Consider the following 57,671-nt stretch of genomic DNA (forward strand, 5'->3'; position numbering starts at 1 on the left):
CAAGCAGTTGTCGGCTCTCAGTTACCCGATAACCTTTCCAGGTCAAGGCTTACACGGTGAACTCTCACGAAGCAGAAAGTACTATCCATATATCTCCGGGAAGGAGCAACTGGTCTGCAACACTGACCCGACAACCGCCATGCTTGTCAACATGTCGTGCTCTAGGAAGATCAGGCGGCACACCTTCTACTACTATGGGTACTTGTGGTTTGACAACACCCAGGGTTCCTCTTTCAATGGACCACCGTGGATCGAACTCAATCGGATCGGTGGTAACCAAGCACGACTCTGACAGAGCGGTCCTTATCACGGGACAGGTTCACGGCACGGTGATCCGAGCCGTGCCTGATCGCGGGGTACGAAGATGGGGTCAACCTGGAGCGCCAGAGCTGAGGGCCGGCCTTAGCGCCGGCGACGAGCGGCGCAGACTCCTGGTCAGAAACCGTCAGCACATTCTCCGGGTCGGGGAATAGGAACACAAGGGAGCGCTCACCATGCCACATCAGGTACACGGGGCACGCCGATGAGGCGCCTACGGCCAGGCGCATCCAGCGGCCACGTGAAACTGAATTCTTTTGGTATCCTCGACGTTGTGGAAGAGCCTCGGAAGAGCGCGCGACAGAAGCGAACAACCTCATCTTTTGCGCTTGTATTGGGGTTCACCGCGGCGCTGCTTCTCCTTTCCTGCAGTGCAGCTAATCTTGCTGGTTCGAAATCAGATTTGGAGACACGCGTACCTGATCCGAGGGACCTGGGCGAACACTGGGGCACGTTGTCGCCACTGCGATACATGGCCGATCTAGAGCTCTTCAAGTGTGGGGGTTGCATGAACCCGGCACCCAGAGGGAGCGTGGCTTCCGCAAGCTTCCGTAATTCAATTACCGGTGCCACACTTGACATAGTTGTCACTTGGTCGCCGATGGCAAGAAGGTTCTTTATGGAACTCAAGAACGGCATGGGGTCTGGCGATCGAAGTTCTCCGTCTCCGCGCGGCAGCGCGGTAGTACCAGCTCCGCAAATGGGGACGATCGATCAGTTCGGATACGAATCGATCGCTACCGTGGACCATGTCCTCGTCTATTATGCTGAGTGCAATAGTTACGTGGGCCATTTCACACTTGGCGGTATGGCTTCGAGTACTGAGGGGCTCCGCTTCGCTATGACTCGATTGTGTCATCCCCGTTGAGGCATACGAGGTATGCCAACGGTCCGGTTTCGCGAGGTGCAGTCGGCCCTTTGGTGTTGCCCCGCTTCCGTTGGACACGTGTCTCGATCCATGACCTCCCTGAGGTGATGAACACCGCAGGCACTGGGAGTCGACGCACCCCTCAGAAAGATCGACCGGGCGGGGACACTCGACGACTCGAGTCCTATGCAGGTGCCTCAGGCGAGCCCGAGTCTTCGTCGCTTGACGCTGCCTCTGCGACCTCCACGATCCCAAACTCCATCTCGTTAACCGATTGAAACCGCAAGTGCTCCATCACCTCTTCCGCTGGGAGGTCGATCAACGGCTGAATGATCTGGAATTCCAAGAGCTCGCGACGAATATGCGCCTGTACGTCGATCCCTGTCCTATGTGTCTCTATGAGCTCTTGGCGTTCGGCGGCCGCTGCACTCACGTAGCCGACGCCCATGTCCGGCTTCATCGGCCACCAGCAGAGCCCAGCTGCCACAACCTCGACATCCAACGGAATCACCTCACGGTGGAAGTGCTCTGCCCGAATCTGAGCTACGGCAAACGTTGTATCCATTGCGGCTTCAAAGCTTTCACCTAAGCGCAGCCGCGGCTGGATTCCGTGTCGGAGCGTCGAGATCGCTTCCTCGGATAGAAGTTCGTGCCAATCTTGCATGCTCCCTGCCCGCCCAGCGAGATGCCTGTCTCCGCCGGGCGGCCGAACTGGGGGCCGACGTGGTCGACGAGTACCTTGACCGGGGGGAATCGGCCAAGACCACGGACCGCCCCAACTTCCTGCGCATGGTGCACCGCATCCAGCAGGCCCGTGACGTCGACGTCGTCATCCTGGACAAGATCAACCGCTTCGCCCGCAACCGCCGCGACGACGCCAATGTGCTCTTCGAGCTGCGCAAGGCGGGCTGCAAGCTTGTCTCGGTCAAGGAGAACATCGACGAGACCCCGGCCGGGACCCTCATGCACGGCATCCTGGCCACCATCGCCGAGTACGAGTCACGCAACAACGGTGCCGAAGCGCTGAAGGGGATGACCCGCAAGGCCCAGGTGGGGGGCACGCCGGGGCGGGCGCCGGTCGGCTACCGCAATGTGACGCGCATGGTCGAGGATCGACCGGTCAAGTTGGTGGAGATCGATCCAGAGCGGGCACCCCATGTGCGCTGGGCTTTCGAGGCCTACAGCACCGGGCAGTGGACGTTCACCACCTTGGCGCTGGCCCTGGCCGAGAGGGGCTTGAAGGCCCTCCCGCACGGGAAGAAGCCACCCGGGCCCCTGGCGCGTTCCATGGTCGGAGCCATGCTCAAGAACCGCTACTACATCGGGATCGTCTCGTTCGACGGTGCCGAGTACCCCGGCCGCCACGAGCCGCTCATCCCCGAGGCGCTCTTCGACCAGGTCCAACACCAGCTCGAGACGGCTGCCACTGCGGGCGAGAAGCGCCGCATCCATCACCACTACCTGAAGGGCACCCTCTTCTGCGACAGCTGTCACAACCGGTTGTGCTTCAGTCAGCCTAGGGGCCACGGAGGGACCTATCGCTACTTCTACTGCATCGGCCGCCAGATGAAGCGAGCGGACTGCCTCCAGTCCCATGTGCCGGTCGACCTGCTCGAAGACGAGGTGCTCGCTCTCTACGAGGCGCGCATCGCACAGCTGGCGCCCCAGAACCGCCAGATGATGATGGATGGGGTGCGCCACCAGATCGAACGGTTCCACGAACAGGCAGGGCCCCAGCGGGCCTGGGCAGAGAAACAAGTGGCTGAACTCGAGGAGCAGCGCCGGCGGCTGGCCCGGGGAGTTGTGGAGGGATCGATCCCCGGCGATCTAGCCAAGGCGGAACAGGCTCGGATCCGAGACGAACTGGCGGGGGCCCGGCGCACCGTGGCCACGGCGCAGGCCGAGTATCCCGGCTTCGAGTGGCTCTTGGAGCGAGCCCTGGAGGTGGCGGAGCGCTGTGCTGAGATCTACCGCTCCGGCGGACCGCACGTTCGCCGGCTGCTCAATCAGGCGTTCTTCAAGATGATCTTCGTCCGGGACCGCCAGGTCGAGGACCTCGAGCTGAAAGAGCCCTGGAAGACCTTCTTCGACCCCCGGTTCGCCCGGGCCATGGCCAGGAGCGCCGAGAACCCCGGTGTCCCTCTCGGGTCCCGGGGTTCGAGAATGTTCGAATTGGCGCCCCCGGCAGGATTCGAACCTGCGACGCACGGTTTAGGAAACCGACGCTCTATCCCCTGAGCTACGGGGGCCGGGGCACACAAACACTGTCCGCGACCAGCGCCAAGTATCCCACACGGCCCATGATCCCGATCGCGGTGTCGGCACGGTTGGGCCTGCTCCGATGATGCCCGCGACAGGCGCTCGGTTCCACGGATCGCACCATGACGGGAGCCGTCTCGGAGAGGCAGGCGCCGAGTGCGTCCGGCGAATTCGTTTCCCGAAGGGCCGCAACGGTGACGTCCGGTACAAGGCGGTCCTACGACTCGTCCTACGACTCCTCCTACGACTCGCCTGGTCTGCCGTCCTCGGGCGTCGGTCCGGCTGACGGTGAGCGACGGTCAGGTCTCGACGAACCGGCGCACGAAGGCGAGTGCCGTCTCGGCCACGTCCCGCCAGCCGCTGTCGATCGTGAGCGCGTGCCCGCGATTGGGTATCTCGACGATCTCGGTCACCCCCTCGTTCCTCTGCTGCCGCTTGAACGAGGCGTTGGCGATGGCCCACGGCACGGTGTGGTCCTTCTCCCCGGAGATGACGAGCAGTGGCCCCCTGGCGGGGTTCTTCGTGTCGACCTTCGCCTCGGTCCACGGGTTGAGGTTCGCCGTCGCCGCCTCGAAGAGCGGGGCCCCCGGGGCCGGCACCGCGAACATGTCGTAGAGCTCCTTCGCCTCGTCCTCGCTGACGGCATTGGCGAACGAGTAGCGGAATTGGCCGTAGGTCAGCGGGACGGCTCGACCGTGGTTGGCGGGGTTGCCGAGCACCGGCGCCGACGACCGCAGCGCCGACACCGGGAGCGGCAACACGCCCCGGAACGGCGCGGGGTCGATGGCCACCGACACGGCGGCCAGCCCACGCCCCGCGAGTATCTGGGCGAGCAGGCCCCCGAAGGAATGGCCGACGACGGCCGGCGACCGCTCGAGCTGCCTGATGATCTCTTCGAGGTGATCGGCCACCTGGCCGACGGTCTTGTGGGCGAAGACCTCCGGGTGGGCGTTGGCCTCCTCGACCGTCTCGGGGTCGTCCGGCCACCCCGGCGCCAAGGTCGTGAAGCCGGCGTCCTCGAAGAGCGCCCGCCACCGGTCCCAGCTGCTCGGGAGGAGCCACAGGCCGTGGACGAACACCACGGGTGCCAGACCCGACGCGTTCGCCCGGTTCACCTGGTCCATCTCGTGGTCGGTGATGGTCGGCATGGCCACGCCACCTCCTGCACCGGGCCGGGGGGTCGGCCGAGGCGCAGCGTGGTCTCAGTCTTGCCGACCGGGCACGGACGCGCACCCCGTCCGAGGTGGTGCCGTTGGTCGGCTCCTGCAGGGCCGGCCCGACCCGGTACGCGTCAGGTGCGGTCGAACTCCCACCACTGCAGCTCGCACAGCATCGGCAGGAGGTAGCCGACGTAGATCGAGTGGATCTTGATCGGCCCCCGGTCGTCGACGGCGAGGTCGATCAGGTCGACTCGCGGGTCCTTCTCCTTGAAGGCGGCCGCTCGGTCGCGGGCCGCCACCAGGTCGTCGAGGCCGGCCACGGCGAAGCCGAAATGGTCCATGCGCGGGCAGCGCATGGGGTCGTCCTCGGCGATCAGGAAGATGAACTGGTCCCAGTGGACGCACGACAGGATCAGGCGGTGGCGGTCTTCCGTCATGGTCGGCATCTCGTCGAAACCGAGGACCTCGCCCCAGAAGCGGCAGATGTCCGCCCGGTTGGCCTCGTCGAGCAGGTTCGCGGGCACGCTCACGGCCACGTGGTTGAAGCGGGGGTTCCCGGCCGGGTAGAAGGGATGGGGCATCAGGAGCCGACCTCCTGCTCGGCGGGCTCGGGCTGGCCGCCGGGCACGACCATGACCTTGCCGGCGATGCGGCCGCTGGCGAGCCCCTCCATGACAACACCCAGATCGTCCAGCACGACGTCGCCGGGATCGATCAGCACGTCGATGGGCAGTGAGCCCGACGCCAGCAGTTCGAGGGCCCGGTCGAACCCGTCGGCGTCGTAGACGAACGAGCCGCTGACCGTGAGCTCGTTCAGGATCATGCGGTTGGGGTCGAACCGGGGGGCCTCCATCCCCGCCCCGACCAGCACCAGATGCCCGCCGCGCCGTAGCTGGTGGAAGCCGCTCTCCATGGCGGCCTTCTTCCCCGAGCACTCGAACACGACGTCCACGGCCCGGGGCGACTGGCGTTCGGGCTCCCATGGCGGATACGTCTCGACGTCGGCGGGATCGAGCACCTCGGACGCGCCCAGGTCCTCCGCCAGCTGCCGGCGACGCTCGCCGGGCTCCACCACCACCACCGGGCCGATGCCCTCGGCCACGAGTGCCGCGATCGTGAGCGCCCCGATGGGGCCGGCGCCGAAGACCATCGCCGCGTCACCGGGGGCGATCCCCGATCGGGTGATGCCATGCAGGGCGACGGCGAGGGGCTCGGCCAGCGCGGCGACGCGCGGCGACATGCCGGCGGGCAGCGCCAGCAGCGACCGCTCGTCGGTGAGGACGTACCCGGCGAACGCGCCGCCCAGATCGCCGTCGATCGGCCCGGGGCGGCGGTCGCACTGCGACGGCTTGCCCTCCCGGCACCGACGGCACTCCCCGCAGCGCGGCGAGGGGCCGCACACCACGGCGTCGCCGGGCGACCACCGCTCGACGCCGTCACCCACGGCGGCCACCACGCCGGTGTACTCGTGGCCACCCACGGTCCCGGGCTTGCCCCACCCCTCGATCATGATGTGGAGGTCCGACCCGCAGATGCCGCAGTAGGCCACCTCGACGAGCACCTCGCCGGGGCCGGGCCGGGGCACGGGTCGGTCCTCCACGCCGATGTCACCGGGACGCCGGTAGACGGCGCAGCGCATCGTGTCGGGGAGGTCGGGCATGGCGACTCCTGAACGTCAGACGGTCTCGGGTACGAGCTCGCGGTCGGGCGGTGCGGCCGCGGGCCGGTACCCGGCCCGGCGGCGTGAGTAGAAGTCCTTGCGGCGCACCATGGCGGCGAACACCGCGCCCACGACGACGGTGACGGCCCCCACGAGGAAGAGCTCGTTCATGCCCGCGATGAAGGCATGCCGGGCGGCGAGGACGAGGGCGGGCTTGCGCACCGAGGCCGACGAGGCGGCCGCGGCGGCGCGGGTGCCACCGGCCGCCACCCGGCGCGCCAGCTCGGGGGCGTTGTCCCCCGCCACCGTCTGCAGCGACGTCTGGAGCCGATGCTGGAAGACCGCGCCGATGGCCGCCACACCCGTGGCCACCCCGCCGATGCGGAAGGTGTTGCTGATCCCTGAGGCCATGCCGCTGCGTTGGGGCGGGACGACCCCGAGGGCGATCTTGGCGATGGCCGGGTTGGCGAGCCCGATGCCCAGGCCCGCGACGAGGAAGCCGGGCAGCAGCGCCGTCCATCCCGACTGGACCGTGATCCCCCGGAACAGCAGGAGGCCACCGGCGCACGTGGCGAGACCGACCCCGAGGGCGAGCCCGGCGGGCACCCGTTCGGTCAGCGGCCGCGACACGAGGGGGACGACGAACGACAGCAACGTGAGGGGCAGCAGCCTCATCCCGCCCTGCAGCGGCGAAAGGCCCAGGTCGTTCTGGAGGTAGAGCGTCACGTAGGGGAGCATGGCGAACATCCCGGCGCCCACGCAGAAGGTGGCGATGGACACGCCGATGAAGGCCGGTTTGCGGAACAACGACAGGTCGAACATGGGCCGGGGATGGCGCAGCTCGACGATGACGAAGGTGAGGAGCAGCACGAAGGCGGCGGCCAGCGTCGACACGATGGTCTTGCTCGCCCACCCGTCGTCGTTCCCCCGGGTGATCCCGAGGACGAGGAGGAAGAGCCCGCCCGAGAACGTGAACAGCCCCGACCAGTCGAGGCTGGTGGCGTGGGTGTCCCCCACGTTCACCATCCGGCGCGAGATGGCGAGCGTGAGGACGCCGACGGGCACGTTCACGTAGAAGATCCACTGCCATCCGAAGTCGCTCGTGAGCGCGCCACCGACGAGCGGTCCCACCGCCACCGCTCCTCCGACCGTCGCCCCCCAGGCGGCGATGGCCGCCGATCGCTCGGAACCCTGGAACTCCTGGCCGATCAGGGCCAGCGAGGTGGCGAACATGGCCGCGCCTCCGACGCCCTGCACGGCGCGCGACGCGACCAGGGCGGCGGGGGTCGACGACAGCCCGCAGGCGAGCGAGGCCAGGGTGAAGACACCGAGGCCGACCACGAAGATCCGCTTGCGGCCGAAACGATCCGCCAGGGACCCCTGGGTGAGGATGAGGGCGGCCAGGCTGAGGGCGTACGCCGAGATGACCCACTGCAGGTCGCTGAAGCTGGCGTGCAGCGACCGCTGCATGGTGGGCAACGCCACCTGGACGATGGTGATGTCCACGAGGAGCATGAACGTCGCCCCGCAGACGGCGATGAGCGTCCACCACCGCCGTGCGATCCCCCGGGCGCGTCCTGCTCCGGACGTGTGGGACGATCCCCTGGCGGCCACCTGCCTCCTCCCGCCGGCGGGCTCCCCCCCGTGGCGCGGTCAGCAAACTCGGACCGAAAGTCTCCATCGTGGCGTTGCCCGTGTCCAGACCCGGCACCCGGCCCGTCGGGTCGGGGCGGGCCCGCGGGGCGGCCCTGCGGCCCTCGGTAGCCTTGCGGTGTGCGGTCCCCGACGACCTCTCGACGTGTGCTCAGGGTGCACGTGGCGGCGGCCGTCGTGGTGCCCGCGTGCCTGGCGCTCACCTGGTGGCAGGCCAGCAGGGCGGTGGGCGGGAACTCGCTCAGTTGGGCCTACACGTTCGAATGGCCGCTGTTCGCCGGGTACGCCGTGTACATGTGGTGGAAGCTCGTCCACGAGCCCGCGCCGGGCGCCACCGCCGAGGCGGCTGCCGGGCGCCCGCCGTCGGTCGACGGCGACGCCGCCGGGAGCCGGGCCGTGCCGACCGGCGACGGCCTGGGCACCGAGGACGACGAGCTGGCCGCCTACAACCGCTACCTGGCGGCGCTCAACGCCAGCGGCCGCCAGAAGCACTGGTGACCGGCCGGGACGATCACCCCGGCCGGCGAGCCCGGAGGCGACGGTAGAGACCGGGGCGCCCGACGGGCCCGCCGTGTTACAGCCGTGAAAAAAACTGCCGGCTGCTCTTGCGCCGGGACCGGCCGTCGACATCATTAGGGACATGAGGTTGGGACGTGCCACGAGGCCCGGGACGTGAGGACCGGCACGTGACGACCGGGACGATCCGGACCATGGAGACGGTGGGCCCGATGCCGCCCGGGGCCGGGAGCGGGGCTCCGTGAGCACACGCCCGGCACGGCCGCCGGTCGAGGTCCGCACCAGCCCGCGCCGGCGCAAGACGGCGAGCGGGTTCTGGCAGGACGGGCGCGTGGTCGTCGTCGTGCCGGCCCGCCTGTCCAAGGCCGACCGGATCGAGCTCGTCGACGGGCTCGTCGAGCGCGTCCTCGCCCAGCGCCCCCATGTCACCGCCTCGGACCGCGACCTGGCCCGGCGCGCCGCGGGGCTCGCCGACGAGTACCTCGGTGGTGTCCGGCCGGAGTCGATCAGGTGGGTGGGGAACCAGCAGCGGCGGTGGGGGTCGTGCACGTCGCGCACGGGCGAGATCCGCGTCTCCGACCGGCTGCGGGTGGTCCCCGATTGGGTGCTCGACGCCGTCCTCGTCCACGAGCTCGCCCATCTGATCGAGCCGACCCACTCGCCGCGGTTCCGCCGGCTGGCGTCGCGCTACCCCCGGACCGCCGAGGCGGACACCTTCCTGGCCGGGTACACCCTCGGCCTCGAGACCACCGCCTGACCCGGCGCGTCCAGGCGAGCGCCGGGCACCCCGCAGACCGCGGTCCGCGTCCCATGGCCGAGTGGGTGCTCATGCACGACCTGCGGGCGCCGGAATTCGGCACGCCGCGCCCGGCGCTCTACCGCGAGGCCCTCGACATGTGCGCCTGGGCCGACGCCCGGGGATGCCCCCGGGTCGTGCTGTCCGAGCACCACGGCTCCGACGACGGCTACCTGCCGTCGCCCTTCGTCTTCGGCGCGGCGGTGGCCGCCCGCACCGCGCACACGCGGATCATGGTCTCGGCGCTGGTGCTCACCTTGCGCGACCCGGTGTCGGCCGCCGAGGACGCCCTCGTCCTCGACGTGGTGAGCGACGGCCGCCTCGAGCTCACGCTGGCGGCGGGCTACGTGCCCTCGGAGTGCGCCATGTTCGGCGTGCCCTTCGACGACCGCGCAGCGGTCTTCACCGCCAAGACCGAGGCCTTCGTCGCCGCGCTCACCGGGGAGCCGTTCACCTACGAGGGCCGCACCATCCGGGTGACGCCACCCCCGGTGCAGCGCCCACGCCCCTTCGTCGTCCTGGGAGGTTCCGCCCCCAAGCGCGCCGCGCGCCTGGGCGACGCCTATCTCCCCCCGCTCCCCGACGAGTCCCTGGCGACCGCCTATGTCGCCGAGTGCCGGCGCCTCGGCAAGGGCGACGGCCTCCTGCTGTGGCCCGCCGGTCCCATGTGGGTGTTCGTCACCGAGGACCCCGAGCGGACCTGGGCGCAGCTGGGCCCCCACGCGCTGCACGAGACCAACGCCTACGGCGCCTGGGCGGCGGAGGTCCCGGGGGCCAACCCGTGGGCGCCGCGGGCCGACGTGGCCGCGGTCCGGGCCGACGGGCTGTACGCGGTGGTGACACCCGAGCAGTGCGTGGCCCTGGCGCGCCACCTCGATCCGCGCGCCGCGCTGAAGCTCAAGCCGCTCGTGTCGGGGCTCGACCCCGACATCGGGTGGCGGAGCCTGGAGCTGTTCGTGAACGCCGTGCTCCCCGCCCTCGGGCCCGCCCCGGGCTGAGCCGCCCGGCCGACAGGAGCCCCGGCGGCCGGGCGTGGGCGCCGGGCGGAATTCCCGTGGAGAGCCGGTCGAGCAGTTCGAGACCCAACGTGACACGTGGATCCCCGACGAGACGGGCCTGAAGCTTCAGACCGGCGAGAAGATCACGCCGGGCGCCGCCGACGACACGCGGCCGGCGGCTCAGGTCGACGTGCCGAGCCCTCCCGGTGCCACCGTCCGGGCGAGGATCCCGAGGGTCGCCCGCAGCGCCCCTTCCGAGATGACGGGGAAGATGCCGGCGTCCTTCCACACGGGGTCGATCGACGACCAGTCGCAGTACGACGTCACCAGCGTGGTGTCGTCCGCGGGCTCGAGCGTGTAGCCGTAGACGTGGCCGATGGGTGGCCGGATCGTGCCGATGATCGTCCACGCGATCCGGCGGTCGGGGACGAAGTCGGTGATCGTGACGGTCACGTCGTAGCGGCCCATCGGGTAGTCGTTGAGCGCTTCGCGGTCCATGTGCACCACGAAGCTGTCGCCGACGCCGCTCACGGGCTCGCCGGTGGCCTGCATGAGCATCCCCGAGCTGTCGATCGCCACGTGGCCCTGCGGGTCGCACAACACCCGGAAGATCTCCTCCGGGCCGGCCGCGATGGTCCGTCGGACCTCCAAGCGCTCAGCCGTCATGTGCGCATCCTGCCACGACGGGCCGGGCTCAGCCCCTCCCGTCGAGCAGGGCGGCCGCCACGAGCTCCTCGAGGTGGCGCGTGTCCCACCAGGAGACCTGCAGCTGCTTGGCCCGCCGGAAGTACAGCTGGATGTCGAAGTCCACGGTGAAGCCGATCCCGCCGAAGACCTGCTGGGCCATGGCGGTCACGTCACGGTAGGTGCGGCAGGCGAAGAGCTTGGCCATGGGGGCGAGCGTGGCCACCGACCGCCCCTCGGCGCGGGCCCAGGCGGCCTCGTGCACCAGCGTGGTGCCACCGTCCACCGCCGTCACCGCGTCGGACAGGTAGTGCGCCAGCGCCTGGAAGGCGCCCAGGGGCTTGTCGAACTGCGTGCGGTCCTTGGCGTACTGCACCGTGATGTCGAGCGCCTGGCGCGCTCCCCCCATGGCCTGGGCGGCGAGGAGGATGCAGCCGTCGTGCATGACGGCGTCCCACGTGGCCCAGCCCGAGCCCGCAGCGCCGATGCGCTGGGCGTCGGTCACCGCCACGCCGTCGAAGGTCACCTGGTACTGGGTGTCGGACGCCACGGTCATCTGCTGCTGCATGGACAGGCCCTCGACCGTCGGGTCGACGAGGAACAGGTCCACGTCGCCCTGACCGTCACCCGTGCGCGCCAGCACCACGAGGGCGGCGGCCGACGAGGCGAAGGCGACGTGGCGCTTGGTCCCCGTGAGGCGGTAGCCGCCGGCGTCGGGCTCGGCGCGCATCTGCACGCCGGCCGGGCCGCAGCCGTTCTCGGGCTCGAACCACGCCGGCGTGAGCACCGCGTCCCCGCTCGCCACGCGCCCGAGCCACTGGGCGCGCTGCTCGGGCGCTGCGGCGAGGGCGAGGGCGCCGCCGCACAGCACCGCGCTCGGGAAGTGCGGGGTGGGGGCGAGCGCGCGGCCCAGCTCCTCGTAGAGCACGACGCCCTCGAGGGTGGTCATCCCGGACCCCCCCTGCTCCTCGGGGAGCAGCAGCCCGATCAGGTCGAGCTCGGCGAGTTGCTTCCACAGGTCGGCGGGATACCCGACGGGGTCGTCCTCGAGGTCGCGCACGACGGACAGGGGGCTGTACGTCGCGCACACCTTGCGCACCGTCTCGCGCAGCATCTCCTGCTCCGGACTGAAGTCGAGGTCCAGCACGTCCCAGCTCCTCTCAGGGCTTCCACTGCTCTTGGCGTCGCCGCCACGGGTTGTCGGCGGCTTCGACCGGGACGGCGACGCGCGCCGCGCAGGTGCTCTTGACGTCCCCGTCGACCGACATGGTGATGTCGAGGCCCACCCAGCCGCACCCGGTGTCGTCCACGGCGACTTCGGACACCACGCCGTCGAGGACCATGGTGTCACCGGGGAACACCGAGTCGCGCATGCGGAACGTGACGCGCCCGAGGCGACCGTGGGGGCCGGTCCAGTCGGTGATGTAGCGCTCGAACCACGCCGCCTGGTTCGGGGTGTTGAGGAAGATGTCCCTCGTGCCGTTGCGCTCCACGGCGAAGTCCTTGTCGTGGTGCATGGGCCGCCAGTCGCGTGCCGCCAGGGCGCCCAGCACCACGGTCGTGGCGGTGACGTCGTAGGCGAGGGGCGGCAGGCGGTCGCCCTCGGCCACGTCGGCGAACAGCAGGACCGGCGTCGTCGGGCTCACGACGCACCCCCGTCCGTGCCGCCGCCCCCGCCGGGCCCGGGGCCGCGCCGGTAGCCGAACCCGGTGTAGGTCTCCACGCCCACGAGCTGGTCGCGCTGGTTGGTGTACTCGACGTCGATGACCCAGAAGCGCCCGGTGCCGAGCTTGGTGGTCTTCTCGTCGCTCACCGAGCGCAGGACCTGGCGGGTGCGCAGCACGTCGCCGGGGCGCACCGGCTCGTGGAAGACGATGGTGTTGTCGGTCATGACCGCCTCGGGGAGGTCCAGGCGCTCCTTCAGGTCGAAATGGACCTTGAGCGGCAGGTGCTCCCCGGTCCGTCCCGGTGCCCAGTGGTGGGGCCGGAACCACGCCGAGATCATGGTGGGCGGCGCCACGGGCCCGCCGGTGAGCTCCTCGGCGACGTCGTCGTCCCAGAACAGGGGGTTGCCGTTCTCGACCGCGGCGCACATCGTCCAGACGTAGCCGCGCTCGACAGGGAACTCGCCGACCTCCTCGTACTGCGGCACGCCGACCAGGCCCCGGGCCTGCTCGACGGCGGCCCCGACGGTGTCGGGGGCACTCACGCGATCACCTGGCGGGCGCGCAGCTCGGCCAGACGCGCCGCCGGGAACCCGGCCGCCCCGAGCAGCTCGTCGGTGTCGGTGACGCCGTCGTCGGGGACGACGACCGGCTCGGCCACGGGGGCCATGCCCGCCAGCACCGGGCCCACCTGGCGGAAGGTGCCGCGCCCGGGATGCTTGGCCTCCACCACTGCGCCGCGCCACGCGAACTGGGGGTCGGCACCGATCTCCGCCACCTCCTGCACCGGGGCCACGCACGTGTCGGCGCCGGCGAGCTCGGCGATCCACTCGTCGCGCGGGCGCGTGGCGAAGGCGGCCGCCAGGTCGGCGCGGATGGCGTCCTGCGCCTCGTCGTCGTACTGGCGCTCGGTCCAGCGCTCGCAGCCGAGCGCCCGGCAGAGGTTGGCGAAGAACTTGGCCTCGATGGCGGCCACCGCCACCCATCGGCCGTCGCCGGCACGGTAGGTGTCGTAACAGGCGTAGCGGCCGGTGAGCACGTCGTGGCCGGGGCCGGGCGAGGTTCCGGTGGCCAGGTGCTCGTCGGCGGCCAGCGACATGAGCCACAGGACCCCGTCGGCGACGGACACGTCGAGGAAGGTGCCCTCACCGGTCGCGCCCCGGCCCGCCAGCGCCGCGCACACGGCCAGGGCGGCGTGCATGCCGCCGCCGGCGGCGTCGGCGATGGTGGCGCCGGGGACCGGCGGCCCCCCGTCGGCACGTGGCCCGGTCGCCGCCAGGTAGCCCGCCACCGCCAGGTAGTCGAGATCGTGCCCGGCCCATGCGGCCCGGGGCCCGTCCTGGCCGTAGCCGCTCGTGGAGCAGTACACGACGCCGCGGTTGACCCCCCGCACGGCCTCGTACCCGATCCCCAGGCGGTCGACCACGCCGGGCCGGAAGCTCTCCACCACCACGTCGGCCCCGGCCGCCAGGGCGAGGAAGGCCTCGCGCCCGTCGGGGTCGCGCACGTCGAGCTGCACCCGGCGCATGCCGCGGTGCGCGCTGTAGGCGAAGAAGGGCGGGGTCACCGGGGCCGGGCCCCGGCCCGGCACGGGGCCCACCTTCACGACCGTCGCCCCGTAGTCGGCGAGCAGGCGCGTGCAGCGCGCCGCGGGCCCGACGCTCGACAGGTCGAGCACCACGACGCCCGCCAGCGGGCCGGCCGTGCCCTTCGCCATCAGAAGTTCTTGGGGAGCCCGAGCCGGCGCCGGGCGATGATGTTCTTCTGGATCTCAGACGCCCCGCCGCCGATGGTGTCGATCACGGTGTAGCGGTAGGTGGACTCGGCCCGCCCCGCCATGGGCGCGTCCGCCGTCTTCACCCGCAGCTGCGAGCCGGGGCCGGCGATGTCCATGGAGGCGTCGGCCAGGCGCTTGGAGAGCTCGGTGGCGTACAGCTTGTACTCCGAGGCGTGCGTCGTCGGCGCGGCGCCGCCCTTCTGCGACTCGTTGACGAACCGCAGCCCGAGCACGCGGGCCACCTCCGCCTGGGTGGCCAGCTCGGCGAGGCGCTGGCGGACGACGGGGTCGTCCTTCAGGGGGCGGCCGTCGCGCTCGGCGCCGGCGACGTACTCGCACAGCAGGTCGAGGCGCTGGCCGATGGGCGAGTAGGTGAACATGGTGAACCGCTCGAGGTCGAGGGCCTCGGAGATGTACTGGAACCCCTTGTTGAGCTCCCCCACCACGTAGTCGTCGGACACCCACACGTCGTCGAGGTACACCTCGTTGGTGCGCTCGTCCCCCATGGTCCAGATGGGGTTGATGGTGATGCCGGGGTGGTCGAGCGGCACCAGGAACAGCGTGATGCCGAAGTGCTTGGGGGCGTCGGGGTCGGTGCGCGCCCCCACCCAGTACCACTCGGCGAAGTGCGCCGAGGTCGTCCACGTCTTCTGGCCGTTCAACCGCCAGCCGTCACCGTCACGCGTGGCCTTGAGCTGCATCGACGCCGCGTCGGAGCCGGCGTTGGGCTCGGAGTACCCGACGGCGAACTCCACCTCGTTGTGCAGGATCTTGGGGAGGAACTCCCGCTTGAGGCGCTCGTTGCCGTGCCGGATGATCGTCTTGCCGACGATGCCCACGCCCTTGCCGATCTGCGGGCCGCCCCGGCGGGCCAGGGACTCGTTCAGGAGGTACTCGTAGACGCCGTCGCCCTCCCGGCCGCCGTACTCCTTGGGCCACGTGATCCCGAGCCACCCCTGCTCGCCCATCTCGGCCATGAAGGCCCGCCGCTTGGGGGTGTCGACGATCTGCGCCATGTTCTCGCGGGTGACGTCGAAGACGTCGGGGTCGTCGTGCTCGTCGAGGAAGCGCTCCACCTCCTCGACGAAGGCCAGCTGCTCCGGCGAGAACTCGAAGTCCATGCGGCTTCCTCCTGCACTGGTCGCCCTCGATTTCCTGACAGGCCGTCAGATCGTATCCCGGCGAGCGCTTTGCACCCAAAAGGCGATCCGCACCAGATAGAAGTCGGCGGGTGGCACCAAAGAGGAAATCCCAGGCCCCGAGGGTTCCGGGGGCCGTCTGGCGGACCCAGCGGGGCCGTTCGGCCCTGACGGCCAGACCTCCGAACGACGATGGGCTTAGGGACGATGGTCATAGGGATGTGGGGGGCACCATGAAGGATCGCGACATTCAGTGGGTTCGGCACCAGCTCGATTCCTTGACGATGGCCCGGACCTGCGGAGGCTTCAGCCCCGCGGACGCCGTTCAATACCTGGAGCTCTGCGGCCTCGAGGCGACGCTGATCGGCCACCCACACCCCTAGACGCCCCCGGCCCCCGGGGCGTGCGGTGGCCCCCTGGAGGTTGTTCTCGACCACGAGTCCCGGAAGCTTGGGCGGGAGCGGCGAACGGAGCCTTCAGAACGGAGCCTTCAGAACGGAGCCTTCAGAACGGAGCCTTCAGAACGCGAGTGCCTCCGAGATCATCGACTCGACCGGCGGGGGCGATCACCGCACCCAGGGCCTTTGCCTCGAAGCGAGCGCTCATGAGTCCCGGGCGTCGAAAGGCGGACGAAAGGGCGGCGGGGCGCCGGACCCACGGTCTGCGTGCTGCTGCCTCTGGTCCTGCGCGCCCCGTCGAGGTCGCCCTTCCGATGCCACCGTACGCTTATGGGTCCGGGGTGTCTATGGCCGGCCCGAGGTGTCTATGGCCGGCCCGATGTGACAGGAACAGGCGCACCCGACCACCACCCGCCGATCGCACGACTCGTGGTCGCCGACACGGCAGGCCGTCGAGATGTAGCCGTGGGGGTGGGATTCCGTCGGGTACGACATGAGGACCACCCGACGGTCACACGCATCGGCGCCCTGGCACCAGGGTCGAAGGTCACCGAACCGGGAGGGGCACCCTGTCCGGGAAGGGGCCGGAACGCGCCAGGACCGCCCGCCATCAAGCTGGGCCGAGGGTCCGGGGGACGTCCGGGGGACGTCCGGGGACGTCCGGGGATCTTTCTGACTCGCCGTCAGGGCACGGCTACCATCGCCGGGAGTGCCGGGAACGCCGTTGTCGGGTGAGCGGGTGCGCGGGATCGTGAGCGCCGGGGGCTACGTCCCCCGTAGCCGCCTGCGCCGTGCCGAGGTCGCCGCCTTCCTGGGGTCGGGGGGCGGCAAGGGTGCGCGCGCCGTGGCCTCCCACGACGAGGACACCACCACCATGGGGGTGGAGGCCGCCCGCCTGGCCCTGCGCAGCGCGCCGGCGGCCGCCGTGGGAGCCGTGTGGTTCGCCACCGCCTCCCCCGCCTACCTCGACAAGACCAACGCCACGGCCGTGCACGCCGCCCTGCGCCTGCCCGGCGAGGTCCCCGCCGTCGACTTCGGGGGCGGCCTGCGTTCGGGTGTCGGCGCCCTGGCCGCCGCCCTCGACGGCTCGACCACGACCCTGGTCGTCATGGCCGACCAGCGCGACGGCCTCCCCGGGGGGGCCGACGAGTCCGCGGGCGGCGATGCCGCCGCCGCGCTGGTCGTAGGCGACGGGGGGACGGGCGCACCACTCATCGCCCGGTACCTCGGCGGGGCCTCGGCGACCGACGAATTCCTCGACCGGTGGCGCACGCCGGGCGACCGCCGCTCGCGCGCCTGGGAAGAGCGCTTCGGCGAGACCCGCTACGCCGTGCTGGGGCGAGACGCCTGGGCCCGGGCGCTCAAGGCGGCCGGCGTCGAGGCGGCGGCGGTCGACCACCTCGTCGTCACGGGCATGCACGGGCGCGCCGCCAAGGCGCTGGCGTCGAAGCTGGGTGTGCGCGAGGACGCGGCGCACGACGACCTCGGCACCACCGTGGGGCAGGCGGGCGCCGCCCACCCCGGGCTGGTGCTGGCGTCCATGCTCGAGTCGGCCGGCCCCGACCAGGTCGTGGCCCTGGTGCACCTGGCCGACGGCGCCGACGTGCTCGTGTTCCGCACCACCGGGGCCCGCACCGCCTGGGCCCCGGCCCGGCCCGTGGCCGACCAGGTGGCGGCCGGGGCCGACCTCCCCTACGGGAAGTTCCTGGCCTGGCGGGGGATGCTCACCCCCGAGCCTCCCCGGCGGCCCGAGCCCCAGCGGGTGTCCGCCCCGGCGGCCTGGCGCAACGAGTCCTGGAAGTTCGGCTTCGTCGGCTCGCGCGACCGCACCAGCGGCGCCGTGCACCTGCCCCCGGCGCGCGTGTCGATGACGGGCGGCGCGGTCGACGACATGGAGCCCGCGGCGATGGCCGACCTCGTCGGCACCGTGGTCACCTTCACCGTCGACCGCCTGGCGTACTCACCGAGCCCCCCCATCGTGTTCGCCGTGGTGGACTTCGAAGGCGGGGGTCGCTTCCCGGTCGAGCTGACCGACATCGACGCCGACGCGCTGCGCATCGGGGACCACGTGGAGATGACCTTCCGCCGCCTCTTCAGCGCGGACGGCATCCACGACTACTTCTGGAAGGCGCGCCCGGTCCCCGGGCCCGGCGCGCCCGCCGCCCAGGGCTGAGTCCCGGACCGAGGAGGAGCGACCATGGCATCGCACGGCATCCGCGACCGGGTGGCCATCGTCGGCATGGGCTGCACGCCCTTCGGGGAGCACTGGGACAAGGGGCTCGACGACCTCATCATCGAGGCGTCGGGCGACGCCTTCTCGTCGGCGGGCGTGACCAAGGACGACGTCGACGCCTACTGGCTCGGCACCGCCCAGTCCGGGATGAGCGGCATCACCCTGGCCCGCCCGCTGCAGCTCGACTGCAAGCCCGTGACCCGCGTGGAGAATTACTGCACCACGGGGTCTGAGGCGCTGCGCGCCGCGGCCTACGCGGTGGCCTCGGGGGCCTACGACATCGCCATGGCGGTCGGCGCCGAGAAGGTGAAGGACAGCGGGTACCAGGGCCTCAACGCCGCCGGCCCACCCAACGACGGCACGGCGCGCACCCTGACAGCGGCCGCCATGTTCTCCATGGTGGCGCCGGCGTACGGCGAGAAGTACGGCGTCGGCGAGGACCAGATGACCGACGTGCTCGCCACCATCTCGGCCAAGAACCATTCCAACGGGGCACGCAACCCCCGCGCCCAGTTCCGCCGCGAGGTGTCGAAGGAGACGATCTGCGCCTCGCCCCGGGTGGCGGGGCGCCTGGGGGTGTTCGACTGCGCGGGGGTGGCCGACGGCGCCGCGGCGGCCATCGTGGTGCGGGCCGAGGACGCCTCGCGCTTCACCGACAAGCCGATCTACCTGAAGGCGCTCGCCTTCGCGGCGGGCAGCGGGTCGGGCCTCATCGACCCCGCCTACGACTACACGCACTTCCCCGAGTGCGCGGCCGCCGCCGCCGACGCCTACGCGCAGGCCGGCATCACCGACCCGCGCCGGCAGCTGGCCTTCGCCGAGGTGCACGACTGCTTCACCCCCACCGAGCTCGTCCTCATGGAGGACCTCGGGTTCGCCGAGCGCGGCACGGCGTGGAAGGAGGTGCTGGCGGGCACCTTCGACCTCCACGGGGAGCTGCCGGTCAACCCCGACGGCGGCCTGAAGAGCTTCGGGCACCCCGTGGGGGCGTCGGGGCTGCGCATGTTCTTCGAGTGCTGGCTCCAGCTGCGCGGCGAGGCCACCCCGGAGCGCCAGATCGACAACGGCCGCACCCTGGCGCTCACCCACAACCTGGGCGGCTACCCCGGGGAGATGGTGTCCTTCGTGTCCGTCGTGGGCACCGAGCCGGGCTGACCCCCGCGCCGAGCAGCGGGACGGGGCGGAGGGCGGAGACGGCGTGTCGTTCCTCGACGAGCGCGCCGGGCTGGCGGGCAAGGTGGCCGTCGTCGCCGGCGGCGGTGGGGGCCTGGGTCGCGCCTGTGCGCTGGACCTGGCCCGCACCGGCACGGCGCTGGTCCTGGCCGACATCGACGCCGACACCCTGGCGACCACGGCCGACGAGGCCCGCGCGCTCGGCGTCGAGGTGCTCGACGCCCACGTCGACGTGCGCGACACCGACGCGCTGGCGTCGGTCTTCGACTCCTGTGACGAGCGCTTCGGCCGGCTCGACGTGCTCGTGAACGTCGTCGGTGGGACGTTTCGCGCCGCGTTCACCGACGTCAGCGCCAAGGGCCGCGACGCGCTGGTGCGCGCCAACTTCACCTGGATCGTCGACGCCACGCAGCAGGCGGCGCGGCGGATGGCGGCGTCGGGAACGGGGGGCAGCATCGTCACCATCACCTCCATCGAGGCGCACCGGGCCGCGCCGGGGTACGCCATCTACGCGGCGATGAAGGCGGCGGTGACGCACCTGACCCGCACCCTGGCGGTCGAGCTCGGCGGGTCGGGCGTCCGCGTCAACTGCGTGGCCCCGGACTTCGTGCCCACCGCCGGCCTGGCGGGCATCGCCGGTCGGGCGGGGTCGGCCGGGCAGCGGGCCGCCGCCGCCGGGGACGGCACCGACCCGGGCGACTGGCTGACGATCCCCCTGCGCCGCAAGGGCGAGGTCGCCGACGTGGGCAACTGCGTGCTGTTCCTGGCGTCGGACCTCTCGTCGTACATCACCGGGACCACGCTGCACCCCGATGGCGGGGCGCTGGCCATGTCGGGTTGGATGGACTGGCCCGACGACGGCTTCACGGCCCGCCCGCCCGCCTGGGTCCTCGACCGGCTCGAGCCGCCCGCCGGGCCCCGGCGGCGGGGCGAGCGCGATCCCGGGACGTGAGCACGCCGGCGGTCCACGACGCGCTGTTCGTCCCCGACGGTGCGCACGTGGTGCCCACCGCCTACGCCCGGGGGCCGTGGAGCCCCGGTGCCCTGCACGGCGGGCCCGTGGCCGCGCTGCTGGCGCGCGCCGTGGAGGCCTGCGAACGCGACGAGACCATGCACGTGGCCCGGCTCACCGTCGAACTGCTGCGACCCGTGCCCCTGGCCCCGCTGGCGGTCTCGGCCACGGTGAGCCGGCCCGGGCGCAAGGTCCAGGTGGTCGAGGCCCGCATCGCCGCCGACGGGCGCGACGTGGCGTGGGCCCGGGCGCTGCGCATCCGGGTGCAGCCGTCCGGCGAGGCCTCGGCGGGGCTTGCCGACGCGCTGGCGCGGGGCCCCGTGCCCGGCCGCGACCCCGGCGCGCCGGCCGGCCCCGGCGACGGGTACGTGTCGGACACCTCGATGGGCGACGACCGCGCCTTTCACAGCGAGGGCGCCGAGCTGCGCTACGTGGTGGGGACGTTCGCCGAGCACGGCCCGGCCACGGTGTGGGTCCGCCTGGCGGTGCCCGTCGTCCCCGGCGAGGAACCGTCTCCCCTGCAGCGGGTGGCGGCGGCCGCCGACTTCGGCAACGGCGTGAGCGCGGAGCTCGACTTCGCCCGCTACGTCTTCATCAACCCCGACCTGACGGTGCACCTGTTGCGGCCCGCCGTCGGCGAGTGGGTGTGCCTGGACGCCGCCACCCGCATCGGCATCCCCGGCGTCGGCCTGGCCGAGTGCGCCCTGTGGGATGCCCACGGCCCTATCGGCCGGTCGCTGCAGAGCCTCCTCGTCGAGCGGCGGCCCGCCCGCCTCTGATCACCGCGGGCGGCCCACCCCGCCCGGTGGCCGCGGCCATCGGCGGCGGCTACTGCGCCGAGGCGTTCTCCCCGGCGCTCTCCGCCGCCTTGTGGCGCGGCCGGCGCCCGCCCAGCGAGGCCATGAAGCTGCGCACGTCGCTGGCCCCGCTGCACAGCGCCACCAGGTCCGTGGACTGCTGCAGGTGCACCCGCATACCCATCATCTCCCAGGCCCGCGTGAGCCCCTGCTTGGTGGCCAGGATGGTGGTGAGCGGCATCTTGGCGATGGTGCGGGCCATCTCCTCGACGGTGTCGTCGAGCTCGGCACGCGGCACCACGCGGTTCACCATCCCCCACTGCAGCGCCTGCTCGGCCCCGATGGTCGGCGCCAGGAACAGGTACTCCGCGGCGCGCTTGAAGTTCATCATGACCCAGGGCTCGATCATGGTCTGGGCGCCGGGGAGGCCGAACCCCTGCGGGAGCGGCATCTGGAAGTAGGCGTCGTCCGACGCGATGGTGAGGTCGGTGAGCAGGCCGTACACGGTGCCGCCCCCGACGCAGTAACCGTGCACCTGCGAGATGGTCGCCTTGGGGAACTCCCACAGCCGCAGCGGTGGCCACAGGAACAGCCCGTAGTGGTGGCGGCGCCACGTGCGCTCGGGCGTCGGCCCCGTCGTCGGGTAGACCTCGGGCATCTCGTCCATGCCGACGATGGCGTGCCCGGCGCAGAAGCCCTCGCCGTTCGCCTTCAGCACGAGCACCTTCACGTCGTCGTCGTCGTCCGCCCGGGCGAGCGCCTCGTCCATGTCCCACACCTGCTGCGCCGTCTGGATGTTGGCCTTGTCGGGCGTGTTGAGGACGATGCGGGCGACACCCCCGTCCTTTTCGTAGATGATCGTCTCGAACTCGACTCGTTCCACCACGCCCTCCCGTCGGGTCACCGGTCGCGGCCCCGGGCGGGACCGGAGCGGGACCGGAGCGGGCCAGATGCTACGTGCGGCGGGCCAGAAGGCTGTAGCTGAGCGGCACCCGGGGCCGGCCGGGCGGGATGCCGTGGCGCTGGTCGTCGTGACGCACCAACCACGGGAGCGGGGCGAAGGACGTCCCGTCGTGCTCCACGAGGCGCTCCATGACGAAGCCGCGCCCGATCAGGGCCGTGACGGGAGTGCTGGCGCGGTCGTGCGCCAGCCCCCGGCCGGTACCCCGGGCCCGCGGGCCGGGCGGCTCAAGGCCCGTGCGCCGGCGGCCGATACCTGTCGACGTGACAGAGCGCCCCGCCCCGCGCGGGTTCGACGAGGTCGGGGTGTCGAGGCTCCTGGAGCAAGAGGCCCGCATCGTCGGGATCAAGGATTTTTCGACCCCGACCCTCGAGGCGGTCGACCGCCGCCGCTCCCAGCTCTGGACGATCGCCTTCGCCGGCCTGGTGTGCCTGGCCGCGGCGGTGGCCCTGCTGACATCGGGCGCCGGGCACCACCTGGGCTTCGCCAACCTGCTCGGGTTCCGGATCGGGACCGTCGTCCTCGTCGTCGGGCTCGCCGCCTACGTCATGGAGAAGGAGCGCCACCTCCGTCGCCTGGCCAAGCTCCTCGTCGACGAGCGCGTCCTCGGCGCGGCACTGTCGAACCGGCTCAAGGAGCTCGCCATGCTCTACGAGGCGGGCAAGGCCATGAACTCCGTCCTCGTCGTGGACGAGGTGCTCCAGCTCATCCTGTCGAGCGCCTTCGACCTCCTCATGGCCGCCAGCGGGTCCATCATGCTCGTCGAGGACGAGGGCGACCTGGCGGTGGTGTGCCGCGCCGGCAACGCCGGCGGCGCACCGATCGAGCTGGGCGGCGGGATCGCCAGCCGGGTGGCGCGTGACCGCGAGCCGCTCCTCGTGCAGGGGACCGTCTCCGAGAAGGGGCACCAGGAGACCCAGAGCGCGGTGTGCGTACCCCTCATGCACCGCGGCCAGGTCCTCGGCGTGATCAACCTCATCGGTGCCCCCGGACACGTCTACAGCGAGTACGACCTGCGGGCCGTGTCGCTGTTCGCCGAGCACGCCGCCATCGCCGTGGCCAATGCCCGACTCTACGAAGCCGAGCGCGCGCTGAGCGCCCAGCTGTCGCACCAGGTCGTGCACGACCCGCTCACGGGGGCCGCCAACCGCGTGCTGATCAGCGACCGCCTCGCCCACGCCCTCGCCCGCGTGCACCGCAAGGAGTGCCAGGTGGCCGTGCTGTTCGTCGACGTCGACAACTTCAAGCTGGTGAACGACGAGCTCGGCCACGACGCCGGCGACTTCGTCCTCACCGCCATCGCGCAGCGACTGACCGAGTGTGTCCGCCCGGCCGACACCGTGGGGCGGTTCGGCGGCGACGAGTTCCTGGTGATCTGCGAGGACCTCACCCACGACGAGCAGGCGGTGGAGATCGCCGAGCGCATCCTGGAGGGCTTCGACCGCCCGTTCACGACCCCGTTCGGGGAGCGCACCCTGTCCGTCAGCATCGGTGTGGCGCCCGCCGGCCACGACCGGCCGGCGTCGGTCGCCAACCTCATCCGCGCCGCTGACCAGGCCATGTACCGGGCGAAGATGGAGGGCAAGTCCCGCATCGTCAGCGCGCTCAGTTCCGCACCAGGACCCGCCTGAGGCGCCGCCGGGAGGAGCGCGGGACGGGCCGGGAACGGCCCGTCCCGCCGCTCCCGGCCGGATGACGCCCCCCGGGCGCTGTCGTTAACGTTGGTCGCATGCCCCTCACCGACGCCGTGACCACCGACGAGGACCTCGTCCGCTCCCGGCTCCGGGACCTCCTCACGACCCACGACCCCGCCACCACGGGCGTGGTGGCGTTCCTCGGCGCCCGTTTCGACCTCGGGCTCGCCTGGGTGTCGTTCCCCGAAGGGCTCGGCGGCCTCGGCGTGGGCCCCGACCTGCAGGGCGTCGTGGAGCGCGAGCTGCGCGTCGCCGGCGCGCCCAACGAGTCGGACCGCAACGTCATCGGCTACGGCATGGCAGCGCCCACCATCCTCGCCCACGGCACCGAGGAGCAGCGGGCCCGGTACCTGCGGCCCCTGTTCACGTGCGAGGAGGTGTGGTGCCAGCTCTTCAGCGAGCCCGGCGCCGGCTCCGACGTCGCCGGCCTCGCCACCCGGGCGGTGCGCGACGGTGACGAATGGGTCGTGAACGGCCAGAAGGTGTGGACCACGCTGGCACACACGGCGCGATGGGGCCTGCTCGTGGCGCGCACCGACCCCGACGTCCCCAAGCACCGGGGCATGACGTACTTCGTCGTCGACATGAACGCCCCCGGCGTCGAGGTCCGCCCCTTGCGCCAGATCACCGGGGACGCCGAGTTCAACGAGGTCTTCTTCACCGACGTGCGCATCCCCGACAGCCAGCGCCTCGACGCCGTGGGCGCGGGCTGGCGGGTGGCCACCACCACCCTCATGAACGAGCGGGTGGCGATCGGCGGCGGGGTCCCGGCGCGCAACGCCGGCCCCATCCACGAAGCGCTGCGGATCTGGAGGGACTCCCCGGACAAGACCGGGGCCAAGCGCGCCAAACTGATGGCGCTGTGGGTGGAGGCCGAGGTGGCGCGCCTCACCAACATGCGCGCCCGGGCGCTGCGCCGCGCCGGCACGCCCGGGCCCGAGGGCAGCGTGGCGAAGCTCGTCGGTGCCGAGCTCAACAAGCGCGTCTACGAGCTGTGCGTCGACCTGCTCGGCATGCACGGCACGCTCTTCCCCACCGACTACGCGATGCGCAGGCCCGACCGTGCGGTGTTCGCCGGGGGGACCGACGCCCGGTACGCCTTCCTCCGCAGCCGTGCCAATTCCATCGAGGGTGGCACCTCGGAGATCATGCGCACCATCCTCGGCGAGCGGGTTCTGGGCCTGCCGGGCGAGCCCCGCCTGGACAAGGACCTGCCCTGGGCGGCGATCCCCCGCAGCTGACCCGTCGGGCGCGCGGTGGCGCGCCCGCGCCGGCCCCGGAATACGATCCACGCGTGGGAGCGACCATGACCATGATGCTCCGTGGCCGGGCCTTCCCGGACACGGTGGGGGTGGCACCGCCTCGATAGGCACTGGGCCGGCCTGCTCGTCGCCGACGCCGGTGTCGGGCCGGGCGACCTCGTCGTCGACGTCGGGGCGGGATCGGGCGCGCTGACGGTGCCGCTGGTCGCCGCCGGGGCGCGGGTGATCGCCGTGGAGCTGCACCCCGATCGAGCCCGCCGGCTGCGCCACGAGTTCCGGGGCCGCCCGGTGACCGTCGTCGAAGCCGACGCCGCCGACCTGCGCCTCCCGCGGCGCCCGTTCCGCGTGGTCGCCAACCCCCCGTTCGCGGTGACGACGGCCCTGGTGCGCCGCCTGCTGGCACCGGGGAGCCGGCTGGTGGCGGCCGACCTCGTCGTGCCCCGCTACGTGGCCCGGCGCTGGGTCGGCCCGGGCGCGCCGGGCCGCGCCCGGTGGACACGGTCCTTCACCGTGTCGACGGGACGCACCGTCCCACGGCGCGCCCTGCACCCGCCGCCGCCATGCGACGCCGTCGTGCTCGTCGTCCGGCGCCGGCCCGGCACCCTCCCACGGCCATGACGTGCGTCGTTGGCACGACGCGGCCCGCCGTTGGAGAATCGGCCATGGAGCCCTCGCCGTCCACCCGCCCCGCACCCGTCCCCGCACCCGTCCCCGCACCCGCACCCGCACCATGGGTCATGCGCCGGGGCCGATCCGACGACGCCGAGGACGTGGTGGCGCTGTGGCGCCGTGCGGGAGCCGAGCCCACCGTGACCGACGACCCCGCCAGCGTGCGGGCGCTGTGCGCCCATGACCCCGCGGCCCTCGTCGTCGCCGAGGTCGACGCTCGGATCGTGGGGAGCGTCATGGCGTGCTTCGACGGATGGCGGGCGAGCTTCTACCGGCTGGCCGTCCACCCGGAGTGGCGGCGGCGGGGGCTCGGCCTGGCCCTGGTGGCCGAGGCCGAGCACCGCCTGCGCGCCGTGGGGGCCCGGCGGGTGAACGCCCTCGTGGTGTCGGACCACCCCCATGCCGTGCGCTTCTGGGAGGCGGCCGGCTACACCCGCGACCCCCGCATGCACCGGCACGTGAAGACGCTCAGCTGACACACAGGGCGCTGTACGGCGGCCCCGATGTGGACGCGGTCACATGGCACGCATGAGACCTCGAGACGACGCCGAGCCAACCGATACCACTCGCCGTCGACGCGCCATGGCCGGGGCGCGGTGGACGTCACGGTCGATCGCGCTCCTCGCCACGGGCGCGGCCGCCGTGGTGGGACTGGCCCTGGCGCCCAGGATCCAGGGCACGAGCGCTCCAGCGTCGGCGGTGCCGGGCACGTCGGCGGCGGGCACGCCGACACGATCGGCCACCGGGTCGACGGGATCGGGCGCGGCGACGGCGAGCAGCACGCCGAGCGCCACTCCCAGGCCCGCCACGGTCGTGTCCGGGGGGACGGCCACCGCCGGCGCCTCGACGGTGTCGGCGTCACCGGCATCCACGTCATCGGCATCCACGTCATCGGTCGCCGGCACCCGGAGCTCGGGAACGACGTCGACCACCGCCACCGGCGGCCGCGACGACTGACGCCGTGCCTCACGATGGTCTCCGACATGCTGTGGCGACTGGCGCAGCGCCAGGCACCCGCCGCCCGGCCCGGCTCGGCGCGCGACCCCGACCCGGACTACTGACGGGCGCGGCGCCCCGGCCGGCACGCGGTCGGCCGCCGAGGCGACCCGGCCCGCGGCGACCGCCAGGAGCGCGTCAGAAGACGGACCGCGCCGGGACCACGGCGCCGGCGAGGTCGCACTCCTCCGTGCCCAGCAGCGACACCCACCGGGCCCGACCGGCGGTGAAGTCGACGTCGACATGGGCCGGCACCTTCCCGATCTGGTGGCCGGCGTTGAAGACCCACGTGTCGCCGATGCGGTCGACCCACGAGCCGTCGGGCTGGAACGGTGACTCGTGCACGTGGCCCGTGATCACCACATCGGGCCGGTAGTCGCCGATCCAGCCGCCGACGTCGGCATCGCCGTAGTGGCGTCGACCGGTCCAGCACGTGGGGGACCCGAGCAGCGGCCAGTGGTAGACCCAGACCCAGCGCGCCGGGCGGCGAGCGGCGTCGGCGGCCAGCTGCTCCTCCACGGCGGCCCGGCCGATCGGCCCGTCCCACCACGGACAGACGGTGACGAGCGTGTCGTCGACGAGCACCGAGTCGCCGTCCGTCGGTGGGGATCCCCGCCGCCCTCACCTCGCCGAGCCACAGGGCCGACTGCTCACCGTGCGCGTCGGGCCCGGTGAGATCGTGGTTGCCGGAGCTGATGGCGACGCGGCCGGCCTCGTGCAGCAACGAGATGTAGCCCACCATGACGACGCTCTGCGCGTCGAGGGGGACCGCCGAGCTGATGCTGAGGTTGTCACCGGCGAGCACGACGAGGTCGAAGTCCGGCGCGTCGGCGACGACCCAGTCGAGCTGGGGCAGCGAGCAGTGAAGGTCGGAGACGAGGAGGATCCGCACGGGCCCCGGTGGTCGTCGGTGGTCGTCGGTGGAGACGCCAGCGTAGGCCGGGCGCTCAGCTCTCGATGCGGACGGAGCTCACGTACCAGCCGCCGGGCGCCTGCGACACCGACAGCTGGTAGATGGCGGCGTTCACGGGGCCGCCGCCGGGGGGCCCGAAGGTGCAGATGAGCGGGAGGAACGCCGAGGTGCACCCCCGGTCGATGGCGAACCCGCTGCGATACGGGACGGCGAAGAGCGTGGCCACGGCGTCGGGGGTCGCCACCGTCAGCGCCCGGGCGTTGTTCCCCGTGGCCCAGGCCGACACGAGCGAGGTGGCGGCGCCCTCGGCGGAGGGTTGCGGCGACCCCGGGACGGCGACAGTGGTCGTCGTCGGGGGCGGCGGGCTCGTGGTCGTCGTGGTCGTGGAGGTGGTGCTGGTCGGTGCCACCGTGCTCGTGGGAAGCGTCGTCGGCACGGCCGCCCGGGAGGTCCCGCAGCTCGTCACCACCACACCCACGAGCGCGACAGCCAGGACGGCGGACGCGTCTCGCACGGGCCACCGGGAGTCGGTGGAGCGAGGGCGCCCGGGCCCATCGGCGTGACGGGTCAGACGGGCGGCACGAGACGTCATGGTCCCATTGTGACAAATCCGCTCACCGTCCCCGGTCGCGCCGGCCCCGTGATGCACCCGTCCGGCGCCGCGGGACCACCTGCGGGGGGGCGTCCGGCGGCGGGACAGCGTCGAGGAGGCTGCTCGTCCACGACCCCGCGTGAACCCGGGGCGTCAAGGCAGCGGCCGCCGGTAGCGGACCTCGTCGACCGCCGTGCCCCAGACCTCATCGGTCCGACGCAGCCCGTCGGGTGCCCACCGGTCACGGTCGTAGAAGCGCTGGGCACGCACGTTCCCGACCATGACCCAGAGCACCGCCCGGCGGTGGCCCCGGGCCCCGAGGCGCGCCCGCGCCTCGGCCATCAGGCGCCGGCCCACGCCCGACCCCCACGCGGGCGGGTCGACGTACAGAGCGAGGACCTCGCCCGCGCCGGCGACGTCGGGGTCGCGCGCCGCGCCGGTGGTGGCGAAGCCGCGCACAGAGCCGTCGGCGACGGCCACGATGGTCGACGGCAGGCCCGGGCCCGTCGCCCCCAGGTCGTAGCGCGCGGCGCGCTCGTGGGGCCGCAGCGAGTCGAGGTACTCGTCGGCGAGCAGGCCCCGGTAGCCGACCTGCCACGACCGGACGTGGACGCCGGCCACCTCGGCGGTATCGTCCGGCCGGGCGTCGCGGACCGTCACCACCAGCGCGCTCGGGTGCGCGACGTCCGGAACGACGGCATGCCGTGACGGTCCTGCTGGGTCGCCTCGGGCACGGCGGGGGCCACCGCGCGGGAAGCCCGGAGCGAGGCCATGGACGCAGAGGGTACGCGAGCGGTGCCTACGACGTGGGGTCGTGGGCGACGCTCGAGGGGAAGCGGACCGCCACGGCGTCGCGTCCCGAGCGCTTCACCTCGTACAGGGCGAAATCGGCGTCGTCGAACATCTGCTCGGTCGTCGACACCGACCGGTCCAGGCCGCTCACGCCCACGCTGATCGTCACCGGGACCTCCAGGACCGCGGGGACGTCGCTGCGGATCCGTTCGGCCAGCGCGGCGGCCGCCGACGGCTCGGTGTCGGGCATGAGCACCGCGAACTCGTCGCCCCCCAGCCTCCCGACGACGTCGAAGCTGCGGGAGTGCGCCAACAGGGCGGCGCCGAAAGCGGCCAGGACGTGGTCCCCCACGAGGTGCCCGTAGGTGTCGTTGACCTGCTTGAAGTTGTCGAGGTCGATCAGCACGAGGCTCAACGAGTGCCCGTGGCGCTGCGACCGGGCGACCTCGTCCCTGAACCGCTGGTGGAAGACGCGGTGCACGGCGCACCCCGTCAGCCCGTCGGTGGCGGCCATCTCGACGATCGTGTCGGCCAGGACGGCTTCGTGACGCTCCCGGCGGACGCGGTTTCGTGCCGCCGCCACCGACAGCACCGAGGATCCGGCCAGGACGGCGCCCAGCATCAACGCCGTGTTCCCGGCCGCTCCGGGGACGTGATTCGTGGCGACGACGAACGCCAGGGATGCCAGGCTCGACGCGCCACATGCGGCCGCCGCCGCCGGCGAGAAGGCCCACCCGGCGAAGCTGATGGGGAGGAACAGCAGGATCAGCATCGGGCTGCGCAGCCCGCCGTCGATGTCGGCGACCGCACCCACCGCGAACGCCGACAGGACGGTCCAGCCGGCCGAGAAGGTCGCCCGCCAGGCTTTGGCGGCCACCAACCGGACGAGCCAGAGGTTGACCGCGGCGAGAACGAGCCACGAGGCGGCGACGATCCACAGCAGCGGTCGGTGAGGCCCGTGGGGCGTCGTGCCCAGGTAGCCGAGGACCACCACGGTCTCCGCCAGGAAGACCCCGAAGCCGATCCGCATGTGGGTCAGCCAGAACCCTCGGTGGACCTCCCCGCCGACGACATGCGGGAACCCCGAGCCGTCGTCCGAGCCGATCCGGCGTGACACCTCCCCGTCCGGCGCCGGGCGGGGACCGACCGGTCCGTCGGTCCCGCCGTCGACGGCGGGTCCCGGCCCCTCGACGGAGGCGCTGACCTGGGGATCAACCAGCGCTATGCCCCCGGCCCGGGGGCTGCGCGGGTGCTTGAAGACCCCGGGTCGAGCCATGCGTCTCTTATCGGCGTGAGAGCCACGGCACCGTAGGGGTCGTCGGACCCGTTTCCGGCGCTTCACCGCCCGCGGCCAGGCCCGGCGGGCGGCGGGGTACGCCCCGGGCCGCCGAATGGACGTTGTGCCCTGGCGCCGATGCCGGCCCACGCGCATCCTGGCGGTAGGGCCTGGTCGCGAGGCAGGTGCCCGCATGGCGCAGCAAGGCCGGATGACACGGCGACGCATGACACGAAGCTCGATCCGGGTCGCCCGCATCGGCGGGATCGACATCCGCGTGCACTGGACCTTCCTCGTCCTGCTGGTGCTGGTCGCGTGGGCCGATGCAGGCGCCCCGGGCACCGCCGGCGTGAGCCTGGTGTGGATCGCCGCCGTCTTCGCCTCGGTGCTCGTCCACGAGTACGCCCACTGTGTCGTCGCCCGGCGCCGCGGGGCCGTCGTGGAGGACATCCTGCTCCTGCCCATCGGGGGCCTCTCGCAGATGTCCACGATGCCCGAGGCAGCGGGCGACGAGCTGGCCATCGCGATCATGGGGCCGCTCACCAGCCTGGGCCTGGCGGTCCTCGCCGCCATCGGGGGCCTGGCTGTCGGCGCCCACCTGTGGCCACCCACCCTGTTCGCCGGCTCCTGGTTCGCCCGGATCGCGTGGCTGAACGCGCTGCTCGGCGGCTTCAACCTGCTGCCCGCGCTGCCCATGGACGGCGGGCGGGTGCTGCGGGCGGCTCTCGAGCGAAATCACGACCGTCTGACCGCCACGCGCCAGGCCGGGAGGATCGCCAGGATCCTCGCCGCGGTCATGGTCGCCGTCGGCTTCTTCTACGACTTCTGGCTCGTCCTCATCGGGCTGTTCGTCTACATGGGCGCCACCGCCGAGGAACAGGCGGCCCAGACCCACGGCCACGGGCCGGCGGAACCGAGCCACCCGGCGCCGCACCCGCCCCCGCCCCCGCCCTTGCCCCCGCCCGGGTGATCGTCAAGACCGGTCGACCCGCCCGACAACTGACCGGCAAGCGCCACCTGGACCCAGACTCCGAAGCGCCCCCCGAGCAGTACCCGTTGGGTGAAGGTCAGCCCTCGCTCTGGCGCCCCGCACTAATCCCGCAGTCGATGGCGGACGGTGCGATCACAGCCGTCCAGATCGGGCCCAATGGTCACCCGGCGAGACCACGGCGATGGGCGTAGGCAACTGCCTGGGAGCGGTCCCGGCTCCCGGTCTTTGCGAAGATGCGGTTCACATGGGTCTTCACGGTGGCCTCGCTCACAAAGAGTTGTCCCGCGATCTCGGCGTTGGAGCGGCCGGCGGCGATGAGCCGAAGGACCTCTCCCTCTCGCTCGGTCAACCCGTCCGGCAGGGGGCCTCCCGCCACCGGCGTACCCGGCAAGGAGGCCACGTCCACGAGCCGGGCCTGGACCGCCGGGTCCAGAACGGCTTGGCCTGAAGCCGCCGCTTCGAGGGCTCGGCCGATGTGATCACGGCCGGCGTCTTTGGTGAGGTACCCGATCGCTCCCGCCCGCAGGGCCCCAACGATGGACCCGTCATCGGCATAGGTGGTGAGCACCACCACCTGGGTCTCGGGATGGTCGGTGCGGATGCGCCTCGTCGCCTCCACGCCGTCCACTCGGGGCATCCGGAGATCCATCAACACGACCTCCGGGGCGAATTCCGCGACCAGGGCGACCGCTTCCTCGCCATCGGCCGCAGCCCCCACCACTTCGATGCCGGGCATGGTCTCCAGCAACGTGACCAGACCCTCCCGGACGACTGTCTGGTCGTCGGCCACCACGACTCTCACCCCGGCACCGCCACCTGGACGGTCCAACCCAGCGTGCTCGGCTGGGCGACGACCTGGCCGCCCAACAGCTCGATCCGCTCGCGCATGCCTTGGAGGCCGAAGCCACCTCCTGTCGTCTTGAGTTCGCTCGTGGCGTCACCGTCAGGGCATCGACCGTTGGTGACCATCAAGGTCGTCGACCGCGGGTCGAAATCGAGATGGATCGAGACCGGCGCCCCGGGCGCGTGTTTCCGGGCATTGGTGACCGCCTCCTGGGCGGCGCGATACAGCGCCAGCCCGGTATCGGCTGCGAGCGGACGGGGCGCACCGGTCACGGTCAGCTCGGCGCCATCACGTGCGGCGAGCGAGGCCAGTTGCTCGGCAAGCGCCACCGGGTCGTCACGCAGTGCGTGCACGGCCTGGCGTGTCTCCTCCAACCCCTGGACGGCGAGCCGACGAGCCTGTTGGACCAACTGACGAGCCTTGGCGCTGTCGTCGCCCTTCTCCAAGAGCGCGTCGGCGGCGTCCAGCTGGACCGACAAAGCGCCGAGGGAGTGGGCCAGTACGTCGTGCACCTCGCGTCCGATTCGGTTGCGTTCAGCGAGCGCGGCCGCTCGATCCCGCTCTGCATCGGCCCGGACCCGTTCAGCCAGGAGCTGCTCGGCCTGAAACGTCCGTTCCACGTATTGGCGCCGGCTGGCGCCGACCATGAGCCCGAGGACGACGGAGACCGCCCCCTCGGCGACAAGGACGGTGGGAGCGCCCACCGCCAACGTGGCCACCACCAGCGCGCCAATCCCGATCCCTCCCACGCCCAACGCCGGTAGTGCCTCGAAGGCGATCGCCGCACCGAGACCGGCTACCGCCATGAAGGTGATGGCACTGGGCGCTAAGGCCGCGAGGGCACCTCCGGACGCCGCCAGGAGCGCGAGGAGACACCACGTCGTGCGCCCCGAGGCTCGGAGGCGACGGCTGGCCATCCAGCCCACCCATCCGATCCCGGCGCCGACCATCGACACCCACCTCACCGGGTGGTCGGCCCGCACGCCGCTCGGTGGCGGCTGGTGCCCGGCGGTCCAGAGGAGTGCCGCCAGCCCGGCGAGGCGAGCGACAGTGAGGAGGCGCTCTGTGCTCGTCCCCCCATGTCCTCGGAGTTGGGATGCCAGCCCCACGGACACGATGATCCCACCTGACCGCTGGTCCCGGCGCTTTCGAGGCTCAGGCCGCCGCCGGAGACCGCAGCAGTCCGCCACGCTCGATGACGGCACCCGTGCGGCGGGCCTTGAGGTAGAGGACGCCGGTCCGGGCGGCCACCTCGGCCATCGCCATGAGGACGAACGCCGCACCCCAGGCAGCGCCCGAGGTGATGTGGTGGAAGGCGCTGAACCGGGCGACGGCCGCCTGCCCGCCGTGCCCCACCCACAGGGCGAAGCCCGTGCGGGCACCGATACCGACCACCCAGAGGACGGCGGCCACCAGGCCCGCCTTGGCAAAGGCGCCGGCCCCGTCGCGTCGGATCGTGGTCAATAGCCCGGCCAGCGCCCCCAAGGCGCCGCCCACGCACACGAACCCGACGACCAGCACGAGGTCGTTGCCGGCGGTGGGAACGGCGTGGAGGAACTGGGCGGCAACGAAGACCGTGGCCACCAACGGGAACAGCAGACGGGCACGAGTCACCTTGTGCCCCCGGATCTGGAGGACGACCAAGCCGATGAGGGCGATGTTCATGAGGTAATCGGTGAATGTCATGTCGCCAGTGTCTGACACCAAGGTCCGTCCGGCATCAGCCCACGGGTGGATCCCAGGGTGGATTCCGTCTCCACCCTGGCGATGAGGTCGCCGGCGCGCACCATTGCGTGTCCGTCCAAGATGGTCTTGCAGGCTCCCACAACGAGCCGGACTCGCCTACTTCGCACGCCGCGTCGCCCCGCGGGCCCAGCCGGCAACGCCGTCCCAGCGTCGTAGCGGGTGGTCGCCCCGGAAGGGTGAGGGATGCGTCGGCCGGGTTCCGCCAAGATGCGCTGGCGCCGGCGACTCGGTTTGTCGGCGACGGACGTCTAGAAGTTCGGGATCGAGAAGGTCGGCGAAGTCTGTAGGTAGCTCGTGACATCCCAAAGCGTGTCCTGGAACTCGGTGGCAACGCGCTCGTCGTAGTTGAGCTGCAATGTCACCGGCTGCCCATCGGTCGTCAGCTGGCCGAGCACCATCGAGCCGGTCCACGTGACATTCACGGCTTGCCCGTGAGTGTCCAGGGTGGCGAGAGGAGCCCACAGGATGGCATTGATCGAGTTGAGGCTCTTCCCGACCTCGATATTCCCGCCTCCGTACAAGGAGAGCTGCAGATCGGTCGGATCCCCCACGATCTGCGAGCTTCCGGACACGCAATTCGTCGTTGCGTTACCCGGCGTGGGGCTCCCGACCTCGCACGCGTTGATCGTCGCTCCGCTGCCCGTGTCGAGCGTCAGATTGGAAGCCCCCGGACGGGGCAACGCCGACGGGGCCTGAAGGGCCAAGACGCCGCCTCGAGCCGAGGGTCCGGCGCCAGGGAGCCTGACGGGGCGGCCGGAACCGTTCCGGTGCTGCGAACGGCTGTGATCGGCTCCCACGGCCCCCGGCTCCCCTGACCGCCCAGGGGTCCTTCGGCTCCGTGAGCACCCTCCATCAGCCAACGCGGTCCGTGGCGACACAAATACTCAATCTTGCCGATGTTCACCTTCTGCCCCGTCGGACAAGCTGAGACCATGAAGACATGAACCCTCAAGCGCCTGATCGCCCTGTCTGTGGCAGGGGGATCACTGTTTGGAGTCAGCCTGGCAACCACCGGCGTGGCATCGGCCACCCCGTCCTGCGTGGACCTGGCCGACCACGGGGTCGGGAACCTGGGCGATCCCGGCAACAGTGGCAACCACCACAACGAATCCCAGGGCGTGGGCAACCACGGCGACCCCGGCAACGGCGTGGGCCACTACTGCCCCCATGAGTAGCAGGACGTCGAAAGGAAGAACTTCCCACCGCCCGAACGCCCCCGCGCGGAGGCTTGGGCTTGGGTCGAATCGATCGCCACTGGCTGAACGGAGCGAGAGCACTCGCGTAGGGCCCGGCGGTCCGGCAGCTCCGCCACCCGCGCCACGACCTGCCAACGGCTGGCAATTCCAGCGATCGTCGCCAGCACGCACAGCGTATGCATCGACGCTGATTTCTCATCTACCCTGGCTCCGGACGGGGACGGGGGGACAAGATGGCAAGACGCAGTAGTGGTTCGTGGACGTCGCGATCGAACAGGTTCGCCGCCGGAGGCCCAACTTCCACTCGACGGCGCTGGTCGTTCGTCGCAGCGATCGTGCTGGCTGCTTTCGCATCGAACACGGTGATCTCGGCAGCGAATGCCGCCACCACGACAAAGCCGTACTCGATCAACATTACGACCCCGGACCCGCTTCATCCCCATGACGTCGGCGCCGGATCGTCCACGTCGTTTACCGCCACGCTGGTCAACGAGGCGAATCCTCAGTCTCTGGGGTCAGCCAACATCACCGCACCCCCCGGCTTCACCGTGACGGGGGCGTCACCCGGCAACATCGCGACAGTCGCCGGCAACGTCGTTCAACTACGCAATCTCGGTATCCCGCCGGGCCAGAGCGTCGCAGTGACGATTCAAGCCACCGCCCCGTGCACGGCCGGGACCGAGCTGTGGCAGTCGCAGGCGAAGCAGTCGAACGACTTCAACGGGCCTCCGGGTAACGCCTTCGTGATCGACAGCACCAACACCAATCTCACCACCACGGTCGATGGAGGATGCCAGCTGAATTTCGTGACCCAGCCGACTGACGCCGTGGTCAAGAGCACCATCAGCACCTCGCCGTTCAACACCCCACCGGGCGGCCCGGTGCAGGTCGAGGTCCTCGACGGCAACGGGGTACGAGTCACCTCGTCCACCGTCGCCATCACCTTGGCGATCGGTGCCGACTCGCCGAACCCGGCTCCGGGGGCATTGCTCTCAGGTGCCACGTCCGTGACACAGAACGCCGTTACAGGGGTCGCCAGTTTCAGTACCCTTTCCGTCAACCTGCACGGTGATTACGACCTGTCGGCCACCTCTCCGGGGATCACGTCCGCCACGTCGAACGTCTTCTCCATATGGGACGTCGCCACCGCCTGCACCGCTGGGAAGACGTGCACGGCCACGATCAACCAGACGAACTCCATGTCCACGTCAGCAAGCGGCACCTCCTCGACGGACGGCTTCCTCCTCGAATCGTTGGGCGAGGGCACGCTCACCTGCGGGGACAACTTCCACCACGCACCGAGCGTCACCACGTTGTCGGAACGCAACTTCACGTCATTGAGTACCAAGACCGTCGTGCTCCAGATCGACAAGACCGTCGTCCAGCAACAGGGACCCAACAACGGTGTCTCCTTCTACCAAGTGTGCTACTCCTCGGGGACGCCCTTCACGGATCGCTACGGGAACACCACGACACTCGGTCTTCTGCCGGACTGCACCTCGCAGTCGCCGACCCCGCCGTGCGTCGCGTCGAAGACGAAGGACAAGGCCGGTGACGTGATCGAGACCCTGACGTTGCCGGGCGGAGACCCCAGATTCCACTAAATGATTGGGCTCTCCTGACCCATCCGTGGGTGCCATGAGCCGCTGAGACGCGAGCAACGCCGCTTCCTGCCTACGTTTTCGGACTGTTCGAAGGTTCGAAGACAAGGCGAGGAGGGCGGCGTGCTCGGTTCCAAGGTGAGCACCATGGTCACGATCACTACTCGATCACTGCGCTGGAGGACACGCCACTTCCAGAGTCAGGCACGGTGCCGTCGCCCCACGCCAGCGTCCGGCAATGTCTCTCGACCAGTCTCTCGATTGGTGGACGGAAGAGGCAGGCGACGGAGAGGGAATCCGCCGTGGCCTCGATGCTGGTTTGGCATTTGGTGGAGCAGAAGTCCTGGTCAGAGCCTCATGGCGTGCTACCCGTCATCCTTTGTTTTCCCTGGTCACAGCCCCTATACGGATCTTAGGGGCTTAAGACGGATTGACTTTGTTCCCAGTCGCCGTACAATCGCCGTACAGAGGCCGGTAGGCTCAGTAAAGGACTGGATATGGCGAAGACTGCGAGAATCGAATTGCGAGCCGCTCCGGAGCAGGAGCAGCGGATCCGTTCGGCTGCCGGTCTCGTCAATCAGTCCCTGACTGCCTTCATGCTGACTGCCGCCGTCGAGAGAGCGGACGCCGTAATAGCTACCTGGTCGACAACCACGGTCTCGCCCGAGTTCTTCGACCAGCTCTTGCAAGCGCTGGAGCGGCCGGCGCAGAGTAGCGAGGCGCTGACGAGGGCGGTGGAACGGCGTCGGACGAGCGTGGAAGGAACGGGTCAAGTCGGGCCTGCCTCGGTTGGAGTATGAATCTGAATCCCTAGGACCGGACCACGATCTTTCGAGCTTCGAGTGTGGCAAGGCAGAACTTGATCGGTGGCTGAGTGAATCGGCCAGGCATGCTGCTGCGAATCGAACCGCTCTAACGTTTGTATGGCTGGATGGGAACCAAGTAGTCGGCTATTACGCTGTCGCCGCCCATGAGATTCTGCGTGAGGCGATCCGCCACAAGATCGGGAGAGGTAGCCCCGACAGGATTCCAGCTGTCCTATTGGCAAAGTTGGCGCTTGATTCGCGGCTCCATGGCCGCCACCTGGGTGGAAGCTTGCTGGTGGACGCTTTGGAGCGGATTCTTGTTGCGGCAGAAGATGTTGGTGCCCGGTTTGTCGTCGTAGACGCGATTGACGACGAAGCTGCACGTTTCTACGAACACTTTGGTTTCGTACGGACGGAACCGGGGGGCCTCCGCCTCGTACGAAAGGTGTCGGATATTGAGAATTCGTTCGGGCCGGATTCGGAGTCCGGCGGAGGTGCGGAGGCTTCCAAGTAGCGGACGCTTAGGCATGCCAGGGTGCTCTACCTGGAAGGCGTTCGGCATGCGGGTCTCATGCCCCCTCGTCTATGGCCCCGCCGGCCCGTCGTGCGCCCGGCCTCGGATGCCACGTCCGTCGGGCCCGAACACGATGAACTCGGCGCACTCCTGGCCCCGGTGGTTGCGGTAGCTGAGAGCGATGCTGTCGTGCCCGACCAGGAGGGTCCGGGACTCGAACCGCAGGTCGGGGTGGGCGTCGAGCCCCGTGCGCCAGAGGTCCGCAACGCATCGTGTCCGTCCACCGTGCCCGACGGGTCGCCCGTGATCGTGGCGACGAGCGGGCTCGTGAACACCGCGTCCGCCACCCAGTGGCGCATGACCCGATCGAGGTGGTGTGCGTTGCACGCCTCGTACCACTCCCGAGCGCACTCCCGGGGCGTCGTCGTCACCGAGCACCGTGGCCACCTCCGCTCACCGTGACTGCACACCGGCCGCTACGCTCGCACCCGTGCACGTCATCGACGACGTCGTGGCCAAAGGCGTACGCGAACGCCGGTTCGACGTGATGCGCGGCGAGCGCCGGATCCCCGGGGTCCTGTGGACGCCGGCGGAGAGCTCCGCGCCGAGCCCGGTGGTGATGCTGGGCCACGGCGCCTCGGGGACCAAGCGCGAGGACTACATCGTCGCCCTGGCACGCGGCCTGGTGCGGCACCATGGCCTGTGCGCCGTGGCCATCGACGGGCCCGTGCACGGCGACCGGCGCGCCGACGGCGTCATGGACGGCGAGCGCGCCTTCCTCGACTTCGCCCAGGCGTGGTCGGCCGACCACGGCCTCATCGACGCCATGGTGGCCGACTGGCGCACCGTGCTCGACGCCGTGCAGGCTCTCCACGAGGTGGCCGATGGCCCCTGCGGGTGGTGGGGCCTGTCCATGGGGACCATCTTCGGCCTTCCCGTGGTGGCGGCCGAGCCCCGGGTGGCGGTGGCCGTGCTCGGGCTCATGGCGATCGCGGGGCCGACCAGGGAGCGGTTCGCCGCCGACGCGCCGGCGGTACGGTGCCCGGTGCTGTTCCTCGTGCAGTGGGACGACGAGCTCTTCGACCGGGAGCGGTCGTTCGAGCTCTTCGGCGCCCTCGGGAGCACGGACAAGCGCATGCACGCCCACCCCGGGATGCACGCCGAGGTGCCCGCCGAGGAATTCGAGGCGAGCGGGCGTTTCCTCGCCTCGCACCTCGACCGTCAGCCGTAGCGCCCCACCCACGCACGCTCAGCTGGGAGCCGAGCCCCCGACCATCGCCGTCGCGGCCCGGGCCGCCAGCGCCACCAGCGTGAGCGTGGGGCCGTATCCGGCCGAGGTGACGAACACCGAGGAGTCGGCCACCACCACGTTCTCGAGGCCGTGCACCCGTCCGTAGGCGTCGACGACCGACGTCCGTGGGTCGTGGCCCATCCGGGTGGTGCCCATGACGTGACGGCTCATGGGAACGGCCGCCTCCGCGCCGCGGCGATCCTCCCTCCCCTGGTGGTCGCGCCCGCCGACCTGCGGCGACGTGGCCGTCATGGTCCAGGTCGCCCCCATGTCCTGGAGGATGCGCACCATGCTCGGGGCATGGTGCGCCGAGGCCACCTCCTCGTGGCGGTGCGGTCGGTAGGTGATGCGGGCCACCGGGAACCCCCGCACGTCGCGCACGGTCGGGTCGAGGTCCACGCGGTTGGTGGCCTGGGCGAGGTCCTCGCCCTGCATGGTGAAGGCCCACATGCGGTCGCGCATGGGCGACGAGCGCATGAGCGACTTGTGCTTCGCCCCCCAGGGGTAGAGCTTCGCCTCCATGACCGGCAGGCTGGGGCCGCCGTGCTCGACCAGGCCCCCGCGGACCCACGGCAGGCCCGCCGCACGGGCCGCGGCCCTGGCGGCGTCGTCGACGATCACAGCGTCGTCGTGGAGGTGGGTCACGGCCCGCCCCTTGTGGCCGTGCACGCGCTCAGGGAGGATGCCGATGGCGAAGGTCTGAAAGTGAACCATCAGGTACCGGCCCACCAGCGGGTCGTCGATGCCCGACAGGAGCAGCAGGCGCGGGGTTTCGATGGCGCCGGCGGCGATGACGACGTGCCGGGCGTCGATCGCCCGCGTGGCGCCGTCGGGCCCCACCACCTCCACGCCCGTGGCCCGGCGCCCGTCGCTGCGCACCCGGGCCACGAAGGTCTCGCTCAGCAGCTCGGCGTGGCCCGACGCCATGGCCCGGCGCAGCATGGCCACCGGGTCGCCCTTGGCATGGATGGGGCAGCCGAAGAACGCACAGAACCCGCAGTTGTTGCACGCCGGCCGGCCGTCGTAGGGGACGGAGTTCGCCGCCGTCGGTGCCGCGTACGGGTGCAGCCCCTGGCGCTCGGCCGCCGCCGTCGACAGCACGGCGCCGTACATCGGGGCCCCGGAGGGCATGGGGTACGGGCCCGAGCGCCACGCCGCGAAGGGATTGGCGCCGGCCTCGCCGGCCACCCCGACGGAGCGCTCGGCCTCGGCGTAGAAGGGCTCGAGGTCGTCGTAGGTGATCGGCCAGTCGTCGACGTCGGCGCCGTCGACGGGGCCGTGGGTGCTGCGCAGGGTGAAGTCCTCCTCGCGAAAGCGCGGCACCTTGCCATCCGCGTGTGTCCCTCCGCCGCCGACGGTCGTGGGGATGGAGTTGACCTCTCCCACATGGGAGTGGTCGCCCTCCTCCTCACCGGTACGGAACGTGCGCGGCTCGATGATCGGGTCGGGCCCGAGGAAGTGCCGGTGCACGAACTTGAGCTCGTCGTTGGAGTAGTCCGCGGCGGGACGCGACAGGTCATCGGGGTCGAGCAGGTGATTCCGGCCCTTCTCGACGATGACCACGGACCACCCCGCCCGGGTGAGGACGTCGGCCACCGTGGCACCCCCGGGGCCCGACCCCACGATGACGGCGTCGACCGTCACGGGCCCGCCACCTCGGCGTCGCTCCAGCCGCGCGGCTGGACGTCCCCGGGGTACCCGATGGCGTCCCACCCCGTGCCGTCGCGGTTGCCGCCGTACTCGGGCGCGCCGTACATGCCCTCGCAGCAGTGCTCGTACAGCAGCGCGGTGAACTCGGCCGTGGCGCGCAGACGCTCGTCCTGCTCTCCGGGCCCGACGTCGCAGAACCCGGCTCCGAGGTCCTGCAGCCCCGCCCGGTAGCGCTCCTGCAGGCCGACCACGGGCCCGTTGAACTCGCGCTCGACCAGGCCGCGCGACCCTTCGATGCGCGTCCGCCACGCCAGCTCGTCGAGCGGCGTCAGGCGGTGGAACCGCGAGAAACCGGCCTCGCCGCCGTGGCGGCCCGACGTCGGGCCCCCTGCCCAGATCCGGGGCGGGTCGACGAGGAAGGCACCGAGCAGGCCGTCGATGTACTCCGGCACCCCGGCGCTCACCGCCCCGGGCGACTCGTCCTCGGGGATGAGGCGCTCGCAGGCCGCCTGGAGGATCCGGTACTCGCCGTCGGTGAGCCACGTCGGCATCAGGCGCCGCGGCCCCCTGCCCCGTGCCGGCGCGTCGCCGCGGCCCCCGTCCCTGACACCGGCGTCACCGTAGCAGTGGCCGCCCGGCGGGCTGCCGTTATCCTCGCCACGGTGGACACGCGCCGCTCCCACGGGCACTCCCGGTCACCGCGGGCACGGCGCACGCTGGCCCCGGCCGTTCTGGCGGCCGTGGCGGCCGTGGCGGCCACCACCCTGGCGGGATGCGGCGCCGGACACAGCGGCACCGCTCCGCATCCGGGCACTCCCACCTCGGCCCGCGCTCGGTCCACCACGACGCGCCCGCCGTCGGGCACCTCGGCTGCCACCACCACCGTTCTGGCGGCGGGCGCCGGGCGCGAAGGGGTCCCCGCCTTCGCGCACCTGTTCGTCGTCGTCATGGAGAACCTCGACCGCCAGGAAGCCCTGGCGGTGCCCGCCGTCGCCGCGCTGGCCCACCGCTACGCCAGCGCCGACGCCTGGTACGCGGTCGCACATCCGAGCCTGCCCAACTACCTGGCGCTCGCGTCCGGCTCGACCTGGGGCGTCTCCTCGGACTGCACGTCGTGCATCCAGACCGGCGCAAACCTGGCGACGCAGCTGTCGGCCGCCGGCATCCCCTGGGGCGCGTACTTCGAGGGCATGCCGGGGAACTGCTTCCTCGGGCCTCAGTCGCCCGACGGCAGCTACGCCGCCAAGCACGACCCGTTCGCGTACTTCACCGACGTGCGTGCCGACCCGTCGGTGTGCGCCCATCTCCAACCGCTGCACGCCCTGACGCCCCTCCTGGCGCCGGGGGCTCCCGCCTCCGGCGTCCCCCGCTTCGTGTGGGTGACCCCCGATCTGTGTCACAGCGGCCACGACTGCGGCGCGGCCGCCGGGGGCGCCTGGCTCTCCGGGTTCGTCGCCACCGTCACCACCAGCGCCGCCTGGGCCGACAACGGCGCACTCGTGGTCACGTGGGACGAGGGGGCCGACTCCGCCAGCGCGTCGTCCGGTGCGATCACCGACAGCGGGGGTGGGGGGAACGTCCTCACGCTCGTCATCGCCCCCCACGTCCGCGCCGGTCTGCGCGTGGGCACGCTCTTCGACCACTACTCGTTCTTGCGCACCGTGGAGGACGCCTTCGGCCTGCCGCTCCTCGGTGGTGCCGCCGCCCGCACCACGGTGCCCATGTCGGCGTTCTGGGCGGGGACCGGCCCGTGAGCGCTCTGCACGTCGGGGCCCTCGAGATGGACCTGCACCTCGGGGAGAGCGCCTCGCTCAAGGCCAAGCGGGCCGTGGTGCGCCCCATCGTGGAGGGGGCCCGGCACCGCTTCGGGGTCTCGGCCGCCGAGGTCGCCCACCACGACCGCTGGCAGCTGGCCGGCGTCGCCTTCAGCGTCGTGGCACCGACGGCGCGGCGCGCGGAGGAGATCCTCGACCGGGTGGAGCGCTTCGTGTGGTCGCACCCCGAGGTCAGCGTGGTCTCGAGCGTGCGACACTGGCTCGACACCGACCCATGACGGGCCGCCGGGCGCAAGGGGGGGCCAGCCGATGACCGCTCGGCCGACAGCGGGCTCCGACGGCGGGGCCGGGCCCGAGGAGGCGGCCGGCGCCGGAAACCGGGCCGCAGCGTCGCACCCGATGGTCCCGGTGCTCGGGTGGGTCCACGGCTACCGGCGCCGATGGCTCGGGCCCGACCTGTTGGCGTGCGTCACGCTCCTCGTCATCGCCGTGCCCGAGCAGCTGGCCACCTCCCGCCTGGCGGGGATGCCCCCCATCACCGGCCTGTACGTCTTCGTCGCCGGCACGGTGGCCTTCGCCGCGCTGGGCTCCAACCCGCAGCTGTCGGTGGGCGCCGACTCCACCATCGCACCGCTGTTCGCGACGGGTGTCGCCCATCTGGCGCCCGCCAGCTCGGCGCAGTACGTCGACCTCGTTGCGCTGCTGGCCGTCATGGTGGGCGTGATCGTGGTGCTGGTCGGGCTGCTGCGGATGGGATGGATCGCCGACTTCCTGTCGGCGCCGATCATCACCGGCTTCCTCGCCGGCGTCGCCGTCATCATCGTGGTGCACCAGCTCCCCGACCTTCTCGGGCTGCAGGGAGCCTCCGGATCCACCGTGCACCGCCTGGCCGATGTCGCCCGGGATCTCGGCCACGCCAACGGTTGGGCGTTCTCCATCGGCGTGGCGGTCTTCGCCGTGGTCGTGGCGGCCGAGCGTGTCGACCGCAAGCTCCCCGGCGCGCTGATCGGCATGGTGGGCTCGACCCTCGTCGTGGCGGCCGCCGGGCTGCGCGACCGCGGCGTGCCCGTGCTCGGCACGGTGGCGCACGGGGCCCCGCACCTGGGCCTGCCCGGGGCCTCCTGGACGTCGGTCGGCCGCCTGTTGCCGCTCGCCGGCGTCGTGGCGCTCGTGGTGCTGAGCCAGACGGCCGCCACCACGCGCGCCTTCGCCGACGAGGGTGGCTACGACGTCGACCTGAACCGCGACTTCCTCGGCGTCGGCGCCGGTGGCGTGCTGTCGGGGCTCGCCGGTGCCTTCGCCGCCGACGCCAGTCCCGCCCGCACCGCGGCGGTGGCCTCCGCCGGGGGCAAGACCCAGCTCGCCGGGCTGGTCGCCGCGGCCGGCGTCGTCCTGCTCGTGCCGGCGGCCGGCCTGCTCACCGACGTCCCCCTGGCCACGCTCGCCGCCATCCTCGTCTACATCGCCACCCGCATCTTCCACGTCCGCGAGCTGGCGTCGGTGATGCGCTTCGACCTGTGGGAGTTCGGTCTGACGATCCTCACCCTGCTCACCGTCGCCTTCGTCGGCGTCGAGCAGGGCATCGGTGTGGCCGTGGTGCTCGCCATCCTCGACCGCACCCGGCGGTCGGCCCGTCCCCGGGCCTACGTGCTCGGCAAGATCCCCGGGACCACGAGCTGGGAGCCGCTGGCCCACCACCACCGGCCCGTCCAGGTCCCCGGCGTGGTGGTGGTGCAGTTCGTGGCCCCGCTGTACTACGCCAACGCCGACCAATTCCGCACGCTCGTCCACAAGGCGCTGGCCGAGGCACCCACGCCGCCCCGGGCCCTGGTCCTCGACGCCGACGCCATGGGCGACATCGACTACACGGGCGCCCGCACACTGCGGACGCTGCTCGACGAGTTCGCGCGCCAACACATCGCCGTGGGCGTCGCCCGCACCCTGGCCGTCGCTCCCCGCAACCTCGTCCGCAGCGGGCTGCTCGACCGCATCGGGCGGGACCACATCTTCGACACCATCGACGAGGCCGTCACCGCGCTCGGGCCGGGCACGAGCGCCTGACCCCTCCGCCGCGCCGCCGGGGCGGCGTGTCGGCGTGTCGGACCGGGGTGGTCCCTCGACTCGATCTACGGGCCGCCGGTCCCCCTCGGATGGCCGGCCTCCCATTCGCGGCGGTGGACGACCCAGACCAGGCGCGTCCCGGTCTCCCCGGGTGCCTCGGGCTCGTGGTCGACGCGCGCCGCCAACCGGTAGCCGAGGCGGCGTGGCACGGCTGCACTGGCCACGTTGGCCTCGTCGCAGTGGATCTCCATGCGCTCGATCCCGCGCAGGGCGAAGCCCGCCGCCGTGAGGGCGGCGGCGGCCGCCGCCGCGATCCCCCGGCGGGTGTGGTCGACGTGCACCCAGTACCCGATCTCCAGGGCGCTGCGGCCGATGCGCCGGTGCAGTCCGATGCCGCCCACCAGCCGGCCGTCGGGAAGGAACATGCCGTAGCCGTAGTCGCTGCCCGGCGTCCAGGCGCTGGCCGGGCCGAGCAGGCGCTCGCGTTGCGCCTCGAGCGACGTCCCCTCCGGTGTGGCCCAGGGCATCCAGGGGCGGAGGTGGTCCAGGCTCTCGACGGCGGCGGCCGACACCGTCGGGGCGTCGTCGGCGGTGAGGCGCGCCAGGACGAGGCCGTCGAGTTCGATGCGCTCCGGGGGCACGGTGGGGCGCGTCCCGGCGGCCCGGCGGCGCGGCCGCAGTCGCACGGGGCGCCGCCTCAAGCCCGACGCGTCGGTGCGGGCCGCAGGCCCTCCACCGTCAGCTGCGCGAACGGCGCGCACTCGACGACGCCCCCCGACACCGGCACGTCGACGCCGTCGGCGGTGGCACGCTCGGCCACGAGCCCGTGCAGCACCACCCGCACCGACGGGGGCGGCGGGAAGTCCCCGTCGCGGTCCCACGTCCATGTCGCGGTGCCGCCCGGCACGGCTCCCTCCACCCGCACGAGGTCGCGTCGCACCGGCCCGTCACCGTCACCGGCGTCGTCGACGCACGTACCCTCGGCGCACCCGTCATCGTCCAACCAGGCGTGGAACGCCAGATGGACCGGGGCGTGGTCGAGCGCCAGGCCAGGCCGCCCCGGACGCGACGGCGCGTCCCCTCCCGAGGCGTCGGGGGGTGGTGCGCCCGAGGTGGCGCCCCCGGTGGCGCCGTCGCCGTCGAGGGTGCAGGGCCCGCCGGGCTCCGCCCACCCGTCGTCGAGCGGGACCACCGCCCCGGCGCGGGCCAGCAGGGGCATCCGCTCGAGTGGTGCCGCGAACTCGCCGCCCTCCTGTTCGTCGCCCCAGATGCTGGTGAAGCCCCCGGCCGGCAGCGCAACGGCGCGGCGCCGTGCACCGGGCTCGGTGACGGGCGCCACCAGGAGCGCGTCGCCGAGCAGGAAGGCGCCGTCGGCGTCGAGGGCGGCGTCACCGGCGGCGTCACCGGCGGCGTCACCGGCGGCGTCGGCGCCGTTGGCGACCCGGGCGCCGGGCAGGGGCCACCACACCGGGCGCAGCAGCGGGGCACCCTCCGCCGACGCCCGGTGCGCCAACGTGTAGAGGTAGGGCAGGAGCCGGTACCGGAACCTGATCCAGCCGGCGACGATGCCGCGCGTGTGCTCGTCGAAGCACCACGGCTCGCGCGGGGGCACGCCGATCACCGAGTGCGTCCGGCAGTAGGGCATGAGGACGCTCATCTGGAGCCAACGCAGGTACAGCTCGTCGTCGGGGATCCCGCTGAAGCCGCCGATGTCCGAGCCCGAGTAGGGCACGCCCGACAGCCCCAGCCCCACGACGGTGGCGATCTGCTGGCGCATCGACTCCCAGCTGGTGGCGGCGTCCGCCGTCCAGTTCCACGCCCAGCGCTGCATACCCGCCCACCCCGAGCGCGACACCACGAAGGGCCGGCGCTCGGGGCACGCCTGGCGCAGGCCCTCGTACCCGGCCCGGTTCATGAGCAGGCCGTACAGGTTGTGCGCCTCCCCGTGGTCCCCGCCCCGACCGTCGAAATGATGGCGCGTCGGGGTCGGCAGCGTGGGATCGCCGAGCAGAGCGATGGAGGTGGGCTCGTTCATGTCGTGCCAGACACCCGCCACGCCGGCGTCGGTGAGACGGCGGTACTTGGCCGCCCACCACGTCCGCGTGGCGGGGTCGGTGAAGTCGGGGTAGGCGCTGCGCCCGGGCCAAACCACGCCCTCGGCGATGTGCCCCTGCTCGTCGGTGCAGAAGCGGTGCTGGTCGCGCCCTTCGCGGTACACGTCGTACTCGGGGTCCACCTTCACGCCGGGGTCGACGATGGTCACGACGCGCACGCCGCCGTCGGCGGCATCGCGGGCCAGGCCGGCGAGGTCGGGGAACCGCTCGGCGTCCACGGTGAAGACGCGGAACCCGCGCATGTAGTCGATGTCGAGGTGCACGGCACTGAGGGGGACGCCGAGGTTCGCGAACCCGTCGGTGACGGCACGCACGTCGGCGTCGCACCGGTAGCCCCACCGGCTCTGGTGGTACCCGAGCGCCCACCGCGGCGGCAGCGCGGGGCGACCCGTCAGCTCGCTGTAGCGGTCGAGGAGGTGCGGCACCGGGCCCGCCACCAGGTAACGCCGCAGCGTCCCTCCCGCGAACCGCACTGTCGCCGTGCCCGGCACGTCCGCGGCGGCGTCGCCGAAGTCGAAGGCGGCCTCGGTGGAGTTCTCGTAGAAGGCGAGCAGGTCTCCCTGCGGGTGCGTCGACACCAGCACGGGGACGCCGAGGTAGAGAGGGCTCTCCCCCGGGCCCCACGAGCCGCCGGGGTCCCGGTTCCACAGCCGGCGCGTACCCCCGCGCAGGTCGACCCCGGCCGCCTGCTCACCCAGGCCGCACATGCGCTCGCCGGCACGGACGGAGAACGACTGCTCCCACGCGGCCCCGCGTCGCGACGGCGCCGACTCGCTGCGCAGCAGGGCCCCATCGGCGTGGGCCGTGCGCAAGGCCCCGTCGGGCGACACCGTGACCTCGAGCGCCTCGCTGCGCATGACCCAGGGGCCCTCGGCGCGCATGGCGTCGATGGGATGGGCCTGGATGTCGGGGACGGGCCACGGAGCCTCGGCGGCGATGGCATAGGGGACGGGCGCGGGGCCCGGCCCCCACGACACGCGCACCACCTCCGCCGCCAGGAAGGCCACCTCCAGCTGGGCCCGCTCGAAGTGGAACAGCGCCGTGCCCGGGCGTGGGTTCCACACCTCCACGCGCTGCAGACGGCCCGGCGACATCGGCGCCGCGTCGGGCCGGCGGGTGTCGCGGCGGGGGGCGCGCAGCTGCCGGCGAGCCGAGTTGGCGATGATCAGGGCGACGGTGTGGGGACCCAGACGGCGCACGGTGTGGGCGGCGACCCGCGCCTGGGTCAGGGTGCGGCGCATCGTCGTCCGGGGGCGGGGCACAGCAGGCGAGGCTACGTTGCTGCCCGGTGGCGCGCCGGAAGGGCGCCTTCTTAGACTGATCCGCCAGTCAACACCCGTCCGTCAGGCAACACCCGTCCGTCAGGCAACACGGCCGGATCGACGAGCTCGCGGCCGCGGCCGCGCCGGAGGATGTCATGCAGACCCGACTCACCCGCCTGCTCGAGATCGAGCACCCCGTGATGCTCGCCGGCATGGGCGGCGTGTCCTACCACCGCCTGGTGGCGGCGGTGTCCGCCGCCGGGGGGTTCGGGTGCCTGGGCGCCTCCACCATGTCGACAGACGCCATGGTCGAGGAGATCGCCGCGGTGCGCGCCCTCACCGACAAGCCCTTCGGCGTCGACCTGCTGACGGCCATGCCCGGCGACATGGTGGCGCAGGTCGAGAAGATCATCGAGGGTGGTGCCGCGGTCTTCGTGGCCGGCCTGGGCGTCCCGGTCGAAGTGGTGGAGCTGTGCCACCGCCACGGGGTGCTCGTCGTCAACATGTGCGGGAAGGTCGATCACGCTCGGCGCGCCGTCGACGCCGGGTGCGACATCGTGGTCGCCCAGGGCACCGAAGCGGGCGGCCACACCGGGCAGGTGGCCACCATGCCGCTCGTCCCCCAGGTCGTGGACGCCGTCGGTGACCGGGTCCCGGTGGTGGCGGCCGGTGGCATCGTCGACGGCCGGGGGCTGGCGGCCGCCCTGGCGCTCGGTGCCGACGGCGTGTGGGTGGGAACGCGCTTCATCGCCACCCCCGAGGCCCGCTCGGTGGCCGGCTACAAAGAGGCCCTCCTGCGCACCGCCGAGGACGGCACCACCATCAGCCGCGCCTACTCGGGCAAGACCATGCGGGTCGTGCGCAACGCCTACACCGCCTACTTCGACGAGCACCCCGCCGAGCTGGAGCGCTTCCCCGCGCAACTCGGCAAGTCGATCAACGACAAGGCCTTCCACCTCGGGGGCGACGCCGACACGCCCGAGGTGGACCCCGAGCGGGAGTGCTACCCGACCGGCCAGGGCGTCGGCGCCATCGCCGCGCTCGTGCCGGCGGCCGAGCTCGTGCACCGGTTCGTGGCCGAGGCCGAGCAGGCGCTGGAGCGGGCCCGCGCCGTGACGGCGTGACCGCGTCCAGGCGTCGAACGTTCGAGCCCCCACGCCCCAGGGTCCGGCGCGTGACGTTCCGTGTCGAATGGACCACAGAACGCGGGTAGTGACGCGTCCTGCGGTAGCGTCATGGTCGTCATGCACGCTGCCGTGCTGCCTTCACGAGGGGACCAGGCCGGGGGGGACGGGGCCGGGGGGGACGGGGCCGGGGATGCCCACACCCCCCGACGGCCCGCGGTCGCGCCGCGGCGCCCCGTGCGCATGATCCCCCACAAGCTCGTCGTGGACGGCCGGCGGATGCGCTACGCCATATCGGACAACCACCGCGCCCACGGCCCGGAGGGCGCCCGCAGCGAGCCGGTGTGGGCCGTCAACCTCCACGGGTACTTCGCCGGCGGCGGCATGTACTGGCGCGAGAGCGGCAACCTCGCCCAGGCCCTGGGGTGGCGCGTGCTCAACCCCAGCCTTCCGGGGTTCGCGGGCAGCGACCCGCTCCCGTGGGAGCGCGTCACCATCGCCGAGATCGCCGACCAGGTCGTGCACCTCCTCGACCACGTCGGGGCGGAGCGGGCCGTCCTGCTCGGGCACTCCATGGGCGGCGCCGTCGCCGTGCAACTCGCCGACGCCCATCCCGAGCGCGTGCTCGGCATCGTGTACCGCGACGGCGCCGCCACGCCGGAGTGGAAGCACCGGCACGGCGTCCTGGTGAAGCTGCTCTCCCCCGTCCTGCCCGACATGGCCGGTGTCGCCGACCTGCTCGTGGCGGCCGTCCTCGACACCCCCGACCTGTTCATCGGGCGCCGGTTGGCGTCCACCCTGCGCGGGCTGTGGCCCGACGCCCGTCGGAACATCCGCTCGATGGGGCGCACCCTGCCGGTGGCGTCGATGCTCATGGCGATCGACCTGCGCACCGAGGTGGGGCGGGTCGTCGACGCGGGCATCCCCATCCTCCCGGTCTGGGGCTGCTTCGACCGGATCGTGAGCCCGGAGACGGCCCGGGAGTTCGCCGAGCTCACCGGCATCGGCGTCGTGTGGGTGCCCGGCGGCCACTCCTGGATGCTGCCCCGGCCCCAGGGCCAGGCCGACGTCCTGCGCCATCTGCCTCGCGGCCGGGCCTTCGTCGCCGACGTCGCCGCCCGTCGCCGGCGATTGCTCGCCGGCGACGCCTCCGATCACCCGGGCCCCTCCGCCGACCCCGGGTCACCCGTTCACCCGGGCGACTCCTGGCCGGCCATCCACATCGTCCGCTGACAGTGACCGGCCGGTCCTTACCGCGGCATCGGCCCGGCTCGCCCCATGCGCGCGCGACCCCTCCGGGGCCGCCGGCGGCCTCCCCTACACTGACGCCCAGCTGTCGCTGATCGACACGTCAGTTCGGCGACTCCCGCCCGGCGACCCAGGGAGGCACGAGCCGATGCGCTGGAAGATCGAGGACACGCCCGAGCAGGAGGCGTTCCGCCGGGAGTTCCACTCGTGGTTGCGGGACAACCTTCCCGCCGGGTGGACCGAGGCGGCCGCCGCCGGCGACGACCGGGCCCTCGAGGCGCTGAAGGCGGACAGCGGGTTCAACCCCTTCACGTGGCAGGGCACGATCGGGCGGAGCCCCTATGCCGCGCCCCTGTGGCCCCAGGAGTACGGGGGGCTGTCGGGCGAGGCGTGGATGCAGCAGGTCATCCGGTCCGAGCTCGTGCGGTACCGGCTCCCCACGGTGTCGATCAACCTGCTCGGCGTGGGCCTCGCCGGGCCGACTCTGATCGAGCACGGGACCGACGCGCAGAAGGAGCGCTACCTGCGCAAGATCCTGTCGGGCGAGGAGATCTGGTGTCAGCTCTTCAGCGAGCCGGGCTCGGGGTCCGACCTGGCGTCGCTGTCGACGCGGGCGGTGCGCGACGGCGACGAGTGGGTCGTGAACGGCCAGAAGGTGTGGACGACGATCGCCCAATTCGCCGCCTTCGGCATGCTGCTCGCCCGCACCGATCCCGACGTGCCCAAGCACGAGGGGCTGAGCTACTTCATCCTGGACATGAAGACCCCCGGCGTGGAGGTCCGCCCCCTCAGGCAGCTGACCGGCTCCTCGGAGTTCAACGAGGTGTTCCTGTCCGAGGTGCGTGTCCCCGACGCCAACCGCGTGGGCGCCGTCGGCGACGGCTGGCGCTGCGCCCGCACCACGCTCATGAACGAGCGGGTGGCGCTGGCCGGCATCTCGCTCGACCCCGTGTCGTTCACCGGGGGCGTGCGTCGCGACCCGTGGCAGGCGTACCTCGACGGGATCCCGGACCGCACCGACCCGCTCGTGCGCCAGCACCTGGCGCAGTTCTACATCGAGTCCGAGGTGAAGGAGATCACCGCCTTCCGCGCCAATTCGGCGCGCCTGCGCGGCCAGCAACCGGGCCCCGAGGGTGCGGTGAACAAGGTCTTCAACGCCGAGTACAACCAGCGGCGCTCGAGCTTCGCCGTCAACGCCAACGGCGTCGCGGCCACGGCGTGGCTGCCTGACGACACCGCGTCGCAGGCCCGCGCCCAGACCTTCCTGCGGGCGCGGGCGAACACCATCGAGGGTGGGACGTCGGAGGTCCTGCGCAACCAGATGGCGGAGCGGATCCTCGGGCTGCCGCGTGACGTCGAGGTGGACAAGGACGTCGCCTGGGCCGCCGTGAAGCGCAGTTGACCGCCCTCGGGGAGCCGACGGGGCACGAACGCGCCGACGAGCCCAGGGCTGACGAGCCCAGGGCCGAGGACGGGCCCGCGTCGCCGGCGCGCATGGAGACGGCGGCGGCGTTGCGGCGGTTGGGCCACGCCATCGTGGCCCACGAGGTCGACGACGACACCTTCCACCGCATGACGGCGGAGGTCCGTGCGCTCCTCGCCGTGGTCGACGCCATGGCGCCGAGGCACCGGACACCGCTCGACGTGACACACCGGGTGTTCGTCGTTCCCCCGCCTGACGGCGCATCGCGGTCTCACTTCCCGGACTGCATCGTGACCGGCCAGGCGAACCCGATGGGCATGGCGGCGGACATCGTGCGCGACGGTGACGAGGCCGTGCTGCGCACGACCCTGGGGCCCGCCTTCGAAGGCGCGCCGGGTCGCGCCCACGGCGGGGCGGTCGCCGCGCTCTTCGACGAGGTGATGGGTTTCGTGCTGTCGATCCAGGCCACGCCGGCGTACACCGGGCGGCTGACGGTGACCTACCGGGCGGCGACCCCGCTCGACCAGGAGCTCGAGCTGAGGGCCAAGCTGCACTCGCGCCACGGCCGCAAGCTCAGGATCGAAGCGCACGCCCGCCAGGGAGAGACGCTCCTCGCCGAGGCCGACGGCCTGTTCGTGGCGGTCGACCCCGAGCGCTTCGCCGCCGGCTGAGACCGCCGGAGAGGTGACCGAGAGCCGCACCGAGCAGGCCCGGAGCCCGCCCCGCCGGTCGCAGCGCCTCAGCGAGCAGGCGACGTGGAAGTGCCGGCGTCGGCGACGGTGCTCGTCGTGGCTGTGGCGGTGCTCCCGGTGCCGGCCGACGGGAAGTGGACCGGCGGTCGGAGGGCCGGTGCCGGGCTGCTCGTGCGGAGCGTGGGGGCCAGGTTGAGCAGGGCGACGACGCCGGCGACCACCACCGCCGACGGTAGGTAGCGCCGGACGAGGACGAACGCTCCCACGACCGGCCCGCGCCGCCGCGTGCCGGCCATCACCCCACCCCCCGGGTCGCCAGCGCGTGCGCGGGCTCGGTGGCGGCGCGCCCGCCGAGCAACTCCTCGGAGCCGAGGTAGGCGGCCACCACCGCGGGGTCGTCGAGGACGTCGGCCGTGCCCCCTTCGGCGATGACCTCCCCGACGTGCATGCAGGCGATGCGGTCGGCGATGGAGGTCACCAGGGGGACGTCGTGCTCGATCACCACGAAGGACGCGCCCGTCTGGTCGCGCAGGGCCAGGAGCATCTCACCCAGCGCCTCGGACTCGCGCTGCGCGATCCCGGCGCTGGGCTCGTCGAGCAACAGCACCTCGGGCTCGTGGGCGAAGACAGCCGCCAGCTCGAGCACCCGGCGGGTCCCCGAGCTCAGCTCCGACACGGCGTGCTCCCGGAACCGGTCCAGCCCGAACAGCACCACGATGCGGTCGACCTGGCCGTCCACCTCGACCTCGGACCTGATGGCGGCCGCCAGCCGCAGGGCACCCGCCACGGGGTCGCGCACCGGCACGTGACGCTCGAGCGACGTCCTGAGCACGTCGGCGACCGTCATGGCGGGGAACAGCCTGGCGTCCTGGAACACGCGCCCCAGACCGCGCGCCGCTCGCCGCGCCGGCGACAGCCTCGTGACGTCACGGCCGTGGAGGCGGACGCGGCCGGCGTCGGGGACGACGAACCCCGAGCACACGTCGAACAGCGTCGTCTTGCCGGCGCCGTTGGACCCGATCACGCCCACGATCTCGCCCGGCATGACCCGGAGGCTCACGTCGGTGAGGGCGGCGACGCCGCCGTACTGCTTCGTGGCGCCGACCACCTCGAGGGCGGGAACCGGTTCGATTCCGCAGATCGCCCGAGCCGGGTGCGCGCCCGGCGACCAGGACCGCGACACAGTGGCCGCCGGCCCGCCGGCCCCATCGGGGACGGCCGCCAACCGGTCGACACCGTCGGGTGCAGCCGTCAACCCGTCGGGGAGTGCGGCCGGCCTGTCCGCACCGTCCGGGACGGCGATCAGTCCGTCCCCGGCATCGGAGGTCCCTGCCATCGACGACTCGAACGCGTCGGGGACCGCCGTCATGGCGCGGCGAAGATCGGCGGCGGACACCGGGTCGGGCGCGGACACCGGGTCGGGCGCGGCCACCGGGTCGGGCACGGCCACCATGCCCGTCGTCCCGTCGTCGACGCCCGGCGCCGGGGCGGGATCGGGCACGTCGGGTCGAGCGAACGGTAGGAGGCCTCCGCCGAGGATGACCGCCACGTCGTCGGGCGTGAGGACCGTCGGCGGCGCGCTCGGAACCGCCGCCGCCCGGACGGCGACGGGCGGCTCCCGGTGCTTGGCCCGGACGGCGGCGTGCATGAACACCGAGCGCAGCAGGTCGGGCTGGTGCGCCAGCTCGGGCGTCGGACCGCTGAAGCGCAGCCTGCCGCGCTCCATGAAGACGGCGCGGTCGGAGATCGACGCCGCCAGGTTGACGGACTGCTCGACGATCACGACGGTGACCCCGCTCTCGGCCAGGTCGCGCACTACCTGCACGAGATCGCCCACGACCGTCGGGGCCAGCCCGAGCGACAGCTCGTCGATGAGCAGCAGGCGCGGCCGGCACAGCAGCGCCTGGGCGAGCGCGAGCATCTGCTGCTCGCCTCCCGACAGCAACCCGGCCCGCTGGCGACCGCGATCGGCGAGGCGGGGGAAGATCTCGAGGATCCGGTCGGTGGCCGCCCGGGCGAAGGCCTCGTCGTGGTGGTTGCGCCGGGCCAGCCACGCTCCCATGCGCAGGTTCTCGCCGACGGTCAGCGACGGGAAGACGCCGCGTCCGCCGAGCACGGTGACGATGCCGGCCTCGACGCGCCGTCGTGGGCTCCAGGAGCTGATGTCGGTCCCGAGGTACCGCACCGACCCGGCGGCCGGGCGGATCAGGCCGGCGGCGACCTTGAGGGCCGTGGTCTTGCCGGCGCCGTTGGTGCCGAGCAGCGCGACCACCTCCCCCTGGGCCACACCCAGGTGCACGCTCCGCAGCGCCGGGACCCGGCCGTAACGGGCGTCGACGTGCGCCATGGCGAACATCGACCTGCGGCCGTCGGGGGGGCGGGCGTCGACCGGGGCGCCGTCGAGGCTCGGCGCCTGCCAGTGGACCTCGAGGTCCTCGAGTGCCGCCAGGCGAAGGGCGGCGGTGTGCACGGGCACCCCGGATCCCGGGCGGGCGTCGTCCCACGACGCATCGGCGGCGGCACCGGGCGCAGCCGCCCGGTCGGGCACGGGACCGACGGCACCGCCGCCGGCGGTGCCGTGTCGGGCGGCCCGACGACCGGCCCCCGGGGGGTCGGTGCCGGCGCGCCGGGCGAGCACCGAGAGCGCGGCATCGCGCAGCCGGAACACGATGCCGCCGAGGCCCTCGGGCCACACCATGAGCACGACGAGCAGTCCCGCACCCGACACCACCAGCTGCCACACGTCGGGGAGGAAGCTCGCCGAGCCCCGGATGTAGAGCGCACCCAGCACGCCGCCGGTCAACGACCCCAGGCCGCCGATGACGGCCATGGCGAACACGCTCACGGACTCGTCGGGGGGGAACCCCGCCGGGGCCTGGGGGATGCCCTGCTGCGCCACCACGAGCAACGATCCTGCGACGCCCGCCAGGGCGCCGGCGATGGCGAATGCCATGAGTCGCGACTTGAGCGCGCTTATGCCGTAGGCGGACGCACCACGGGGGCTCTCGCGCACCGCCACGATGACGCGCCCGGCCCACCCCCGGCGCAGGTTCCACGCCAGCGCCACGGCCAGCACGAGGAAGAGGAGACAGAACTCGTACAGCGTGTAGGGCGAGTGCAGGTCGAAGCGCCCGAAGAGCACGGGCTGCGAGACCGACGACGGGGTGAGCCAGGGCACATACGCCGACGACAACAGGAACGAGGACGCCACCACGGCGAAGGCGAGGGTGGCGACGGCGAGGTACAGGCCCTGGATGCGCAGGGCCGGGATGCCGACGACGCAGGCGACGACGGCGCCCGCCGCCGAGGCCGCCACCATGGCCACGAGCAGGTCGAGGTGCACGTGGACGACGAGGGCGCCGGTGACGGCGGCCCCGATGCCGACCAGCGCGTACTGCCCCAGGCTGATCTGGCCCGCCCAGCCGGCGAGCACGACGAGCGACACCGCGATGATCCCGTAGATGGGGACGTAGGTCAGCGTGCTCAGCCGGGGGGCGGGCAGCTGGAGGGGGATCACGACGGCGGCGGCGGCCACGGCGACGAGGCCGACCGCCCTGGCGGCCTTCACGGCGCGCAGCGCACTGAGCGCGGGCGCGATGCGCGGGATCTCGCGCAGGGCCACGAAGCCACCGAAGGCATTGCCGTCGGGTCGGCGGGTCACCCGCCGCTGCAGGAGCAGTGCGGCCAGGATGAGGACGAAGGCGATGACGTCGGTATAGGGGGCCTGGTGGTAGCTCCACGAGCTCGCCTGGCTGACGATCGCCAGGACCACCGCCCACAGCACGGTCAGGGGCAGCGACTCCATGCCCGCCAGGACGGCGGCCGCCAACGGCGTGAGGAGCGTGGCGGGCCCCGAGGCGACCCCGACGTTCTGCCCGAGGATGGGGGCCGACAGGATGGCGCCGACACCGGACAGGCCCGCGGCCACCATCCACGTGATGGTGCTCAGCCGCCGGACGGGTATCCCGAGGAGCACGGCCCGTTCGGCGGAGTCGGCGGCGGCGCGGATGGCGGTGCCGGTGTCGGTGCGCTGGAAGAACCAGTACAGCGCACCGAGCGCCACGGGCACGACGCTGAGCGCCAGCAGGTCGTCGCCCGAGAAGGTGAACGGGCTCACGCGGAAGTGGAAGGAGAACGGCGTCGTGAAGGTGGTCGTCGAGTGCGAGGGCTTGAGCTGGCGCGGCAGCTCCACCTGCGCCGCCCCCAGGAGCTGCGCCAGCCCGATGGTGGCGACCGTGAAGATCATCCGCGGGGCGTCGGTGAATCGGCGGGCGACGACGACGTCGACGAGCCACCCCGTCGCCACCGCCCCCGCCAACCCCACGGGGACCGCCACGTAATACGACCAGTGCTCGCCGGTGACGAGGACGATGGCCAGGGACGCCGCCAGGCCGCCGATGGCGGTCTGGGCGAAGTTGATGATGCGCGTCGACCGGTAGACGAGGACGAGGCCCATGGCCACGAGGCCCTGCAGACCGCCGAGCACCAGGCCGCGGAGGAGCACCCCGGCGGGGAGATGGCTGGGCAGGAAGCGGTCGGCCACGACGTAGGCGCCGACGATGGCGGCGGCGCCGATCGTCCATGCGCCGATCCGGCCGCGCCCCGCACCGCTCATGACGGGCACGTCGGCTGTGTGTGGGGCGGGACGCCGCTGGCGCGGCTGCTCGGCGCGTCCCCGCCGCCGGACGGAGCGGCGAACCGGAAGACCTTGCCCCTGTCACAGGGCACGAAGGCGCCGAGCTGTCCGTCCTGGCGGCTCGTGGCCGTCGGGCTCCAGCGCAGGAGCTGGTAGTCCGACGCCGGGTCGACGCTGCCGGGACCGAACGACCACCCGCCGAGCTGGCCCCCGGGGGCCGAGGGGGCGAGCGAGGCGGTGTCCGCCATGGCGGCGTGCAGCGTCCGGGGGGTCAGATCGGGCCCCGCCGCCTGCAGGAGGTCGAAGAAGTACAGCATCGAGCCGTAGACGAAGGGGTACGACGGGAGCAGGCCGTCCTGCGAGCCGCCGTTCCCGAGCTCATAGGCCCTCACGGCCTCCTGGTCGGCGTGCGCCACCGTCGCCGTGCCGGTGGCCAG

The 57,671-nt window shown here is 72.2% G+C and carries 54 protein-coding genes and 1 tRNA gene (1 of these 55 running past the window's edge); 22 read left to right on the forward strand and 33 right to left on the reverse strand.

What is annotated here, in order from left to right:
- Positions 1-1,370 precede the first annotated feature (1,370 nt).
- The 8 genes from VMV22_05520 to VMV22_05555 all read right to left on the reverse strand — a co-directional run bounded on the left by VMV22_05520 (position 1,371) and on the right by VMV22_05555 (position 7,879).
- A complete protein-coding gene (locus tag VMV22_05520; GenBank protein ID HUY21780.1) occupies positions 1,371-1,646 on the reverse strand; it encodes a hypothetical protein in 276 nt (91 codons plus the stop codon).
- A gap of 125 nt (positions 1,647-1,771) precedes the next feature.
- Positions 1,772-2,155 (reverse strand): hypothetical protein, encoded by a 384-nt coding sequence (locus VMV22_05525; protein HUY21781.1) that lies wholly within the window; start codon positions 2,153-2,155, stop codon positions 1,772-1,774.
- Between the two features lie 30 nt (positions 2,156-2,185).
- Positions 2,186-2,905, reverse strand: coding sequence for a hypothetical protein (locus VMV22_05530; protein HUY21782.1), 720 nt, complete (start codon positions 2,903-2,905; stop codon positions 2,186-2,188).
- Positions 2,906-3,359: 454 nt separating this feature from the next.
- Positions 3,360-3,435: transfer RNA gene (locus tag VMV22_05535), tRNA-Arg, on the reverse strand.
- Between the two features lie 309 nt (positions 3,436-3,744).
- The gene (locus VMV22_05540; GenBank protein ID HUY21783.1) at positions 3,745-4,593 is read right to left on the reverse strand and encodes an alpha/beta hydrolase; all 849 of its coding nucleotides are present in this window, start codon (positions 4,591-4,593) and stop codon (positions 3,745-3,747) included.
- Between the two features lie 143 nt (positions 4,594-4,736).
- Positions 4,737-5,186, reverse strand: a complete 450-nt coding sequence (locus VMV22_05545) for a hypothetical protein (protein HUY21784.1) — start codon at positions 5,184-5,186, stop codon at positions 4,737-4,739.
- The gene (locus VMV22_05550) at positions 5,186-6,265 is read right to left on the reverse strand and encodes an alcohol dehydrogenase catalytic domain-containing protein (protein ID HUY21785.1); all 1,080 of its coding nucleotides are present in this window, start codon (positions 6,263-6,265) and stop codon (positions 5,186-5,188) included. The genes VMV22_05545 and VMV22_05550 overlap by 1 nt, the downstream gene beginning before the upstream one ends.
- A gap of 15 nt (positions 6,266-6,280) precedes the next feature.
- Positions 6,281-7,879, reverse strand: coding sequence for an MFS transporter (locus VMV22_05555; GenBank protein HUY21786.1), 1,599 nt, complete (start codon positions 7,877-7,879; stop codon positions 6,281-6,283).
- 186 nt (positions 7,880-8,065) lie between these two features.
- Here VMV22_05555 and VMV22_05560 point away from each other — a divergent pair, with 186 nt between their 5' ends.
- The 3 genes from VMV22_05560 to VMV22_05570 all read left to right on the forward strand — a co-directional run bounded on the left by VMV22_05560 (position 8,066) and on the right by VMV22_05570 (position 10,228).
- Complete coding sequence (locus VMV22_05560) at positions 8,066-8,416, forward strand: hypothetical protein (GenBank protein ID HUY21787.1); 351 nt, start codon at positions 8,066-8,068, stop codon at positions 8,414-8,416.
- A 259-nt stretch (positions 8,417-8,675) separates the two neighbouring features.
- Positions 8,676-9,191: a M48 family metallopeptidase gene (locus tag VMV22_05565; GenBank protein ID HUY21788.1), complete on the forward strand. Its 516-nt coding sequence runs from the start codon at positions 8,676-8,678 to the stop codon at positions 9,189-9,191.
- A gap of 53 nt (positions 9,192-9,244) precedes the next feature.
- Positions 9,245-10,228, forward strand: coding sequence for an LLM class flavin-dependent oxidoreductase (locus VMV22_05570; GenBank protein HUY21789.1), 984 nt, complete (start codon positions 9,245-9,247; stop codon positions 10,226-10,228).
- 180 nt (positions 10,229-10,408) lie between these two features.
- On the opposite strand, the gene VMV22_05575 is transcribed toward VMV22_05570, so the two are convergent.
- The 6 genes from VMV22_05575 to VMV22_05600 are packed head-to-tail and all read right to left on the reverse strand — an operon-like array spanning position 10,409 to position 15,474.
- Positions 10,409-10,894, reverse strand: coding sequence for an SRPBCC family protein (locus VMV22_05575; protein HUY21790.1), 486 nt, complete (start codon positions 10,892-10,894; stop codon positions 10,409-10,411).
- A 28-nt stretch (positions 10,895-10,922) separates the two neighbouring features.
- Entirely contained in the window at positions 10,923-12,059 is a 1,137-nt protein-coding gene (locus VMV22_05580; protein ID HUY21791.1) for an acyl-CoA dehydrogenase family protein, read from the reverse strand.
- Positions 12,060-12,072: 13 nt separating this feature from the next.
- Entirely contained in the window at positions 12,073-12,558 is a 486-nt protein-coding gene (locus tag VMV22_05585) for a hypothetical protein (GenBank protein HUY21792.1), read from the reverse strand.
- Positions 12,555-13,121 (reverse strand): MaoC family dehydratase N-terminal domain-containing protein, encoded by a 567-nt coding sequence (locus tag VMV22_05590; protein ID HUY21793.1) that lies wholly within the window; start codon positions 13,119-13,121, stop codon positions 12,555-12,557. Before VMV22_05590 ends, VMV22_05585 begins: the two co-directional genes overlap by 4 nt.
- On the reverse strand, positions 13,118-14,293 hold the full coding sequence (locus tag VMV22_05595) for a CaiB/BaiF CoA-transferase family protein (GenBank protein HUY21794.1): 1,176 nt from the start codon (positions 14,291-14,293) through the stop codon (positions 13,118-13,120). The genes VMV22_05590 and VMV22_05595 overlap by 4 nt, the downstream gene beginning before the upstream one ends.
- Positions 14,293-15,474: an acyl-CoA dehydrogenase family protein gene (locus tag VMV22_05600; protein ID HUY21795.1), complete on the reverse strand. Its 1,182-nt coding sequence runs from the start codon at positions 15,472-15,474 to the stop codon at positions 14,293-14,295. Before VMV22_05600 ends, VMV22_05595 begins: the two co-directional genes overlap by 1 nt.
- A 1,125-nt stretch (positions 15,475-16,599) precedes the next feature.
- Here VMV22_05600 and VMV22_05605 point away from each other — a divergent pair.
- The 4 genes from VMV22_05605 to VMV22_05620 are packed head-to-tail and all read left to right on the forward strand — an operon-like array spanning position 16,600 to position 21,087.
- Positions 16,600-18,063, forward strand: a complete 1,464-nt coding sequence (locus VMV22_05605) for an OB-fold domain-containing protein (GenBank protein HUY21796.1) — start codon at positions 16,600-16,602, stop codon at positions 18,061-18,063.
- Positions 18,064-18,087: 24 nt separating this feature from the next.
- Positions 18,088-19,278 carry an acetyl-CoA acetyltransferase gene (locus VMV22_05610; GenBank protein ID HUY21797.1) on the forward strand — a complete coding sequence of 397 codons (1,191 nt, stop codon included), beginning with the start codon at positions 18,088-18,090 and terminating at the stop codon, positions 19,276-19,278.
- A gap of 43 nt (positions 19,279-19,321) precedes the next feature.
- Positions 19,322-20,248: an SDR family oxidoreductase gene (locus VMV22_05615; GenBank protein HUY21798.1), complete on the forward strand. Its 927-nt coding sequence runs from the start codon at positions 19,322-19,324 to the stop codon at positions 20,246-20,248.
- Positions 20,245-21,087, forward strand: coding sequence for a thioesterase family protein (locus tag VMV22_05620; GenBank protein ID HUY21799.1), 843 nt, complete (start codon positions 20,245-20,247; stop codon positions 21,085-21,087). The genes VMV22_05615 and VMV22_05620 overlap by 4 nt, the downstream gene beginning before the upstream one ends.
- 49 nt (positions 21,088-21,136) lie before the next feature.
- Here the strand turns inward: VMV22_05620 and VMV22_05625 are convergent, their stop codons facing one another.
- Both VMV22_05625 and VMV22_05630 read right to left on the reverse strand, forming a co-directional pair.
- Positions 21,137-21,988, reverse strand: a complete 852-nt coding sequence (locus VMV22_05625) for an enoyl-CoA hydratase-related protein (protein ID HUY21800.1) — start codon at positions 21,986-21,988, stop codon at positions 21,137-21,139.
- Positions 21,989-22,058: 70 nt separating this feature from the next.
- Entirely contained in the window at positions 22,059-22,199 is a 141-nt protein-coding gene (locus tag VMV22_05630) for a hypothetical protein (protein HUY21801.1), read from the reverse strand.
- A 130-nt stretch (positions 22,200-22,329) separates the two neighbouring features.
- Between VMV22_05630 and VMV22_05635 the strand changes: the two genes are divergently transcribed.
- The 4 genes from VMV22_05635 to VMV22_05650 all read left to right on the forward strand — a co-directional run bounded on the left by VMV22_05635 (position 22,330) and on the right by VMV22_05650 (position 26,167).
- Positions 22,330-23,697: a sensor domain-containing diguanylate cyclase gene (locus VMV22_05635; protein HUY21802.1), complete on the forward strand. Its 1,368-nt coding sequence runs from the start codon at positions 22,330-22,332 to the stop codon at positions 23,695-23,697.
- 98 nt (positions 23,698-23,795) lie between these two features.
- The gene (locus VMV22_05640; GenBank protein HUY21803.1) at positions 23,796-25,001 is read left to right on the forward strand and encodes an acyl-CoA dehydrogenase family protein; all 1,206 of its coding nucleotides are present in this window, start codon (positions 23,796-23,798) and stop codon (positions 24,999-25,001) included.
- An 81-nt stretch (positions 25,002-25,082) separates the two neighbouring features.
- A complete protein-coding gene (locus VMV22_05645; GenBank protein HUY21804.1) occupies positions 25,083-25,640 on the forward strand; it encodes an rRNA adenine N(6)-methyltransferase family protein in 558 nt (185 codons plus the stop codon).
- 44 nt (positions 25,641-25,684) lie between these two features.
- On the forward strand, positions 25,685-26,167 hold the full coding sequence (locus VMV22_05650) for a GNAT family N-acetyltransferase (GenBank protein ID HUY21805.1): 483 nt from the start codon (positions 25,685-25,687) through the stop codon (positions 26,165-26,167).
- Between the two features lie 39 nt (positions 26,168-26,206).
- Here the strand turns inward: VMV22_05650 and VMV22_05655 are convergent, their stop codons facing one another.
- The 5 genes from VMV22_05655 to VMV22_05675 form a co-directional block, all read right to left on the reverse strand.
- On the reverse strand, positions 26,207-26,629 hold the full coding sequence (locus VMV22_05655) for a hypothetical protein (protein HUY21806.1): 423 nt from the start codon (positions 26,627-26,629) through the stop codon (positions 26,207-26,209).
- A gap of 196 nt (positions 26,630-26,825) precedes the next feature.
- Entirely contained in the window at positions 26,826-27,272 is a 447-nt protein-coding gene (locus VMV22_05660) for a metallophosphoesterase family protein (protein ID HUY21807.1), read from the reverse strand.
- 362 nt (positions 27,273-27,634) lie between these two features.
- Positions 27,635-28,114 carry a hypothetical protein gene (locus VMV22_05665; GenBank protein HUY21808.1) on the reverse strand — a complete coding sequence of 160 codons (480 nt, stop codon included), beginning with the start codon at positions 28,112-28,114 and terminating at the stop codon, positions 27,635-27,637.
- Positions 28,115-28,345: 231 nt separating this feature from the next.
- Entirely contained in the window at positions 28,346-28,852 is a 507-nt protein-coding gene (locus VMV22_05670) for a GNAT family N-acetyltransferase (protein ID HUY21809.1), read from the reverse strand.
- 139 nt (positions 28,853-28,991) lie between these two features.
- On the reverse strand, positions 28,992-30,260 hold the full coding sequence (locus VMV22_05675; GenBank protein ID HUY21810.1) for a GGDEF domain-containing protein: 1,269 nt from the start codon (positions 30,258-30,260) through the stop codon (positions 28,992-28,994).
- Between the two features lie 226 nt (positions 30,261-30,486).
- Here VMV22_05675 and VMV22_05680 point away from each other — a divergent pair, with 226 nt between their 5' ends.
- Positions 30,487-31,230 carry a site-2 protease family protein gene (locus VMV22_05680; protein HUY21811.1) on the forward strand — a complete coding sequence of 248 codons (744 nt, stop codon included), beginning with the start codon at positions 30,487-30,489 and terminating at the stop codon, positions 31,228-31,230.
- A 181-nt stretch (positions 31,231-31,411) separates the two neighbouring features.
- Here the strand turns inward: VMV22_05680 and VMV22_05685 are convergent, their stop codons facing one another.
- The 4 genes from VMV22_05685 to VMV22_05700 form a co-directional block, all read right to left on the reverse strand.
- Positions 31,412-32,041 carry a response regulator transcription factor gene (locus VMV22_05685; protein HUY21812.1) on the reverse strand — a complete coding sequence of 210 codons (630 nt, stop codon included), beginning with the start codon at positions 32,039-32,041 and terminating at the stop codon, positions 31,412-31,414.
- 8 nt (positions 32,042-32,049) lie between these two features.
- Positions 32,050-33,045, reverse strand: a complete 996-nt coding sequence (locus VMV22_05690; protein ID HUY21813.1) for a histidine kinase — start codon at positions 33,043-33,045, stop codon at positions 32,050-32,052.
- Between the two features lie 205 nt (positions 33,046-33,250).
- A complete protein-coding gene (locus VMV22_05695) occupies positions 33,251-33,781 on the reverse strand; it encodes a hypothetical protein (protein ID HUY21814.1) in 531 nt (176 codons plus the stop codon).
- 308 nt (positions 33,782-34,089) lie between these two features.
- Positions 34,090-34,545, reverse strand: coding sequence for a hypothetical protein (locus tag VMV22_05700; protein ID HUY21815.1), 456 nt, complete (start codon positions 34,543-34,545; stop codon positions 34,090-34,092).
- Between the two features lie 312 nt (positions 34,546-34,857).
- Here VMV22_05700 and VMV22_05705 point away from each other — a divergent pair, with 312 nt between their 5' ends.
- Entirely contained in the window at positions 34,858-35,016 is a 159-nt protein-coding gene (locus VMV22_05705) for a hypothetical protein (protein ID HUY21816.1), read from the forward strand.
- 254 nt (positions 35,017-35,270) lie between these two features.
- Positions 35,271-36,641 carry a hypothetical protein gene (locus VMV22_05710; protein HUY21817.1) on the forward strand — a complete coding sequence of 457 codons (1,371 nt, stop codon included), beginning with the start codon at positions 35,271-35,273 and terminating at the stop codon, positions 36,639-36,641.
- A gap of 1,035 nt (positions 36,642-37,676) precedes the next feature.
- Here the strand turns inward: VMV22_05710 and VMV22_05715 are convergent.
- Positions 37,677-38,006: a hypothetical protein gene (locus VMV22_05715; protein HUY21818.1), complete on the reverse strand. Its 330-nt coding sequence runs from the start codon at positions 38,004-38,006 to the stop codon at positions 37,677-37,679.
- Between the two features lie 442 nt (positions 38,007-38,448).
- On the opposite strand from VMV22_05715, the gene VMV22_05720 reads away from it, so the two are divergent.
- A complete protein-coding gene (locus VMV22_05720) occupies positions 38,449-39,189 on the forward strand; it encodes a hypothetical protein (GenBank protein HUY21819.1) in 741 nt (246 codons plus the stop codon).
- Between the two features lie 18 nt (positions 39,190-39,207).
- Here VMV22_05720 and VMV22_05725 read toward each other — a convergent pair whose 3' ends face one another.
- Together VMV22_05725 and VMV22_05730 are read right to left on the reverse strand one after the other, a co-directional pair.
- On the reverse strand, positions 39,208-40,893 hold the full coding sequence (locus VMV22_05725) for a GMC family oxidoreductase (protein HUY21820.1): 1,686 nt from the start codon (positions 40,891-40,893) through the stop codon (positions 39,208-39,210).
- Positions 40,890-41,450 carry a gluconate 2-dehydrogenase subunit 3 family protein gene (locus VMV22_05730; protein ID HUY21821.1) on the reverse strand — a complete coding sequence of 187 codons (561 nt, stop codon included), beginning with the start codon at positions 41,448-41,450 and terminating at the stop codon, positions 40,890-40,892. The genes VMV22_05725 and VMV22_05730 overlap by 4 nt, the downstream gene beginning before the upstream one ends.
- Positions 41,451-41,561: 111 nt before the next feature.
- On the opposite strand from VMV22_05730, the gene VMV22_05735 reads away from it, so the two are divergent.
- The 3 genes from VMV22_05735 (at position 41,562) to VMV22_05745 (ending at position 44,735) form a co-directional block, all read left to right on the forward strand.
- Positions 41,562-42,653 (forward strand): alkaline phosphatase family protein, encoded by a 1,092-nt coding sequence (locus tag VMV22_05735; GenBank protein HUY21822.1) that lies wholly within the window; start codon positions 41,562-41,564, stop codon positions 42,651-42,653.
- A complete protein-coding gene (locus VMV22_05740) occupies positions 42,650-42,952 on the forward strand; it encodes a DUF503 domain-containing protein (protein HUY21823.1) in 303 nt (100 codons plus the stop codon). Before VMV22_05735 ends, VMV22_05740 begins: the two co-directional genes overlap by 4 nt.
- A gap of 121 nt (positions 42,953-43,073) precedes the next feature.
- Positions 43,074-44,735: a SulP family inorganic anion transporter gene (locus VMV22_05745; GenBank protein HUY21824.1), complete on the forward strand. Its 1,662-nt coding sequence runs from the start codon at positions 43,074-43,076 to the stop codon at positions 44,733-44,735.
- Between the two features lie 65 nt (positions 44,736-44,800).
- Here VMV22_05745 and VMV22_05750 read toward each other — a convergent pair whose 3' ends face one another.
- Positions 44,801-45,421 carry a GNAT family protein gene (locus VMV22_05750; protein ID HUY21825.1) on the reverse strand — a complete coding sequence of 207 codons (621 nt, stop codon included), beginning with the start codon at positions 45,419-45,421 and terminating at the stop codon, positions 44,801-44,803.
- Between the two features lie 11 nt (positions 45,422-45,432).
- Positions 45,433-48,111, reverse strand: a complete 2,679-nt coding sequence (locus VMV22_05755) for a TIM-barrel domain-containing protein (protein HUY21826.1) — start codon at positions 48,109-48,111, stop codon at positions 45,433-45,435.
- Between the two features lie 155 nt (positions 48,112-48,266).
- On the opposite strand from VMV22_05755, the gene VMV22_05760 reads away from it, so the two are divergent.
- The 4 genes from VMV22_05760 (at position 48,267) to VMV22_05775 (ending at position 52,577) form a co-directional block, all read left to right on the forward strand.
- Positions 48,267-49,235 (forward strand): nitronate monooxygenase, encoded by a 969-nt coding sequence (locus VMV22_05760; protein HUY21827.1) that lies wholly within the window; start codon positions 48,267-48,269, stop codon positions 49,233-49,235.
- Between the two features lie 243 nt (positions 49,236-49,478).
- Positions 49,479-50,468, forward strand: a complete 990-nt coding sequence (locus VMV22_05765) for an alpha/beta fold hydrolase (GenBank protein ID HUY21828.1) — start codon at positions 49,479-49,481, stop codon at positions 50,466-50,468.
- A gap of 163 nt (positions 50,469-50,631) precedes the next feature.
- The gene (locus tag VMV22_05770; GenBank protein ID HUY21829.1) at positions 50,632-51,885 is read left to right on the forward strand and encodes an acyl-CoA dehydrogenase family protein; all 1,254 of its coding nucleotides are present in this window, start codon (positions 50,632-50,634) and stop codon (positions 51,883-51,885) included.
- Positions 51,882-52,577 carry a PaaI family thioesterase gene (locus VMV22_05775; GenBank protein HUY21830.1) on the forward strand — a complete coding sequence of 232 codons (696 nt, stop codon included), beginning with the start codon at positions 51,882-51,884 and terminating at the stop codon, positions 52,575-52,577. The genes VMV22_05770 and VMV22_05775 overlap by 4 nt, the downstream gene beginning before the upstream one ends.
- A 68-nt stretch (positions 52,578-52,645) precedes the next feature.
- Here VMV22_05775 and VMV22_05780 read toward each other — a convergent pair whose 3' ends face one another.
- The 3 genes in view from VMV22_05780 to VMV22_05790 are tightly spaced (each overlapping or abutting the next) and all read right to left on the reverse strand, a layout consistent with a single transcriptional unit that may run on beyond the window.
- Complete coding sequence (locus tag VMV22_05780; GenBank protein HUY21831.1) at positions 52,646-52,894, reverse strand: hypothetical protein; 249 nt, start codon at positions 52,892-52,894, stop codon at positions 52,646-52,648.
- A complete protein-coding gene (locus VMV22_05785) occupies positions 52,894-57,213 on the reverse strand; it encodes an ATP-binding cassette domain-containing protein (protein HUY21832.1) in 4,320 nt (1,439 codons plus the stop codon). Before VMV22_05785 ends, VMV22_05780 begins: the two co-directional genes overlap by 1 nt.
- Positions 57,210-57,671: the 3' end of a hypothetical protein gene (locus VMV22_05790; protein HUY21833.1), read on the reverse strand. It continues 1,134 nt past the right edge of the window; the window shows 462 of its 1,596 coding nt (coding positions 1,135-1,596); its start codon lies beyond the right edge, outside the window — the gene reads right to left on this strand; the stop codon is at positions 57,210-57,212. Before VMV22_05790 ends, VMV22_05785 begins: the two co-directional genes overlap by 4 nt.

This window comes from Acidimicrobiales bacterium (assembly GCA_035531755.1).
GTDB lineage: Bacteria > Actinomycetota > Acidimicrobiia > Acidimicrobiales > UBA8190 > DATKSK01.

Coding starts and splice junctions, on each gene's coding strand:
- VMV22_05520 (HUY21780.1), bottom strand. CDS start 1,646: ATGAAGCCGGACATGGGCGTCGGCTACGTGAGTGCAGCGGCCGCCGAA.
- VMV22_05540 (HUY21783.1), bottom strand. CDS start 4,593: ATGCCGACCATCACCGACCACGAGATGGACCAGGTGAACCGGGCGAAC.
- VMV22_05545 (HUY21784.1), bottom strand. CDS start 5,186: ATGCCCCATCCCTTCTACCCGGCCGGGAACCCCCGCTTCAACCACGTG.
- VMV22_05550 (HUY21785.1), bottom strand. CDS start 6,265: ATGCCCGACCTCCCCGACACGATGCGCTGCGCCGTCTACCGGCGTCCC.
- VMV22_05570 (HUY21789.1), top strand. CDS start 9,245: ATGGCCGAGTGGGTGCTCATGCACGACCTGCGGGCGCCGGAATTCGGC.
- VMV22_05575 (HUY21790.1), bottom strand. CDS start 10,894: ATGACGGCTGAGCGCTTGGAGGTCCGACGGACCATCGCGGCCGGCCCG.
- VMV22_05595 (HUY21794.1), bottom strand. CDS start 14,293: ATGGCGAAGGGCACGGCCGGCCCGCTGGCGGGCGTCGTGGTGCTCGAC.
- VMV22_05600 (HUY21795.1), bottom strand. CDS start 15,474: ATGGACTTCGAGTTCTCGCCGGAGCAGCTGGCCTTCGTCGAGGAGGTG.
- VMV22_05610 (HUY21797.1), top strand. CDS start 18,088: ATGGCATCGCACGGCATCCGCGACCGGGTGGCCATCGTCGGCATGGGC.
- VMV22_05630 (HUY21801.1), bottom strand. CDS start 22,199: ATGGAGCGCCTCGTGGAGCACGACGGGACGTCCTTCGCCCCGCTCCCG.
- VMV22_05640 (HUY21803.1), top strand. CDS start 23,796: ATGCCCCTCACCGACGCCGTGACCACCGACGAGGACCTCGTCCGCTCC.
- VMV22_05650 (HUY21805.1), top strand. CDS start 25,685: ATGGAGCCCTCGCCGTCCACCCGCCCCGCACCCGTCCCCGCACCCGTC.
- VMV22_05675 (HUY21810.1), bottom strand. CDS start 30,260: ATGGCTCGACCCGGGGTCTTCAAGCACCCGCGCAGCCCCCGGGCCGGG.
- VMV22_05680 (HUY21811.1), top strand. CDS start 30,487: ATGACACGAAGCTCGATCCGGGTCGCCCGCATCGGCGGGATCGACATC.
- VMV22_05690 (HUY21813.1), bottom strand. CDS start 33,045: ATGGTCGGCGCCGGGATCGGATGGGTGGGCTGGATGGCCAGCCGTCGC.
- VMV22_05695 (HUY21814.1), bottom strand. CDS start 33,781: ATGACATTCACCGATTACCTCATGAACATCGCCCTCATCGGCTTGGTC.
- VMV22_05710 (HUY21817.1), top strand. CDS start 35,271: ATGGCAAGACGCAGTAGTGGTTCGTGGACGTCGCGATCGAACAGGTTC.
- VMV22_05715 (HUY21818.1), bottom strand. CDS start 38,006: ATGCCGAACGCCTTCCAGGTAGAGCACCCTGGCATGCCTAAGCGTCCG.
- VMV22_05730 (HUY21821.1), bottom strand. CDS start 41,450: ATGCCGACGTGGCTCACCGACGGCGAGTACCGGATCCTCCAGGCGGCC.
- VMV22_05745 (HUY21824.1), top strand. CDS start 43,074: ATGGTCCCGGTGCTCGGGTGGGTCCACGGCTACCGGCGCCGATGGCTC.
- VMV22_05760 (HUY21827.1), top strand. CDS start 48,267: ATGCAGACCCGACTCACCCGCCTGCTCGAGATCGAGCACCCCGTGATG.
- VMV22_05765 (HUY21828.1), top strand. CDS start 49,479: ATGATCCCCCACAAGCTCGTCGTGGACGGCCGGCGGATGCGCTACGCC.
- VMV22_05770 (HUY21829.1), top strand. CDS start 50,632: ATGCGCTGGAAGATCGAGGACACGCCCGAGCAGGAGGCGTTCCGCCGG.
- VMV22_05780 (HUY21831.1), bottom strand. CDS start 52,894: ATGGCCGGCACGCGGCGGCGCGGGCCGGTCGTGGGAGCGTTCGTCCTC.
- VMV22_05785 (HUY21832.1), bottom strand. CDS start 57,213: ATGAGCGGTGCGGGGCGCGGCCGGATCGGCGCATGGACGATCGGCGCC.